This is a genomic window from Robiginitalea marina (genome assembly GCF_024006985.1).
Taxonomy (GTDB): Bacteria; Bacteroidota; Bacteroidia; order Flavobacteriales; family Flavobacteriaceae; genus Robiginitalea; species Robiginitalea marina.
In genome coordinates this window covers 170,750-226,926 of record NZ_JAMXIB010000005.1, presented here as the reverse complement: position 1 = coordinate 226,926, position 56,177 = coordinate 170,750, and the positions used below count along the sequence as shown (strand labels likewise).

Sequence of the window (56,177 nt, the reverse complement as noted above, 5' to 3'; positions counted from 1 at the left end):
CGGATTTCGACCTCTACGAACGGGAAGTTGCGGAAACTTCGCGCGAAGAAGACCTATATGTCATGAACAACCGGGCTTCCCTGATCGGGAAGGAAACGGTATCCGTCCGTCCTGACGGGACCATGGCCACCCTGCTGACCTCCAAGATCCCCCTGATCGACCATGACAACAAAGTATATGGCCTGATGGGTATTGGGATGGATATCTCCCACCTGAAGGAGAAAGAGGATGAACTGAGGCGCCTGATCGATATCACTTCAAGGCAAAACAAAAAACTGGTGGATTTTGCCCACATCGTTTCCCACAACCTGCGATCCCATACAGCCAACTTTTCCATGCTGCTCGATTTCCTGGTCGGGGAAACCGATGCCTCGGAGAAGGCTAAAATCACAGAAATGCTGCAACAGGCCTCCTCCCGCCTGCAGGAAACCCTGGAGAACCTCAATACGGTGGTCGCCATCAACACCAATCACATCCACTCCCGCAAAAAGCGGGTATCCCTTGGGGGGAAAGTGGACGAAGTGGAGAAAAAACTGGCTGGGTTCCTCAACCGGAACCAGGCCCTGCTGATCCGGGAAATCCCGGAAAACACCACGGTAAAGGTGGTGCCGCAGTACCTGGAAAGCATCCTTACCCACCTGGTGTCCAATGCGGTGAAATATCGCCATCCCGACCGGGACCCGGTTATCCGAATGACCTGTGAAAGGCTTCCGGGCTACCAGGTCCTGAATATCGAAGACAACGGCCTCGGCATGGACCTCGAGAAATACGGGGACAAACTTTTCGGCATGCACAAAACCTTCCATGAACACCCCGATGCCCGGGGGCTCGGCCTGTTCCTCACCAAAAACCAGATGGAGGCCATGAACGGGAAAATACGGGTCATGAGTCGGGAAGGGAAAGGATCCACCTTTAAGATTTACTTTCATGAAGAAGATTGATACCATTGCGATAATTGACGACGATCCGATAACCGTCTATGGGATCCGGAAGATGCTGGGGCTGATGGACCTGGGGAGCCAGATCCTCACTTATGAAAATGGAAAACAGGCCCTGGAAGGCCTCAAACAACGGTTCCTGGAGGGCCAGGCACAGCCTGAAATCATTTTCCTGGACCTGAACATGCCCATCATGGATGGATGGCAATTCCTGGAAGCCTTCCTCGCACTTCCCCTCAGGGAAACGGTACGCATCAACATCGTCACCTCCTCGATTGACCCGAAGGACCTGAACCTGTTTCAGGAATTTAAACAAAAAACCCGCCACCTGATTGATTTCCGGCACAAACCCATCCGCCGCTGCGACCTTGAAGAAATAACCCACCCTGCTGGATAACCGATTATTCGGTACCTTTGGAGGGTAAAACGGAAAGCTGCCGGATGCGATGAAGATTCAATTGGCCCTCTTGCTGTCAGCCCTGGTACTGTTTGGCTGCACCAAAACACCTGAAGATCGGAAGGAAGAGGTAAAAACCCCCTATGAAGAAGGGAACGGCCTGGCCACGGCCACCTATGAAAACCTGATGGAATTCTACCGGAAACTCGCCCGGGAATTCCCGGAAATCCACCTGCAAACCCTTGGGGAAACCGACAGCGGCCTGCCCCTGCACCTGGTGACCTTCAATGCAGAGCGGAATTTCAATTTCCAGCGGCTGGGTAAAGACAAGGTGGTTGTGCTGGTGCTCAATGGGATCCACCCAGGGGAACCCGATGGAATCGACGCCACCGCAATGCTGCTCCGGGACCTGGCGGCCGGGGTGGTCAGGGCCCCCGAAAACCTCGTCCTCGCCGCAATCCCCGTATACAATATCGGAGGTGCCCTGAACCGCAACGGCACCACGAGGGCAAACCAGAACGGCCCCGAATCCTATGGGTTCCGGGGGAATGCCCGCAATTACGACCTGAACCGGGATTTTATCAAAATGGATACCCGAAACGCCAGGTCCTTTGCAGAAATCTTCCGCATGGTACGGCCCCATGTATTCCTCGACACCCATGTCAGCAATGGGGCAGATTATGCCTATACCCTGACCCACCTGTTCACCCAGCACAACAAGCTGGGCGGAAAGGCAGGGGAGTTCCTCGAGGGAGTACTCCGCCCACAGCTCGAAGCATCGCTTCGGGAAAAAGGGTGGGAGACTACCCCCTATGTCAACGTGTTTAACCGGCCCCCTGACGGAGGGTTCACCCAGTTCATGGATGCCCCCCGGTATTCCACTGGCTATGCTGCCTTGTGGAATACCCCGGGCCTTATGGTAGAAACCCATATGCTCAAGCCTTACGCCCAGAGGGTTGAAGGCACCTACCACCTGATGCTGAGCCTGATGGAAGGCGCCTCGGCCCATGCGGAGGTGCTTGAAGAATTGAGGGAAGGGTTGGGGGAAGGCTACCCCCCGGCATCCTGGTACCCCCTGGCCTGGACCGTGGATTCCACCCGATATGAAACCCTCGATTTCAAGGGGTTCCGGGCAGATACCCTGCAAAGTACCGTTACCGGCTTACCCCGGCTGAAATACCAGCAGGACACCCCGGTTTCCCTGCAGGTCCGTTATTTCAACCACTTTAAGCCTACAGACTCGGTGCGGGTGCCCACCGCCTACCTCCTTCCGGCGGCCTGGAGCCAGGTCAGGGAACGCCTGGACCGGAACGGGATCCGCTACGAGCCCCTACCCAAGGATACCACCCTGGAGGTCACCGTATACCGCATCGACGACTACCAAACCTTCCAGCAACCCTATGAAGGACATTACCCGCATTACAATACCCGGGTAACCCCCAGCGTGAAAACGGTCCGTTTCCGGGCAGGGGACCTGCTGATCCCAACCGCCCAGCCGGGGGTGCGGTACCTCCTGGAAACCCTTGAACCGGCAGGGGTGGATTCCTTTTTCAACTGGAATTTCTTCGATACGGTTTTGCAGCGCAAGGAGGGGTTTTCCCCATACGTATTTGAAGAAATTGCCGCAAAATTGCTCGAATCTGACAGTAGCCTTGCCCGGCTTTTCCTCGAGAAAAAGGCAGCCGAGCCCGATTTTGCCTCCAGCGCCTACCGGCAGCTGACCTGGCTCTACGAACGAAGCCCGAATTCCGAGGGGGCATACTTAACCTATCCGGTCTGCCGGCTGGAATAAGTGGGATAAAAGGTTAAAGGATCGGGGGTTCAAAGAGGATCCGGATATTGATATAGGAATTTTCCAGGGCCTTTTTGATCTTTTCGGGGCCTTTCCATTTTACCTTTACAATGCCCTCGCTTTCCTCCCCGATCAATTCCCCCTGGTAATCGGTCCGCATGGCAAACCAATGGACTTCTTTCAGCTTGTATTTGCCATTGCGCTTGAAGACGTGGTAAGTCGTCCTGAGGAAGTTTTCAATTTCGAGGTCCTTTACCCCGGTTTCCTCTTCCACTTCCCTTAGGGCACAGGCTTCAAGGCCTTCCTTTTTTTTGCAAATCCCCTTGGGGAGGTCCCATTTGTCATTTCGGTAGATAAACAGGACCTTGCCCTGCTTGTTGGTAACTACCCCGCCTGCGGCCACCACCCTGGGGACTGCGCGGGTGAATTTGTTCAGGATCTCTTCCAGGTTGGGATGGTAAATAAAAGCCCTGGATAGCTTTTTCTTCATTAGTGCCTCTACGGCGTTTAGGACCTGGTCCTTTTTGATCCTGAAGTATTCCCCTTCTCCTGCCTCCAGAATCTTGTCGGTGAGGATGAGCGGCCTTTCATTGACAAAAACTTTATACATTTACGGCATGGTTTTAGACAAAGACACAGCCTTGAAAACAGCAGAGCTGTTGCTGCAAATAAATGCAATTAAATTAAATCCAGAAAATCCGTTTACCTGGGCTTCGGGCTGGAAATCGCCCATTTATTGCGATAACCGCATCTTGCTTTCCTATCCGTCTATCCGCAACTATGTGAGGCAGCAACTCGCCAGGCAGGTAGAGGAATTATACGGCAAACCCGACCTGATTGCCGGGGTGGCCACCGGGGCAATCGGGATTGGCGTCCTTGTGGCAGAGCAATTGGGCCTTCCCTTTGTATATGTACGCCCGGAACCGAAGTCACATGGCCGGAAGAATCAGATAGAAGGCAAGGCAGAAGCAGGGCAGACCACAGTGGTGATCGAGGACCTGATCAGCACCGGCCAGAGCAGCCTAAACGCCGTGAACGCCCTTAAGGAAGCAGGGCTGCAGGTGAAGGGCATGCTGGCCATCTTTACCTATGGCTTCCCCCTGGCCGACAAAAAGTTCGGGGAGCGCGACCTTCCCCTCCATACCCTGAGCGACTACGAACACCTGATTACACAAGCCTCCGAAACCGGCTATATCGATGAATCACAGCTCCAGACCCTGAAAGCCTGGAGGGCCAACCCACAAGACTGGAATCCCTGATATGTATTTAGAATCCCCTGTAAGCAGTATTGACAAGCCCCGTGAAGAGGTTTATGCGTTCCTGACCGACCTGAGGAATTTCGAACGCCTGATGCCCGAAAACATCCAGACTTTTGAGGTCCTGGATGCGGACACGTTCCGGTTCGCCCTTAAGGGCATGCCCGAAATCGTCCTGAAACGCAAGGAACAAGTCCCCGTAGAAAAGGTCGTGCTGGGAGCTGCCAGCGATAAATTGCCCTTTACCCTTACAGCCGACATCCGGGAACCAGGGCCGGGCCGGTCCGAAGTGACCCTCAGCTTTGAAGGGGCCTTCAACGCCATGATGGCCATGATGGTCAAGGGGCCCATCACCAGTTTCCTCAATACCCTAAGCCAGAACCTCGGCGCGCTGTAGCCCCTCAATAGTGGAGCTGCAGCTCCTTGAAGGCAAAGGTTTCGTACTGGCCCCTTTCCACTTCCAGCCGGAGTTTTCCATCGGGTTCCACCCCCCTGATGATTGCGGGGAAAGGTTCCCCCCCGGGCCGGCTGAAGGTAGCCGGCTTGTCTTTTTTGAACAGGTGTGCATAATAATCGGGTAAAACAGCCTCAAACGGGGCTTCCGCCGCCCGGGGCAGTTGGCGGGCCAGCGTCGGCAAGAGGGCGGCGAGCAGTTCATCAAGGGCATAGTCCCGGCCGGTGATCTTCTTCAGGGACGATGCCCGGGGCAAATCGCCGAATTCGAGCTGGTTTACATTCAGGCCGATACCGATAATGCTCTGGCTGATCGCATCCCCCTTCAACTGGTTTTCGATCAGGATCCCACAGATTTTATGGTGGCCTGACAGAATGTCGTTAGGCCATTTGATGCTAAGGTCGGGAATCCCCATCGATTGCAGCACCCGTAGTACCGCCAGGGAAACCTCAATGTTCAGGGCGAAATGTGTCCGCGCAGGTAAGGCATCAAATTTTTTCAATACGCTGAATGTTAAGTTCTTACCGGCCTCCCCTTCCCACCGGGCGCCCCGCTGGCCCTTTCCGGCCGTCTGCAACGCGGCCTGCACTACGGTAAAATCAGGCAGGGTTTCCCTGCGCTGAAGGCGCTTCAAATAGGCGTTGGTGGAATCCGTGGCACTAAGTTTGATCAACTGCATACATGCCTTTTTTGGGGGATTAAGCTTATGTTAAAATGGGTACCCCAAAAAACAAAAAAATAATAACTTTGTAAAAACTTAACGTATTTGGATGCAGAAAGGGAAAGTTAGTGCAGATGAGTTAATTTCCTTGATCTTACACGGAATTGAAGAAGTAAAAGGAGTAGAGATAAATATCCTTGACTTACGCGATTTAGACAACACGGTTTGCGACTATTTCGTCATTTGCAACGGGACTTCCAACACGCATGTCAAAGCGATCGTCAATTCCATCCAGAAAACCGTCAGCAAAGCTATTCACGACAAGCCCTGGCACGTAGAAGGGTCAGATAATGCAGAATGGGTTCTGATCGATTACGTGAACGTTGTGGTTCACGTTTTCCAGAAACAGGCCAGGGAATTCTACGACATAGAGGGACTTTGGGGTGATGCCCGGGTCACCCTGGTAGAAAGTAGTTTTAACTAGGAAAAAATACATGGCAAAAGATAATAATACCCCTCAGAGGAAACCCCGCTTCAGTTCCTGGTGGATCTACGGGCTGATCATCGTCTTCCTGATCGGCTACCAGTTCCTTGGAAGCGACAACTTTTCCCCCACCAACAAGACCACTACCTCCGAACTCCAGGAATTCCTGAGAAACGGGGACATTGAAAAAATCCTCATCATCACCAACACCCGGCAGGCAAAGGTCTTCCTTACCCAGGAAGCCCTGTCCAAGGATGTGCACCGCGATGTGGCCAACCAGCCCTTTTCGATAACCTCGGGTACCCTGCCCCAGTATATCCTGGATTACGGGGACCTGCAGAATTTCGAAAATGACATCAAGAAAATAAAACAGGAGAACAACCTCGATACCGTGGTGGATTACGACACGGAGTCGAATGTTTTCATGGAGTTGCTGCTCACCCTGCTGCCCTTTGTGCTGATCATCGGGATCTGGATCTACCTCATGCGCCGGATGTCTGGCGGGGCCGGAGGCGGGGCCGGCGGGCAAATCTTCAATATCGGCAAATCCAAAGCCAAGCTCTTCGACGAAAAGACCGATACCCGTACCACTTTCAAGGATGTGGCCGGCCTGGAAGGGGCAAAGGAAGAGGTGGAAGAAATTGTCGAGTTCCTGAAAAACCCTGATAAGTATACCTCCCTTGGAGGGAAGATTCCAAAGGGAGCCCTTCTGGTGGGCCCCCCGGGTACCGGAAAAACCCTCCTGGCCAAAGCAGTGGCCGGGGAGGCGAAAGTCCCCTTTTTCTCCCTTTCCGGATCTGATTTTGTGGAGATGTTCGTCGGGGTCGGGGCCTCCCGGGTACGCGACCTGTTCAAGCAGGCCAAGGACAAATCGCCGGCCATCATTTTCATCGATGAGATCGATGCCATCGGCAGGGCGCGCGGCAAAAACAACTTTACCGGGTCGAATGACGAACGGGAAAATACCCTGAACCAGCTGCTGACTGAAATGGACGGTTTTGGCTCCAACACCAATGTGATTGTTTTGGCGGCCACAAACCGGGCCGACGTCCTGGACAAGGCGCTGATGCGTGCCGGCCGGTTCGACCGGCTGATCTATGTGGACCTGCCCGACATCCGCGAGCGGAAGGAAATCTTCGAAGTCCACCTGAGGCCCATCAAAACTGCCGAAACCCTGGACCTTGATTTCCTGGCCCGTCAGACCCCCGGGTTTTCGGGTGCCGATATCGCCAACGTCTGCAATGAGGCGGCCCTGATCGCTGCCCGTAAGGAGCGCCCTGCAGTGACCAAGCAGGATTTCCTCGATGCCGTGGACCGCATCGTAGGCGGCCTGGAAAAAAAGAATAAAATCATTACCCCGGAGGAAAAGAAGACGATTGCCTTTCACGAAGCCGGACATGCCACGGTGAGCTGGATGCTCGAACACGCCGCGCCCCTGGTCAAAGTAACCATTGTGCCCCGGGGCCAGTCCCTGGGAGCGGCCTGGTACCTGCCGGAGGAACGCCTCCTGGTACGGCCCGAACAGATGAAGGACGAGATGTGCGCTACCCTGGGCGGAAGGGCTGCGGAAAAGGTCATCTTCAACAAAATCTCCACCGGGGCCCTGAGCGACCTCGAAAAGATCACCAAACAGGCCAGGGCCATGGTAACCATATACGGGCTGAACGACGAAATTGGCAATGTGACCTTCTACGATTCCAGCGGCCAGAACGAATACGGGTTTACCAAACCCTACAGCGAGGAGACGGCGCGGAAGATAGACATGGAGATCTCCAAACTCATTGAAGAGCAATATGTAAGGGCTATAGAAGTCCTGGAAGCCAACAAGGACAAGCTTACCGAACTGGCAGAGCTGTTGTTGGAAAAAGAAGTTATCTTTAAGGAGGACCTGGAGCGCATTTTCGGCAAACGCCCCTTTGAGAAACAGTTCGACCAACTGGGGCAGGAAAAGGCCATTACGGTCCCTGAAAGTACCGCCGGGGAGACGCCCGAGGAGGCCGAAGAGGCTGTTGAGGAAAAAAAATAGGGGTGGCCGGGGGCAACCAGCCTCCCTGCCGGCGCCTTTAACCTAAACCTGAGATATCTAACCACTGCATGGGGCTTTTTGACAGAATTTTCAAAGGCGGCAAAAAAAAGAAGGACACCCGGGAAACGGTGCAGACCCGGGGTGCCCATATGCCCGACCTGAAAATCCCCGTGGATGAAAAATTTACCATACAGTTCAAAAAGAACGGTGGAAAATTTATCTACTGCGTTTCCTTTGAGGAGGTCCTGGAAGGCCTGGGCAACATCATTGAAGAGAACCACTGGCAACAGGCGGCCTTCCTCAGCCTGAATCCGCTGTTGCAACAGCGCTTTGCCGGGGAGGACCTTCGGTTCACCCAATCCACCTCCGAGGCAGAGGTCTTTTTTACCACCTGTGAACACCTGGTGGCCGTTGACGGATCGATCCTGGTAAATTCGAACCAGTTACTGGAGAAAAAACTGCATGAGGTGCCCGAAAACATCATCGTGTTCGCCACCACCAGCCAACTGGTGGAATCGATTGGGGAAGGGTTGAAGATGATCAAAAAGAAATACCGGAAGGAGATCCCGACCAACATCACCACCCTGAAGCACTTTAACCCAACGGATGAAAATGCCAGGGACTTCCGGACCTATGGCAGCAGCTCCAAGCACCTGTATTTACTTTTACTCGAGGACCTTTAGGCATGAAGGAGGTATTGAGGAGGCTTTTGACCGGGGTTCTGTATGTGCTTTTGCTCCTGTCAGCCGTTTTCCTGAGTTCCGATGCCTACGATTTCCTCTTCATGGTCTTCGGCCTGGCCTGCCTTTACGAATATAAAAGGATGGTCCGCTTGCAGGGATACTACATCTTTGCGGCCTATCTGCTGCTTTGGTGGATTTTTATCTACCTCACGCGGGACCCGCTCCTGATCCGGTTGCTGCTGGTCCTGACCCTGGTCGTAGACGCAGGCCTGATCCTTTACCTCTTTACCAAAAAGACCCGGGTGTTTACCCCCTTGCAAAAATATCTCATTGGGCTTTTCTACCTCGGGGGTGGTTGTATTTTCCTGACCATGATTCCGTACAAGGACGACGTGTTTGCCAAATACCTCATCATCGGCATCTTCCTGATGATCTGGGTGAATGATTCCTTTGCCTACCTGGTCGGAAAAACCCTTGGGCGCACCAAACTTTTCCCGGCTGTCTCACCAAAGAAGACTGTGGAAGGGAGCCTGGGAGGCCTGGTGTTTACCCTGGGCGCCGCCTGGATCCTGGGGCGGTATGCCCCGGTACTGGATATCCCGCAATGGATGATCCTCGCCGGGGTACTCGTCCTTTGCGGCAGCCTGGGCGACCTGATTGAGTCCAAATTCAAAAGGGCTGCCGGCATCAAAGACAGCGGCGCCATCCTGCCCGGCCACGGGGGTATGCTCGACCGCCTCGACAGCCTTGTTTTTGCAGCCCCCTTTGCCTATCTTACCCTAATCCTGTTTAGCTATGTTTCATAAAGAAGGTCAAAAGATTATCCTGATTGCCTTTTTCCTTTGCAGTGTCATTGCCCTTATAGCGCATTTCTATGTCGGTGCGGAATGGCTCAGGGTTGGGATACAACTGCTGGCGTTTGGCGCTTTGGTGATGGTCCTGCAGTTCTTCCGGAACCCGAGTCGGGTCGCCCCCAAGACCTTCGACGAAATCCTGGCCCCTGCTGACGGAAAAGTCGTGGCCATAGAAGAAGTCGAAGAAACCGAATACTTCAAGGCCCCGCGCATTCAGGTGTCGATCTTTATGTCGCCGGTAAATGTACATGTGACCCGGTACCCGGCCAGTGGGCAGGTAGTGTATTCCAAATACCATCCCGGAAAATACCTGGTGGCCTGGAACCCGAAGTCGAGTACGGAAAACGAACGGACAACCGTGGTCATCAACACCCCTAAGTTCGGAAAGGTTGGATACCGGCAAATTGCGGGGGCAGTGGCCCGCCGGATTGTCAATTATGCCGAAGTGGGCGAAAGCGTGCAACAAGGGGAGGATGCCGGCTTTATAAAATTTGGCTCCCGTCTGGATTTGTTGCTACCTTTGGATTGCCAGGTTACCGTAAAGCTCAACCAAAGCGTCGTGGGGGCCAGGACCTGTGTGGCCACCCTTGCTCAAAAGGATGATGGATAACGAATTACAAAAGGAATTCCGGGAAGCGGTAGACTTTATAAACGGGTACACCAGCCTGCTGCCCGCTGACTTATTGCTGAAGCTTTACGCCTACTTTAAAATCGCCAACCAGAATTTTAACAACCCGGGAAGCAAGACGCCCCTCATCAATGCCTTCAAGGCCAATGCCCTGATACAGGCCAGGGATATTGCGCCAGAGGAAGCGATGAAAGCATACATCGAATTGGTGAATAAGGAGGTAAAAAAACGCTCCTAACCCCTTAGTATGCCAGGGGGCTTTGTTCGGTGCCCTTCTCCACGTACCGGAAATATATCCCCGCAAAAAGGGTGATCGCGAAATAGAGCCCAACCCACCAGGGGCCCTGGGCCCAATAGGTGCCCAGGCCGAACCAGTCTCCTGTACCCAGCAACAGGGCGAGGCCCGCAAGGGCCCTGCCGGATTCGATCCAGGCGGCATATGGTTTTCCGTCCATCAGGGTGGTGTAGCCGTAGATCCCGGCAAACACAAAGACCCCGAACATGAGCAGCCCGTCAAAGCCAATCTGCCCGTAATTGTAAAACATGAACAGCAACAAGGCCAGGGTAGCCGTCATTTGGAATATCGCATAGGCCTTCATGCCCAGGGAAGCCGGGGGGCAGTACCGCTCAAAATGATAGACATCCGAAATGATTTCCCTGGGGTATTTCGCCTCCACGTCCGCAGGCCTCCACCCTGTAGGCATCACCCAGATGCGCAACTTGTCCCAAACGCTCCGGGTACGCCAGGCATCCTGCATCAGACCCCACAGGTGCTGGAAGTTGATATGGATGGGGTTCCAGGTAGCCGCAGGTTTGAGGACCCCGTACTGGGGTGGCACCTCGTCAAGTTCCTCCTGGAAGGTCCCGAAAAGGCGGTCCCAAACACAAAGCACCTGCCCCAGGTTCTTATCGATATACTCAGGGTTGATCGCATGGTGTACCCGGTGCTGGGAGGGGGTGACAATCACATACTCCAGCCAGCCCATTTTACCGATGTGTTGGGTGTGGTACCAAAACTGTGCAAAAAGGTGGATGGGCGCCAAAATGGCCACAACCTTCTCGGGGACCCCGAGCAGGGCGGCCGGAATCAGCAGCAGGGGAAAATACCCCACCAGGTTGGAAATGGATTGCCGCAGGGCACAGGCCAGGTTGAATTCCTCACTGCTGTGGTGGATAACATGCTGGTTCCAGAAGACATTCACCCTGTGGCTGAGGCGGTGGTTCCAGTACCCCGCAAAATCGATGGCCACAAAGGCGGTAAGCCATACCCCCCAGGTCGCCCTGATCTGTGTCAGGGCCAGGTGCTCTAACAAATAAGGGTAGCTGACCAGCACCACCCCCAGTCCCAGGGAGTCCTTAAGGATATTGGTAAGCCCCGAACTGATGGAACTCACGGTATCCATAACCTTATATTTCTGATTTCGGACCAGGTGCCCATAACCGATCTCTATCAGCATCAGCACGATAAAAAAAGGGATGGCGTACAAAAGGGCATTTGCGTAAGCTTCCATTCTCCGGGAATATTTCTCAAAAATAGTAAAAGCAGCCTTTTCTGCCACGGGGCCCGGGGCACAACCCTTTTTTAACCTTGCAAGGGAACTGCAGGGATTTCCGTTAATTTAGTATTTGGGGGTGGGGGGATACCCCCCTGTCCATGAGATTATTCACAATCCAGGCTGTACTCATCCGATTCATCCTTCGACCACGAAGCGGGGATACTGGCCAGTTGCTGGGGGCTCACCAGGATGCAGGTCAGCGGGTTTCCCTCAATCCTGAATTCATTAAAGGAGGGAAGCGGAAGGGTCGAAACATCGATGGAAGTGATCTGATTATTGGCCAGGTCCAGCAGCTGCAGGGAAGTATAATCCGCTAAGTCCAGGCCGGTAAGTTGGTTCCCGGAAGCCCCTATTTTTTCGATGCCCGGGTTCACCCCGATCTGCAAACGGGTCAGTTGGTTGTTCTCGGCCCAGACAAAAAGCAAATTCGTATTGGACCGGATATCCAGTGCGGTGAGCGCATTGTCCCGGACACTCAGGTCAATCAGGGCCTTGAAGCCACCTATGCCCGTAAGGTCCTGGATGCCCTGGTTTGCCACATCCAGGCGTTGGACCCCCTCAATACGGGAGGTCAGGACCGATCCGTCCACCTCATCATCGAGGCCGAGGGCCACCAGGGCGGCTTCAAAGTTGGCATCCGGGATGCTGGTTCGCGCCCCGGGGATCGGGATGTTGGGGTCTGTATCCGTACCGGAATCGGAATCGCAAGCCATCAGGAGGAGCCCCGCCTGCAGCAGGGCCAGGAATTTTCTTTTCATTTTTTTTTATTTTAAAAATACAAAACTTTCCCGGTTCATATAGGGCATGGAATCACGGTTTCGGGAGCGGGCGGGCGCCTAACCGGGCACCCTGAGGATAAAACCCTGCCCATGGACGTTCTCGATCCGAAGGGAGTCGTCGGCTTCGAGGAGCTTCCGGAGTCGGGTAACGAAGACGTTCAGGCTTTTTCGGTTGAAATAATCATTCCGGCCCCAGATCCGCTTCAGGATATCGGCATGGGTACAAAGGCGGTTGCGGTGGCGCAGGAGATACGACAACAGTTCGCTCTCGCGACTGGTAAGCGCGATCTCGTCCCCATCCAGCCTGAGGCACTGGTTCTGGGGGTCATACTGAAATCGGCCGAGGGATTGCAGCCCGTCGGAAGGCGGTTCCGACTTGGAGGAAAGGCGCGAGAGCAGGGTTTCGATCCGCACGACCAGTTCTTCTTCATCAATAGGCTTTTTCAGGTAGTCCACGGCCCCCACCGAAAAGCCCTTGAGCACATCGATCTTCATGGACCTGGCCGTCAGGAACAGGAAGGGTACGGACGGATGGCGCTCACGGATTTGCCCCCCCAGGGTAAAGCCGTCCGTATCGGGCATCATCACATCGAGGATGAGCAGGTCAAAGACCTTCTGCTCGAGCAAAGGGAGTACCTCGGCGGTTGTTTTTGCCCAAAGCACTTCCATGCCCTTCATCCTGAGGTATTCCGTCAACAGGTACCCCAGGGAGGTATCATCCTCTACCAAAAGTATTTTATACGGTTTTGTTTCCATCAGTATTCAAAGGTACTATAAAGTCCACCACGGTCCCGTCCTGCATATCGCTGCGGACCGTAACGTTACCCCCGTGCCGCTCAGCAATGATCCGGACATAGCTCAGCCCCAGCCCGTAGCCCCTCACCTTTTGCCGGTCGCCCCCGGGAACGCGGTAATATTTCTTGAAAATCTGCTGCAGGGCCTCCGCGGGGATGGGCGTCCCCCCGTTCCGGATTCGCAGGTGCAGCGCCTTCCCCTTTAGGAACGCCTCCAGCCGAATCGGGGTTTTTTCCCCATATTTTCGGGCATTGTCCAGCAGGTTGTTGATGGCGTTTTCCAGGTGGAATACCGAAGCATTCAAGGGGATTGAGCCTTCGGGCAGGCTATAGGAAAAGGGTTGTTCCTCCAGGTGGCAAAGCACCCCGAACTCCCGGCATATCCGTTCCAGGTGGGGCATAAAGTCCACAGGCTCCCTTCGGATCACTGCTTTGGCGTGTTCCAGGGACCCCAACTCGAGGACCTGGTCGATATGGGTCGACAGCTTTCTGGTTTGCTGCAGGATGGTCGCGGTCATCTCCCGTTCCTTCTCCCCTACCCGGCCCTCCAGGATTTTGGCCGCCAGGCTGATGGAAAAAACCGGGGTGCGCAACTCGTGGGTCAGGTTGTTGATGAACTCGTTGGTAGTGGTAATCACCTGCCGCTGCCAGTAATAGGTGCGAAGGATCCAGAGCACCACGGCAACAATGCCCGCCATAAATAGCAGGCTGGGCAAAATGAGCCCGTTAAGCTGCGACAAAAAATACGTGTTCAGGTTCTGGAATTCCAATTGAAGGACCATCCGTTTGCCCAATCGCTCCGGGAGGTAGCCTTGCAATTCCAGGGGGTAGACCACCCCCTCAGGCTCCCCCTGTGGGCTTGCAGCCGATTGCAGGTAATAGCTGCTGTCCCGGGCCATGAGGGCAAAACTGAAGTCCCTGTCCAATTGATGGTCCAGCAGGCGCTCCCGCAGGTAATCCTTCAGGAAATACCGAGAGGCATCCGTAAGCTGGGCCGGGTCTGTCCGGAAAAAGCTGGTATCCTGTTCCAGGGCATTGGCCAGCAGGTAGGTGAGCTGGTTGCGGTCGCTCAGGTCCCTTTTGATTTCCGCCCCCGCCTGGGCGATCTTTTGGCTGAATTGTACCCGCGCCAGGTTCAGGCCAATTTTGAGGTATCGGTACTGCACCATGGCAAGCCCGGCAATGGATACCACCAGGAGGGAAACGAATGCTATCCGCTTTAGAACCATGTTGCAATAAACGGGAATTTAGCGCCTGAGTTAAGCGTTATTATCGGATCCTTAAGCCCTTTAACTTTTTGTTAATTCAATTTGTTTTACAATAACCCCCGCGAACGGATGCCTGCCTTACTTTAGCATCAGGATAAAGGTACAGCTTTATCGAATCGCAAGAGGTAGCGTTAAGTTTAGTTAAATAAGGGAAGCCAGTAGAAATGCTGGCTTTTCCTTTTAAACTCCAATTCCAAACATGAAAATACAAAGAACCTTTTTCAAAATGGCCATTGGCTTTATCCCGCTCCTGTTCTGGCACTCCATGCGGGGCCAGGGTTGCGTGGTTATCCGCCATTTTTCGAGTTGTTCCGGTGCGTTTCCCCAATCCGGATTGCTCGGGGAAGGCGAGCTAATGCTGGGGGTGAACTACCGCTACTTCAAATCGTTCCGGCATTTCCGGGGAACTGAGGAGGAACCGGACCGGGTCTCCAACGGAACAGAAGTCATTAACCATTCCCATGCCTGGGATTTTACCGCAACCTATGGGATCAGTGACCGATGGTTTGCCACCCTGGCAATCCCAACCGTGATTAACACCCGCTCTTCCCTTTATGAACATGGGCGGGAAGAGCGGAACACGACGTATTCCCGTGGTCTGGCCGATATCCGTTGGTCTGTTGGGTATTGGTTACTGGACCCTTTGGAACAACCCAAAGGAAATATAGCAATCGCTCTGGGGATGAAATTGCCAACCGGAAACTTCAATGCTTCAGACATCTTTTATAACGTGGGTGTCGACGGCCGACCGGAAGTCCGGCCGGTAGACCAGTCCATTCAACCCGGTGACGGCGGGTTCGGGATTTCAGCTGAATTCCAGTACTACTGGGAATTCCTGCCGAAACTATTCATGTACGGGGGAGGTTTTTATCTTTCGAACCCCAGGGAAATCAACGGTACCCGCACCTTCAGGGAAACGCTGAACCCGCTGCTTGAAAATGAAGCCATCATGTCGGTTCCGGATCAATACTCCCTCAGGATGGGGTTGACACGGGTCCTGTCAGAGGCGTTTACCGCATCCCTGGGCGCCCGTTTCGATGCAGTGCCGGTGCGCGACTTCATCGGGGGAAGCGGGGGTTTCCGTCGCCCCGGAAATGTCCTTTCCATTGACCCGGGCATCACCTGCCTAAGGGGAAACTTCGGCCTGACCCTCAGTGTACCCGTGGCCGTTCGGAGGGAGCGACCCCAGAGCGTGACGGACCTCGAAACCGAGCTGCTGACGGGAACCCCCAGGAACGGGGATGCCGCATTTGCCGATTACGTCCTTAATCTGGGGCTCGTCTATCGTTTTGGCAGGAAAGGGATCCCTATCGACCCCGACTTAAGGGACGCCTTCAAACCAGCGGAGGAATAAACGGGCCTGTGCCTTATTGCAGCTTGGCCAGGCTCTTTTCCAGGGTCTCTATTTTTGCGGCGGCGTCCGCGGCTTTTTTGCGCTCCAGGGCCACTACCTGCTCGGGAGCATTGTCCACAAACCGGGAATTGGAGAGCTTTTTTTCCACCGAGGCCAGGAATCCCCGGGTGTATTCGAGTTCTTCCCGAATCTTGCGCAATTCCTCTTCCAGGTCCACGGCCCCTTCAAGGGGGATAAAATACTCATTGCTGCGCACCCTGAACGAAAGGGCGCCTTCGGGGGCTGAAGCCTCAAGGCTAACCTGGTCCACATTCGCAAGCTTGCGGACCAACAGCTCCCACTTGCGGTCTGCCCCTTCCTCGTCCAGGACCTGCAGGGAAACCGCTTCCCGGAAAGGGATGTTTTTCTCCTTGCGGATGGTGCGGATGCCGGAGATGACTTCCCGCGTAAACTCAAACCCCTCCAACAGCGCGCCCTCAAACGGTTGCCTTTCAGGCCAGGGGGCCACTACCAGGGCCTCCTCGGGTTTACGGCTCTCGATATGTTGCCATACCTCTTCGGTAAGGAAGGGCATAAACGGGTGCAGCAATTTCAGGTTGCCTTCGAACAGCCCAATCACCGCGGCATAGGTCCGGCGGTCCATGGGTTCCCCAAAGGGCGGTTTTACGATTTCCAGCAGCCAGGAACAGAAATCGTCCCATACCAGTTTGTAGGTGGCCATCAGGGCATCGGAAATCCGGTATTTGGCGTAATGGTCCTCAATTTCCTCCAGGGTTGCCTGGAACCGGGCCTCATACCACCGGATACCCAGTAGCGCTTCCTCGGGTTGCGGGCGGTCTTCCACCTGCCACCCCTGCACCAGGCGAAAGGCATTCCAAACCTTGTTGGCAAAGTTCATACCCTGCTGGCAAAGTCCCTCGTCGAAAAGCAGGTCGTTTCCTGCCGCCGCGCTCAGCAGCAGGCCCACCCGAACCCCGTCAGCCCCATACTGCTCGATCAGGCCAAGGGCGTCAGGCGAATTTCCCAGCGACTTGGACATCTTCCTGCGCTGTTTATCGCGCACCAGCCCCGTCAGGTATACCGTTTCAAAAGGGCGCTCCCCCCTGAAATGGTATCCTGCCATAATCATCCGGGCCACCCAGAAAAAGAGGATGTCCGGGCCGGTCACCAGGTCGGTGGTCGGGTAGTAATACTCGATTTCCTCATTTTCAGGTTCCAGGATGCCTCCAAAAACGCTGATCGGCCAGAGCCAGGAAGAAAACCAGGTATCCAGTACATCCTCATCCTGCCGGAGGTCAGACGCCTCCAGCCCGGGGTTTCCGCTTTGCTGCCGCGCGAGCTCCAGGGCCCCTTCCGGGGTATCTGCCACGGCGTAATCTTCCTTTCCGGGGCCGTAGTACCAGGCGGGGATGCGCTGGCCCCACCACAACTGCCGGGAGATATTCCAGTCGCGGATGTTTTCCATCCAGTGCCGGTAGGTGTTCTCGAACCGGGACGGAACCAGGCGCACTTCCCCGGTGCTGAGCACCGCCTCCATGGCGGGCTGGGCGAGCTCCTTCATGCTTAAAAACCACTGGTCCGAAAGGCGCGGCTCGATCACTGCCCCGGTGCGTTCCGAAGTACCCACCTTATTGGTATACGGCTCGGTTTTGATCAGGTAGCCCTGCTGCTCCAGTTCGCCCACAATGGCCTTCCTGGCCTCAAAGCGGTCCATCCCCTCATAATGCAGGCCGTAGTGGTTCAGGGTTGCGTCGGGGTTGAAAATATCGATGATTTCCAGGTCGTGCTGTTGCCCTATCCGGTAATCATTTTCATCGTGGGCGGGGGTAATCTTCAAACACCCCGTACCGAATTCCATACTTACATAGGGGTCCGCAATCACGGGGACTTCCCGGTCACAAATGGGCACCCTGACCCGCTTCCCGTGCAGGTGGGTAAAGCGCTCATCCCCGGGGTGCACGCAGACGGCCACATCGCCCAGCAGGGTTTCCGGACGGGTGGTGGCGATGATTACCCTGTCGTCGGAACCTACAATAGGATATCCGATGTAGTACAGGAACCCCTGCCGCTCCTCGTAGATCACCTCCTCATCGGAAAGGGTGGTGCGGGCCTCAGGATCCCAGTTCACCATACGGTACCCCCGGTAAATCAGGCCCTTTCGGTAGAGATCGACAAAAACGCGGATCACGGAAGCCTCCATGTCGGGGTCCATGGTGAATTTGGTGCGGTCCCAGTCGCAGGAGCACCCCAGTTTTTTTAATTGTTCCAGGATGACCCCCCCGTATTCCCGGGTCCACGCCCAGGCGTGCTCCAGGAAGGCTTCACGGGTAAGGGAGGCCTTTGGGACCCCCTCCGCTTTTAATTTGGCCACCACTTTGGCTTCTGTGGCGATGGAGGCATGGTCCGTCCCCGGTACCCAACAGGCATTTTTTCCCTGCATGCGCGCCCTGCGGATCAGCACATCCTGGAGGGTGTTGTTGAGCATGTGGCCCATGTGCAGCACCCCCGTGACGTTCGGCGGGGGGATAACGATGGTATAGGGCTCCCGTCCGTCGGGCGTTGAATGAAAAAACCGGTGCTGCATCCAATAGGTATACCAGTGCTGCTCAACGCGTTTCGGGTCGTATTTTGAAGGGATTTCCATTTTCCTGGTACGGTTTTTGACAGAGGTTGGGGAACGGCAGGCAAAGATGTTAAAAAGGGGGCAAACCCCCAATTTACAAGCGTGTTTTTATACGAAACAAAAATAAGCATCGTTAAAGGATAACAAAAGAATTTTGGATGTTCCTGCCGGTTTGGCTACATTTGAAGTTCACCCTAAATCGAAATGACTATGAAAAAATTGACAGTTCTTCTGTTTTTGGGCTTGCTCAGCCTGGGGGTTGCCGCCCAGGAAAAAGTGGCAAAGATCGAATTCAAGACAGAAACCGTGGACTATGGTGAGATTGAGAAAGGAAGTGACGGGGTACGGGTTTTTGAATTCACCAATACCGGGAGCGCCCCGCTGATCATCACCAAAGTCAGCTCCAGTTGCGGGTGTACCATCCCCAAGAAACCGGAGGGCCCCATACAGCCGGGAGAGAGCGGCGAGATCCAGGTCAAGTACGACACCAGCCGGCCAGGCCCGATCCGCAAGGCCATAACGGTATTATCCAATGCGGATACCCCGACAAAAATCCTGAAGATCAAAGGAAATGTAAAAGCTGTCAACGGAAAGTAAGCCCCGCTGCAGCAAAACTTTTTAATCCCCGGTTTCCCGGGGATTTTTTTATTCGAAAAGTTCCCGAAGCACAAAGGAAAACATCAGGTCGCGGTTGTACCGTTCGATCAGCAGCCGCACGCGTTTGCCCTTCCTGTCATTGATCATTTGCAGGACTTCCTGCAGTTTATACCGGTGCACGGGCCTGCCGTTCACGGCCAGAACCACGTCCCCTTCCCGCAAGCCGACTTCTTCCGCGGGGCTCCCCACACGGATGGCCGACACCACGATTTCCGGCACCAGGCTGAGTTTGGTCTGGTTCCCAACCATGATTTGGACATTGCCGAAGGTATCGGTATCATCACGCACAAATCCGCGGGAATCCGAGATCCGTTGGGCGATATAGCGTACCCCTGCATGTTCGAGCTCAATCCCTGCCAGGTTGAACTGGAAGGGTTCGTCGAAATAGGCATTGGGCGAGAGGGTGAGCTCCCCGGCCGGGTAGTTCACCACCATGTTGAAGCGTTTTAGGAGTTCCCCCCCGGCGCTGCCGCTACGGTCTCCCAGGTCGGCAGCCTGCCAGAAGGATTCCATGTGGGGAAATGCGGCCTTTGCATCGTGAAGGACAAATTCGCCGATCCGCACCTGTTCAATCTGCGTCCTTTTGCCATAAATGATGCCGCTCAGGCCCTTGCCCAGGTACTCTTCGTAGTGCTTTTCCGGGACCATCAACCCCTTTTCGGGGTCGGGGAAAAGCCAGAGGGCATCGCTGCTCCCCGAGTCCATCAGGAGCTTTACGGGTACTTCCTGACGGCCCTCGACGACCACATAAGCGCTGAGGAAGGCTTTGCGCTGTTCCACCTCGAGGGGAAAGGTGGCCTCGCCCTTGCGGGCTTTGTGGCGATAGGCTTCGGGGGCGTGGAAACGGAGGAATTTGCGGTTGTAATTAATTTCCACCACAAAATCGCGGAACAAGTCGTACCCGATGATGCCATGTACCGGAAACCCCAGGCTGGGGGTAAAATTCATCTCCCGGTCCAGGACCACATAGAGCTCCTGGCCCGGGTTCACCATCCGGTTGATTCGGAAGGTATTCCCCGATGAGCGCAGGGCCTCCATGGGCGGGCCTTCCCCCAACCCCCTGATCGTTATTTTGGAAACATTTTTCAATTCTATGGAATCCTGGTCGGCCAGGTTGAAGAGGATCGGCTTGCTCACCCCGGTGTCGAGGATAAAATTCAGGGAAGCCCCATTGACCTCCAGCGGGATGACCATAAGGTTGTTGATCAGTTCAAAACGAATTTTCCGGGTGCTCGTTTCCCCGGATCCCAGGGCATAGTGCTGGGAAAACATCGGGGATACCCCTGCCAGCCACAGGGCAGCCACAGCCCACTTTTTCCATTGCAACCTTCTCATAATGTGACGCGTATACCCAAAAGATAGCAAAAAAAATCCCGGGAGGCCGATTTTTAACATTCCCTTAATCCAGGGCCAGGGGGAATCGGGGCCCGGATGGGTCATATTTCTGTTGTTTTCTCCGGGATGATTTCTCATTTTTGCCCCATAAACCGCAAGTCCATGCCCTCCCTCTCGAAAAAAAGCCAGGCGATGCCACCCTCCCCCATCCGGAAGCTGGTGCCCTACGCCGAAGCTGCCAAAAAACGCGGCGTCCAGGTCATCCACCTCAACATCGGGCAACCGGACATCAAAACGCCCGAAGTGGCCCTGCAGGCCATCCGCAGCCTGCGCCTTGAAGTGCTGGAATACAGCCGGAGCGAGGGCAATGAGAGCTACCGCACCAAACTGGCAGCCTATTACGGGGCCCATGGCATCGCGGTAACCCCGGAACAAATCCTGGTGACCACCGGGGGTTCTGAAGCCCTCTCCTTCGTTATGGGATGCATCGCAGACCCGGGCGACGAAATCATTATCCCGGAGCCGTTCTATGCCAACTACAATGGTTTTGCCATGGCCAACGGGGTCAAGGTGGTCCCCATAGCCTCCTCCCTGGAAGACAACTTTGCCCTGCCCCCCATCGAAACCTTCGAAAGTTATATCACCCCGCGGACCCGCGCCATCCTGCTGTGTAACCCGGGGAACCCCACAGGCTACCTCTACACCCCTGAGGAAATACGCAAACTCGCCGACCTGGTAAAGAAACACGACCTGTTTTTGGTCGCCGATGAGGTATACCGTGAGTTCGCCTACGATGGGAAAAAGCACCATTCGATTTTACAGGAACCCGGTTTGGACCCTTACGCCGTTATGGTCGACTCCGTATCGAAGCGGTACAGCATGTGCGGGGCCCGGATCGGCTGCATCGTCAGCCGGAACCCTGACCTGGTTCATTCGGCCCTGAAATTCGCCCAGGCCCGCCTCTCGCCCCCCACCCTGGCCCAGATTGCCAGTGAAGCTGCCCTGGAAACCCCACAGGCGTACTTCGATGAGGTCATCGGGGAATATTCGGCACGCCGGGACCTGCTGCTCGAGGAACTTTCCAGGATCCCCGGGGTCCGGGTAGCGAAACCACAGGGGGCCTTCTATTGCATGGTGGAACTCCCCGTGGGGGATGCCGACCACTTTGCCCAGTGGTTGCTTGAGGAGTTCCAGTGGGAAGGGGCGACGGTCATGGTAGCCCCTGCCGCAGGCTTTTACGCCACCCCCGGCCTGGGCACTCGGGAGGTGCGCATTGCCTATGTGCTGGAACAGGACCTGCTTAAAAAGGCGGTGCGAATCCTCGGGGAAGCCCTCAAAAAATATCCGGGTTGATGGAACTCCGGAAAAACGTATCCCTAAAGCCCTACAATACCTTTGGCATCGATGTGCAGGCCAGCCACTTTGTTGAAGTCCGGTCTGTGGACACCCTCAGGGAGGCCCTGGCGCTGGAGGGGGTCCCCCCCCCCTTTATCCTGGGCGGGGGCAGCAACCTGCTGCTGACCGGCCCGCTGAAAGCCCTGGTCCTGTATATCAACATCCCCGGGAAGGAAATCGTCAGGGAAGCGGGAAATGAGGTGGTCCTTCGTGTGATGGCCGGGGAAAACTGGCACGAACTGGTGATGTGGTCCCTCCGGCAGGGTTTTGGAGGCCTGGAAAACCTGTCACTCATCCCGGGCAAGGCCGGCACTGCCCCCATCCAGAACATCGGGGCTTACGGGGTGGAACTCAAAGATGTTTTTCAAAGCTGCGAGGCCCTTGACATGGCCAGCGGCAAGCTCAGGCGCTTTGACCGGGAGGCCTGCCGTTTCGGGTATCGGGATTCCTTTTTCAAAAGGGAGGGAAAAGGAAAATATATAATCGTCTCCGTCGATTTCAGGCTCACCCGAAAGGAACACCAGTTGCACACTTCCTATGGCGACCTCCAAAAGGAACTTCAGGCTGCCGGGATAACCAACCCTGGGCCCCCGGATGTTGCCCGGGCGGTGATCGCCATCCGCCAAAGGAAATTACCGGACCCTGCGCAGCTGGGAAACAGCGGGAGTTTTTTCAAGAACCCGGTTATCCCGCAAACCCTGTACGACGACCTCAAAAAGCAGTTCCCGGAGCTCCCCGGGTATCTCCAGGACGGAGGGGAGGTAAAAGTCCCCGCCGGATGGCTGATCGAAAGGTGTGGCTTCAAGGGTTTCCGGCAGGGGGATGCCGGGGTACACGAACACCAGGCCCTGGTTTTGGTCAACTACGGCAGGGCCAGCGGGCAGGAAATCCTCGGGCTCTCCCTGGACATCAGGAAGGCCGTGCTGCGCGAGTATTCCATAGCCCTGCAGCCCGAAGTCAATGTGATCTGACCCCCGGGCCCCGGGGCTGGAAGAAAAAGAAAAACCCCTGCGGCCAAAAGCGGCCCACAGGGGTTGTTCCAAACCAAACTAACCAAACTAATCTTTTTCTGAAAACCGCCTCAGTGGCAGACGAATTCCACGCTTAAGACGCCGGGTAACAATCTATTTTTTACCTTAGCGTTTCTCTATTTACGATCCGTAAACCCGAATTGGATGCCCGATCGCTGAAAATTTCCAGCGAGGATCCGAAACCATGATCACACTGCTGGAAAAACATATCGTGGAATTGCTGCAGGAAGGCAACGACAAAGCCATTTCCCTGCTCTACGAGCATTACGGCGACACACTCTATGGCGTGGCTTTCAAGGTGGTGAGGGATGAGGAGCTCGCCCAGGATGTACTGCAGGAAAGTTTTGTAAAGATCTGGAACAAAGCCCACACCTACGACGCTTCCAAAGCCCGCCTCTTTACCTGGCTGTTCCGGATTACGCGCAACACGGCCATCGACAAGGTTCGCAGCCTGTCCAATAAATCGGAGCGTGAAATCCAAATGGATGTTTCCGGCGTATATAACGTAGGTGTGGAAGACCTCCGGCCCGAGTTGATGGACATGAAGCAACAACTCGATAAGATTGAACCCAGGTACCGGACCGTACTGGAAGCCCTCTTTTTTGAGGGGATGACCCAGCAGGAAGCCAGCGAAGAGCTGGGCATCCCCCTGGGCACCATCAAATCCAGGCTTAAAATCGGGCTCAGGGAACTGAAGAAAATCTACGGGGCAGCCTCCCTCCTGTTCGTTTATTTATGCATAATGCCATGAAAGAAAAAATACACCTTTTCCTTGAAAGCGACCTGCTTGAAAAGTATCTGCTCGATACCACCACCGCAGAGGAATCTGCGCGCGTTGAGCGGTACATCGCCATGTATCCGGAGGTAAGGGAGGCCTACAGGGAACTGGAGGAAAACCTGGAAACCTTTGCCCGGCTGTATTCCAGGAAGACCCCTGAAGGACTGCGCGAGCGCATTGTCCGCAGCATTCAGCAACAACATGCCGGGCGGAGCAGGTTTCGCCGGTATGCCATTGCCGCCAGTTTCGCAGCCCTCTTCTTTGCAGGTGCTTCCTACTTTTTCTGGAACCAGAACCAGAACCTGCAGCAGGAAAATGCCTTGGTGAACAACAAAATCCAGGTCCTGGAAGCCGACATGAAACAGCAGCTCGAGGACGTGCGAAACCAGTTTATCGTTCTGAACAACCCCCAAACCCGGAAATTCCTGGTCAATGGCAACCAGAAGGCCAGGGAACTCAAGGCCATCGCCTATGTAAACCCGGTGAAAAAGTTGTCGTATATCAACGTCAGGAACCTGCCCCAATTGCCTGAAGACCAGTGCTACCAAATGTGGGCCGAGGTGAACGGAGAGATGGTCAACCTGGGGATCCTGAAGGACTTCAGGGACAAGGACCAGCTTTTGGCCCTGCCCTACGGAGAAAAGGCGCTGGGGTACATCACCATAGAACCACAGGGCGGGAATTCGACCCCCACCGTACAGAATATCGTGGCCAACATCAACTACTGACAGCTGCCATAGCAAAGGAAAGCCCCTTGTGATAGGGGCTTTTTTTATACCTTTGCACAAATTGAACCCTATGAAGCTGATGCTCCTTACCATCGGGCTGATGGCCGTGGCCTTTGCCGGGATCTCCATTAAAATCTGGGCGAAGAAAAACGGCCGGTTTGCCGGCACCTGTGCCAGCCAGAACCCCCACCTGAACAAGGACGGGGCCGCCTGCGGCATGTGCGGTAAATTGCCCTCAGAACAAGACTGCAATCAGGACGCCGGGGCCTGAGCCATGGCCCCTCCCCTCCCTGATCCAACGCAGTCCCCTTAAGCCCCCCCTGTGTCCCAACCCCAGGAAACCGACATATCGCAAATCATTCAAAGAGCCAAGGAAGGCAATCAGAAAGCCTTCAGCCAGCTCCTGGACCGCTACTGGCCTGAGGTCTACGGGTACCAGCTCAAAAGGACACAAAACGAAAATGACGCGGAAGATATCACCATCCAGACCTTTGCGCGCGCGTTCGACAAAATCGACACCTACGACCCCAGGTTCGGGTTCAATACCTGGCTGATCACCATCTCTAAAAACCTCCACGTGGACCTGTTGCGCAAGCGCAAGCGCAACGTGTTGCAACAGACGGAAAACTCCTCCGGGGAGGCGATACGGGAGGTGATGGATGACGCCCCCAGCGCCGAAGACCGGCTGATCACCGAACAAAACCTGAAAACCCTGCTGCACTACCTCAAAAGCCTTAAGGAACCGTACCGGGATGTAATTGAACTGCGCTATTTTCGGGAATTGAGCTATGCGGAGATTGCCCGGGAATTGAAGGAACCCATCGGCAACGTCAAGGTAAAACTCCTGCGGGCGAAAAAATTGCTCGCCTCCCTGATCGACGGGGACCGGAAAGGGGAATGAGCCCGTCGCCACCCTGCCCTGCAGCCTGCAACGCCTGCGGGACTGCAGGCGGGTTTTTGTTTGTATATTTGCTGAAAATTGTTTTATGAGCACCTCCACCCTGGAATCGGTCATCCCTCCCAAAGGGAAACCCAAATGGCTTCGCGTCAAGCTGCCTACCGGGAAGAAATACACCCAGTTGCGCAACCTGGTAGACACCTATAACCTGCACACCATCTGTACCTCGGGGAGCTGCCCCAACATGGGGGAATGCTGGGGCGAAGGCACCGCCACCTTCATGATCCTGGGGAATGTCTGCACGCGTTCCTGCGGCTTCTGCGGGGTAAAAACAGGACGGCCTGAGGAAGTGGACTGGGCGGAACCTGAAAAAGTGGCCCGGTCGATCAAGATCATGGGCATCCGGCACGCCGTCATCACTTCAGTGGACAGGGATGACCTGAAAGACATGGGCTCCATCCTGTGGGGCGAAACGGTAAAGGCCATCCGGCGCATGAACCCTGAAACGACCCTGGAGACCCTGATCCCTGATTTCCAGGGGGTGGAAAGGCACCTGGACCGAATACTGGAGGTGGCCCCGGAGGTAATCTCCCACAATATGGAAACTGTAAGGCGCCTCACGCGTGAGGTGCGTATTCAGGCCAAATATGACCGTAGCCTGGGCGTGCTCAGGTACCTGAAAGACCATGGGGCCCGGCGGACCAAATCCGGCATTATGCTGGGGTTGGGGGAAGAAGTAGCCGAGGTCATCCAAACCCTGGAGGACCTGAAGGGGGCAGGGGTGGATGTGGTTACCATCGGGCAATACCTGCAACCCTCCAAAAAACACCTGCCGGTCAAAACCTTCATCACCCCCGACCAGTTCGGGAAATACCGGGAAATCGGTTTGGCCATGGGCTTTCGCCATGTGGAAAGCGGGGCGCTGGTCCGCTCCTCCTACAAGGCGCACAAGCATATTGACTAAGCCGGCAGCCCACATACGCCACGGCCATGAAAAAAATTACCCTTGGCATCAACGGATTCGGCCGTATCGGCCGGACCCTCTACCGACTGCTTGACGGGGTGGAGGGCATTGACGTAGGCCTGGTAAACGACCTGGCCGATGCCCATACCCTGGCCCACCTTCTCAAATACGACAGCATCCACGGGGTGTTCCCGGCAGAGGTGCAGGCGGGCCGCGGACAGATCAGGGCGGGCCGGCAGACCAGCAGGGTCACCCAACACCCCGACCCGGAGCGTATTCCGTGGGCCGAAGCCGGAGTCGACCTGGTTGTGGAGGCTACCGGGCGGCTGAAGACCCGGGCGGCCCTGGAAGGGCATTTGCGGGCCGGGGCCCCGCGGGTACTGCTCAGTGCCCCTCCGGAGGAAGACTCCATTCCCATGGCGGTATTCGGCATCAACCACGAAAGCCTGAGGGCTGAGGACCGCATTTTCAGCAATGCCTCCTGCACCACCCACAACGCGGCCCCAATGGTGCAGATCCTCGATTCCCTTTGCGGCATCGAACAGGCGTATATCACCACGGTACATTCGTACACCTCGGACCAAAGCCTGCACGACCGTCCCCATCGCGACCTGAGGCGGAGCCGGGCAGCTGCCCAGTCCATTGTCCCCACCACCACGGGGGCAGCCAAGGCACTCACGCACATCTTCCCCCACCTGGCCGGGGTAATCGGCGGTTGCGGGATCAGGGTGCCCGTGCCGAACGGCTCGCTGACCGACCTGACCGCAAACGTGAGGAACCCCGTAAGTATCGGGCAGATCAATGAGGCCTTTAAACAACACGCCGCAGGGGCCATGAAGAACATCCTTTTTTACACCGAAGACCCCATAGTTTCCATCGATATAAACAATAGTTCGTACTCCTGTACGTTTGATTCTCAGATGACTTCGGTGATCGGCACCATGGTGAAAGTCATCGGGTGGTACGATAACGAAACCGGTTACAGCAGCCGCATCATCGACACGGTGAAATGGCTCATGCATAAAGGCTACATTTGACAGGGCGCTTCGCACATATCCTTTGGCTTGCGCTGGGGCTGCTTTTGATGGCCCCTGCAGGGCGGCTTATGGCCCAGCCCTCCGCTGACGACATGGAATTCAAGGCACTGATGTCCAGTGCCCGCGCCTATAAAAACCAGGACAAGATGGTCAGGGCCCTGGAGGCCCTTGGAAAGGCTGAACAATGGGCCCAGCAGAACGAAAACGTGCACTACACCATCAACACCCACCACATGTATGCCCAGGTGTACCTGCAAATGGGCAAGCCCCAGGAAGCCGAAACCCATTATGACAGTGCTGACATCCTTCTGGAAAACCTGGATTACAATTACGGCTCTGCCTCGCACCTTTTCCTGTATGCCCAGTTTCAATTCCTGGCAGGATTGCCCGAATTCGCCCTGGAACTGCTCGGGGAAGTAAAAAAGCTGAGCAATGACCGGAACCTGTTAAACCGGGTTACGCTGCTCGAAGGCAAAATCTACAAGCAGCGCACCAACTGGGTGGATGAGGCGATTACCCGGTTCAACGCGCTCACTAACAACAACGATGAGTACGAAAAGGATTTTTTAAGGACCCAGGCCCACCTTGAGCTGGCCGAGATTTATACCGCAAGGGGGGAAAATGAAAATGCCATCAGGAACGGGGAAATCGCCCTGCGGATTGCCCAGGCCAATGAATTCTCCGGGGAATTCAGGAAGGCCAACCGCCTTATGGCCGATTTGTATGAAAGAAGCGGGATGTATGAGATGGCACTCACCCCCATTCAGAACCTGCTGAAACTGAGCGATTCCCTCTATACCCGCGATAAACTGGAGGCAGAGAACAGGGCTGCCAGCAAAGAAGTCCTGGAGCAGCTATCCAATACCGTGGACAAACTGCGTTCGGACCTCAAGGAGGTGAGCGAATCTGCGAACCGTTCCGAAATTGCCACCATCCTGACCTCGGCCTTCCTGACCATCATTTCCCTGCTGGCGGTTTCCCTCTACCGGAACAACCAGATCAAGCTCAGGACCAATGACCTGTTGCAAACCAAGAACCGGGAACTCCAGCTGGCCCGTGATGCCGCAGTTCAGGCCATGGAGGCGAAGACCAATTTCCTCTCCACCGTAAGCCACGAACTGCGCACCCCCCTCTATGCGGTCACCGGGCTCACCCACCTGCTGCTGGAGGAAAACCCCCGCAACAACCAGCTGGAGCACCTGAAAGCCCTCAAATTCTCTGGCGACTACCTGCTGAATTTCATCAACGACATCCTGCAGATCAACAAAATCGACGCCGACAAGCTGGAACCCCTTGAGGTGGACACTAACCTGAAAAAGGTCCTGACCGATGTGGTCAATTCCCTGCAGCAATCGGCACGCGACCGGAACAACCAGCTGATCCTGGACTATGACCCGCAAATCCCTGCCCATCTGATGAGCGATCCGGTAAAGCTTTCGCAGGTCTTTATGAACCTCGTGGGCAACGCCCTGAAATTTACGCGGGACGGGGAAGTGGTGATCATTGCCAAACTGCTGGAGAAGTCTGGTGACACCGCCAATGTCTATTTCGAAATCCGGGATAATGGCATAGGCATCGAAAAGGACAGGCAGGCCAACATCTTCGACAGCTTTGAACAGGGCTCCATACAAATCAACAGGGAATACGGGGGTACAGGCCTGGGACTTACGATTGTAAAGAGCCTGCTGGGGCTTTTCGGCAGCCAGATACAGCTCGAAAGCGAACTGGGAAAAGGCAGCTCATTTTTCTTTGAGCTGAAAATGAAATGCAGGGACGACCTGATCGATGACATCCCCTTTGAAATTTCCCGCGAGGATTACCAGTACGACGGGTTGCACCTGCTGGTGGTGGAAGACAACAAGATCAACCAGGTCATTACCCGGAAAATGCTGAACAAAAAAGGCATCAGCTGCGATATTGCCAACAATGGCACCGAGGCTATCGATCTGGCCAGAAACAACGACTATGACGGCATCCTTATGGATATCCATATGCCGGGGATCAGCGGGGTCGAGGCCACGGAGGAAATCCGCCGGTTCAACCCGGATACCCCCATCATTGCGCTCACGGCAATCTCCCTCGACGACAGCCTGGAAGCCTTCTATGCCGCAGGATGCAATGATGTGGTGACCAAACCCTTTAAGCCCGACGTCTTTTACGAAAAGATCGGGGAGCACATGGTGGCCCCAAAAATGCGGAAATCCCTTTCCTAAAACTGTGACAGGAACCCCTCCATGACCTCCCGGTCTGCAGGGGAAAAGGAGTGCCTCACGGGCAGTACCCAGAGGTTCCCAACGCGCCCCCCCAGCCGCACCGCATCCTTCTCGGTGGTCAGCAGCCTACCCCTGCCCCGGAGCTTGCGCAGGTCCCCCGGGGTAAAGGCATGGTGGTCGGGGTACCTGAAGTGTTCAAAAGAAAGCCCCTTTCCCTTGAGGAAACCCACCAGGGGTTCGGGTCGGGCGATGCCGGTAACCAAAGTGAAAGGTTCCTCCCCGAAGCCCCACCAGTCTGCCGTTTTCCCGTCCGGCCCTATGGGGTCCCCATAGCCGAGGGAGGCAAAGGCCAGTTGTTGCCCCGGCCGTAACCCGAGCTTTTCCCGAATGCGGGCCCTTTCGGCTTGCGAAAGGTCGACGGGGCATTTGGTGACCACCACCAGGTCGGCCCGGTCGGCCTGAGACCGGTGGTCGCGCAGGTTGCCCGTCGGCAAATAAGGTTCTTCAGGGTATAGTTCCCCGTAAGCCGTAAGCAGCACCGCCCGGAAAGGACGCACCTTCCGGTGCTGGAACCCGTCATCGAGGATAATCAGTTCGGGTTTTTCGCGCGCCATTAGGGTTTCGATCCCACGCTGCCGGTTGGCATCCACCGCCACAATAGCCCCCGGGAACTTCCGGGCAATCTGCAGGGGTTCGTCCCCTGCCTGTTCGGCAGTACTCCCGTGTAGCACGAGCCGGAACCCCCTGGACTTGCGTTTGTAGCCCCGACTCAACACGGCGACCCGCCGCACGGGCAGGAGTTCCCGGAGCACCCATTCCACCATGGGGGTCTTCCCGCTGCCCCCCACGCTGAGGTTCCCGATGCACAAGACGGGCACCTCATACCCGCGCGAAGCCAGCCAGCCCCAATCATAAGCCTTGTTGCGCAGGAAAACCACAGCGCCGTACAAAAGGGACAGGGGATAGGCAAGTTTTCTGAGCAGCTTCATCGGAGCGAAAATAGTTAATTATCTTTGAGGGGACCCAAAAGCTGAAACCCGGATGACCGTAAAAGAGATCACCAGTATACTGGAAGAAAGGGCACCCCTGGCCTTTGCCGAAGAATTTGACAATGTGGGCCTCCTGGTGGGGGACCCTCATATGGAGGTCACCGGCATCCTGGTAACCCTCGATACCCTGGAGGCCGTGGTGGAGGAGGCTGTGGAAAAAAATTGCAACCTTGTTGTCAGTTTCCACCCCATCCTTTTCAAGGGCCTGAAAAGGCTTACCGGGGCCACCTATGTGGAACGGACCGTAGCCCTGGCTATCAGGCACCAGGTGGCCCTGTACAGCATGCATACCGCCCTTGACAACGTCCGCCAGGGGGTCAACGGAAAGATCTGCGAGGTCCTGGGGCTCCAACGCACCCGTATCCTGATCCCAAAGCAGGGGATGATCAAAAAGCTGGTCACCTATGTTCCCCGGGGCCAGAAAGACGCCCTGCTCGAAAAGCTATTCGATGCCGGTGCCGGACAAATCGGGGATTACAGCCACTGCAGCTTTTCCCTGGAGGGGACCGGCAGCTTTCTCCCCTCAGAGCAGGCCAACCCCGCCGTTGGCCAGCCGGGGAAACTGCACCTGGAACCGGAAGCCCAGTTGCACCTCACCTTTACCGCCGACCGGGAGCCGGCCGTACTGCAGGCCCTTTTTGCCCACCACCCTTATGAGGAAGCCGCCTATGAAGTGACCCCCCTTTCGAATGCCCACCAGCACCTGGGAATGGGGATGGTCGGGGAACTGGAATCGCCTATGACCCCCGGGGAATTTCTAAAACTGGTGCGGGAGCGTTTCGGGACCCCTTGCATCCGCCATTCCAGGTTCCACGACAGGCTGGTTTCAAAGGTAGCGGTGTTAGGTGGAAGCGGGGCCTTTGCCATTGACGCAGCCCGGGCCGCCGGGGCCGACATCCTGCTCACAGGCGACGTCAAATACCACGACTTCTTCCGGGCCGCAGACCGGATGGTGGTTGCCGACATCGGACACTATGAAAGTGAGCAGTTTACAAAAAACCTGCTGGTCGATTATCTTACCGAAAAAATTCCTAATTTTGCCATCTCTTTATCGGAGACGAAAACAAACCCCATCAACTATTTCTAGTTATGCCAGCAAAGACCGAAGTGACTGTAGAAGAAAAACTCAGAGCCCTCTATGACCTGCAACTCATCGATTCGCGGGTAGACGAGATCCGCAATGTCCGCGGGGAGTTGCCGCTGGAGGTGGAAGATCTGGAAGACGACGTTCAGGGGCTGAAAACGCGGATAGACAAGCTTAAAACCGATGTAGAGACCATCAACTACGAAATCACGGCGAAGAAAAATACCATTGAGGACGCCAAAACCCTGATCAAAAAATACAACGAACAGCAAAAAAACGTCCGCAACAACAGGGAATTCAACTCCCTTGCCAAGGAAATCGAATATCAGGAACTGGAAATACAGTTGGCCGAAAAGCACATCCGGGAATACAAGGCCCAGATTGAGCAGAAAAAAGAGCTGATCGCTTCTACCAAGGAACAACTCGGGGAGCGGGAAACCCACCTGAAGCATAAAAAAGGGGAGCTGGATGCCATCCTGGCCGAAACCGAAAAAGAAGAAAAGGCCCTGGTGGAGAAATCTGCGGAATTCGAACAGATCATCGAAGAGCGGCTGCTTTCCGCCTACAAGCGGATACGCAACCGGGTGAAGAACGGCCTGGCCGTGGTAGCCGTGGAACGCGGGGCCTCAGGGGGCTCCTTTTTCACCATCCCACCCCAGGTACAGGTGGAAATAGCCTCCCGCAAGAAAATCATCACCGATGAACACAGCGGACGCATACTGGTTGACCCCGTTTTAGCCGAAGAGGAGCAACAAAAAATGGAGGACCTCTTCCGGGGGCTCAAATAGCCTCTAATGGAACTTTAAGAAACCCGGCCTGCAGCCGGGTTTTTTATTCCCCATACTCCCTGAGCAGTTCCAGCATGCGGTTGCTGACCTCAAGGCTGTCCCATCGGGCCTCCAAATCGGGCATTTGCATGATCTCTTTCATGATGGCTTCCTGCTGGTCCCCGATTTCGAGCGCCTCCCGGTAGGGGCGGTCTGAAAAGGTCACCCGGGAATAGGCCGGGATCCACAGGCCCGGGTGCTGCTCGGCAAAATGTTTCTCGATCCGCTTCTGGAGCAAAAACGACGGATCCGCGGTTTTTGTACTCATTTCCACAAAGTTGCGATAACTGAGTTCGGCGATGGCGTCAGCATCGGGCTTCCGCTGCGCCTCATAGGCCCTGAAGATGGCCTCCCAGTCGTCCCCATAGGTTTCCATCAGCGAATAGAGCACCGAGATATCCTCAAAACCGGCATTCATCCCCTGTCCGAAGAAGGGTACCACGGCGTGGGCCGCATCCCCCACCAGGGCAATTTTATCCCAATAGGTCCACGGATAGCATTTGATCGTAACCAGGGCACTGGTGGGATTTTTGGCAAAATCCTCGCAGAGGTTGTCGATATCGGGCATCACGGTTGGAAAGTGCCTGGAAAAAAAGGCCCGGGTATCTTCCCGGGTGTTCAGGGCCTCAAAGGAAACCTCCCCTTCAAAGGGCAGGAAAAGGGTACAGGTAAAACTCCCGTCGAGGTTGGGCATGGCGATGAACATAAAGGACCCGCGCGGCCAGATATGGAAGGAATTCTTGTCGAGCTTATGGGTGCCGTCGGGGTTGGGACGGATGGTGAGTTCCTTGTAGCCCACATCAATGAATTCCTGGGAGTAATCGAAGCGGCTGCGTCGCTGCATCTTGTGCCGGACACGGGAAAAGGCGCCATCGCAGCCGAAAATGTGGTCGAACTTCCAGGCGTCCCAGGTACCTTTTTCCGTTTCCCCGGTAAAGAGCTGGGCGGTGGGCAGGTCCACGTCCCATACTTTTTCCCCAAAGCGGAAGGTAGTCCCCGCCGCTTCGGCCAGGTCGATCATTTTCCGGTTGAGCACGCCCCTGGAAATCGACCAGATCGCTTCCCCATCTTTTCCATATGGCTGATAATAAAGGGGTTTGCCAACCAGGTGCATGGCGCGCTGGTACAGGGGGATGGCAATACGCCTGACCTCTTCCTCTATTCCGGCGCCCCTGAGGGCCTTCCAGCCGCGGTTGCTCATGGCCAGGTTTATGGACCTCCCCGTGAACTCCACGGTGCGGATATCGGGACGCCGGTCGAATACGGTTACCCTGTGGCCTGCCTTTCTCAGGTAAATAGCCAGCAGGGCCCCCACCAGGCCGGAACCCACGATACCTATGTTTTTGGGGCTTTGGTTCATCGTATACCAAAATGTTAAGGGGATAAAGGTAGTAAATTGAGGAGCAATCACAGCCCAAATGGGCCCCGTGGGGCTTTTAAGGATTCGTTAACCCTTAATGTTTATTGTTTTTATATTTTTGTTAAACAATATGCATCAAAAACCCTTCCTGCCGCAAAAAATATGCCCGGTCTGCAACCGCTCCTTTTCCTGGAGGAAAAAATGGGAGAAAAACTGGGAGGAGGTCCGGTATTGCAGCCAGCGCTGCCGGCAGTGCCGTTCCACCCGGGAAGTCCATGCGAGCCAATAAGTCATGAAAACCGCCCTTCACTGGTTCCGCAACGATTTGAGGTGTGCCGACAACACCTCCCTGACACACGCCTGCAAGGCTGAACGGGTCCTGGCCCTGTATTGTTTCGACCCCCGGTTTTTCGAAAAGGACCCCTATGGCTTTCCCCGGACCGGAAAATTCCGTGCAGCATTCCTCAGGGAAACCGTGGAAGCGCTTTCCCGCGAACTCAGGGGGTTGAACATCCCCCTGTTCATTTGCCCGGGGCGGCCAGAAGAGGCAATCCCCGACCTGGTGACCCGCTTTGGTATTTCGGAAATACATGCCCAGCGCGAATGGACCCGCGATGAAGCCCGAATCAACGCCCGGGTAATCCGGTCGCTACCCCCGGGGGTGGCTTTTCGGGAACATTACGACCAGTTCCTGTTCCACCCCGAAGATACCCCTTATACGGATTTCGGGAGGGTTCCGGAGGTATTTACCACCTTCCGGAAAGCCTGTGAAAAGGAGGCCGCGGTGCGGCCCTGCCTGCCCCTCCCCCAAAAAAGGCCGGATGCGCATTGGGTGGAACCCGAATCGGACCTCCCCGGGCTTGAAGCCCTTGGGCTGGAGGTCCCGGAAAGGGACCCGAGGTCAGCCTTTCCGTTCAGGGGGGGCTCCACGGCAGCCTGGGAGCGCCTGGACCAGTACTTCTGGAAAACCAAACGCCTCAGTTATTACAAAAAGACCCGGAACGGGATGGTGGGGACCGAATACAGCTCCAAGTTTTCGCCCTGGCTGGCCAACGGTTCCCTGTCGGCCCGTCAGATATACGAACAGGTGAAGCGCTACGAAAAGGAGGTTGTCCGCAACCAGGACACCTACTGGCTGGTCTTTGAACTGATCTGGAGGGATTATTTCAAATTCATTTCCCTGAAGCACGGCAACCGGATTTTTCACCCGGGCGGGATCAGGGAACAGGGGGAAAGCCACGGGCTCTCGGATCAATGGCTCCGGGCATGGACCCTGGGGCAAACCCCGGATGCCTTTGTGAATGCGCATATGACGGAACTGCGGCATACCGGATGGATGAGCAACCGGGGCCGGCAGAATACCGCCAGCTACTGGGCGAAGGCCCTCGGGCAGGACTGGCGTGCCGGGGCTGCCTATTTTGAGAGCATGCTCCTGGACTACGATGTCCACAGCAACTGGGGAAACTGGATGTACAACAGCGGGGTCGGCAACGACCCCCGTGACCGGACTTTTAACACGGCCCTGCAGGCGAGCCGGTATGACCCCAATGGGGCCTTCCGCCGCCTTTGGCTGCAACCTGCCTTATTCTAAACGATGAAAACCCTCAGGCTAATCCTGGGCGACCAGCTCAACCCCGAACACCCCTGGTTCCGGCAACCCGGGGAAGGGGTGGTGTACCTGATGGCCGAACTGCGGCAGGAAACCGATTATGTGGTCCACCACATCCAGAAGGTAGTGGCCTTCTTTGCCGCCATGCGCGCGTTTGCCGGTGCCCTGGAACAGCAGGGGTACCAGGTGCGCTATTTCAGGATCGGCGACCCGGACAATCCCCAGAGCCTTGCCGGGGTGGTCCGGCAGGTGGCCGAAGAGGAAAATATCGGGAGGTTTGAATACCAGCTGCCCGACGAGTACCGCCTGGACCAACAGCTGCAAGCCCTGTGTACTTCCCTTGCCATCCCCTGCCAGGCTTTTGATACCGCGCATTTCTATACTTCACGGGGGGAATTGAAGGAATTTTTCCGGGGCAAAAAACAGTACCTCATGGAATCCTTTTACCGAAGGATGCGAAAAAAACACGGGGTCCTTATGGAGGGCGGCCAACCCCTGGGGGGACAGTGGAATTTCGACAGGGAGAACCGCAAGGCCTGGAAGGGGAAGCCAGCCATCCCCCCGGGCCTGCCCCTGAATAAGGACGTCAGCCCCCTGGTCGCTGAAATCCGGCAAGCGGGGGTGAAGACCCTTGGGACTATTGACCCCGCGCACTTCCAATGGACCACCACCCCGGGGGAGGCCCTGGAACTGCTGGATTATTTTTGCCGGCACCTCCTCCCCCATTTCGGGGATTACCAGGATGCCATGCATTCCGGGGAAAAATTCCTGTTCCATTCCCGCCTTTCCTTCGCCCTGAATGCCAAACTCATCTCCCCGAGGCGGGTGGTGGAAACCGTGGAGGCCTATTTCAGGGCCCACAGGGACCGCATCCACCTGTCGCAGGCAGAAGGGTTCATCCGGCAGGTGCTCGGGTGGCGGGAATACATGAGGGGGATCTACTGGATGGAAATGCCGGGGTACCGGGACAAGAACGCCCTGAACAACCAAAACCCCCTGCCTGAATTTTTCTGGACCGGGCAAACCCGGATGAAATGCCTGAGCCACACCATCGGCCAAAGCCTGGAGGAAGCGTATGCCCACCATATCCAGCGCCTGATGGTTACAGGGAATTTTGCCCTTTTGGCCCAGGTGCAACCCGATGAGGTCGACCGGTGGTACCTGGGCATTTATGCCGATGCCGTGGAATGGGTACAACTTCCGAATACCCGTGGGATGAGCCAGTTCGCCGACGGCGGTTTGGTGGCTACCAAACCGTATGTGAGCTCAGCCAATTACCTGCAGAAGATGGGGAATTACTGCCAGGGGTGCCCCTATGACCCCCAGGAAAAAACTGGTCCCACGGGCTGTCCGTTCAATGCCCTGTACTGGAATTTCCTCGATGAGAAGCGGGAAACCCTGTCCCAAAACCCCCGGATGGGGATGATGTACCGCCTGCTCGATCAGAAAGTAGACGGGGAACTGGCCGCCCTGAAAGCCCGGGCGGCCGACATCATTGCCCACCCGGAGCGCTTCTGACGAAGCCCATCATTTACACGGCCCTTCCTGAGGAAAACACAGGGTGCGCTGGCTTTTAAGCCCCGTCGGATAAGGGGTCGCTAAGGGGGAGGGATTTATTGCAGGATGTCGTCCACGATGCCGTAGTCGACCGATTCACGGGCATCCATCCAGTAGTCGCGGTTAAAATCCTTCATAATCTTATCAAAGGTCTGGCCGCAATTCTCGGCCAGTATCCGGGCCCCGATCTCACGGGTTTTGAGGATTTCCCTCGCCTGGATTTCAATATTGGTGGCCTGCCCCCGCGCCCCGCCGCTGGGCTGGTGGATCATCACCCGGGCGTGGGGCTGGATAAAGCGCCGGCCTTTTTTGCCCACCGAAAGCAGGATGGATCCCATGGAAGCTGCCAGGCCGGTACAGATGGTAGACACCGGGCTTTTCAGGGAAGTAATGGTATCGTAAATAGCGAACCCGGAGGTTACATACCCCCCGGGGCTGTTAATGAGCAATTGGATTTCCTTGTCATTCTGCATGTCGAGGTACAACAGGCGGTCGATCACGTGCTTGGCAGAATCATCATCTACCATACCCCAGAGAAACACCTTCCGCTCCTCAAGCAGGCGGGCATCGATCAGTTCCTGGACTTTTCCTTTTTTTGAACTCATAGAGCGTAATGGGTTAGGGATCAAAAATACACATTTTTACAGACAAGGCATACCCGGACGGGCCCCTAAAATTCCGGCGAATACCGCTCTGCAAAAAGAGATGTATCTTTGAAAAAAAAAGAAAACCCATGCGGCCCATATTCCTTTTCCTCGCCTTCCTGGCCTTTGCCTCTTGCAGGGAGGCAGCTTCCCCGGACACGATAACGGAAACTAACCCCCAACCCCCGGCAGACCTGCTCGGGGCCCTGGCGGAAAAACACGGCTTCAACAACTGGAGCCGGGTAAACCGGATCCGGTTTAGCTTCAACGTCGAGAGGGGCGGTGCCCTCACCACCCAACGATCATGGATCTGGGAGGTACGGGAAAACCGGGTGACGCGCATCGCAGAAGGCGATACCCTCACCTACCTGCGCTCGGAAGTGGACTCGGCCACGGCAAAGGCCGATGCCGGTTTCATCAACGACAAATACTGGCTACTGGCCCCGTATCAGTGGGTCTGGGACCGGGGAAGCATTACGCATACCTACCAGGATACTGCCCGGGCGCCTATTTCCGGGGAATCCATGGCCAAACTGACCATTGCCTACGGACAGGAAGGCGGTTATACCCCCGGCGACGCCTATGACTTTTATTTCGGGAAAGACTCCGTGGTGCGCGAATGGGTATACCGGCGGGGCAACCAGCCGGAACCTTCCCTGGCCACCACCTGGGAAGGCTACCAGGAACATGGGGGGTTATTGATCTCCACCGTGCACCAGAACGCCGACGGCTCGTTTAAACTCTATTTTACGGGGGTTGCGGTAGACTAAGCTCCCCCCCTGCCCCGGATCAGGAACGTTGCCAAAAACACGAAAACCGCCCCCAACAGGAGCACGGTAAACGTCGTGGTAAGCCGGAAATGCTCCCCGAGGTATCCCAGCACGGGGGGTGCGAGCAGGAAACCGGAGTACCCGGTGCCGGCAATAAAGGCGACTCCCTGGGCGGAATCGACCCCCCTGATGTTCCCCCCGATCCGAAACAGTTCAGGGATGATTACCGAAAACCCAAGCCCGATCAGGGCAAAGCCCAGCAGGGCCATATAGGTAAAAGTACTCAGTACCGCCAGGTAGCCGCAAATGGCGATCAGGCTCCCCAGGCCAACGATGCGGACCGACCCAATCCGGGTGCTGATGCCGTCCCCGAGGAAGCGGCCCAGGGTCATGGTAGCGGAAAACGCCAGGAAACCCGACCCGATCAGGTACTCCGGGGCCTGGCTGATTTCCCTCAGGTACAGCCCGCTCCAGTCGACAATAGCCCCCTCTCCACCCATTACGATAAAAGATACCAGCCCCAGCAGGAAGAGCGGCCTGAACAGTTTCAGGCTGAAGGCTTCCTGTTCCATTGGGGCTGCCCTGACGGTGAGGTAGTATTTCCGGTAGCGAAAATTCACCCAGAACACCACCAGAACAACGCCCAGCATATGCAGGGCCGGGTTTCCAATGGGCCCGATCAGAAAACTCCCGAGGCCGGCCAGCACCCCCCCAAGGCTGAAAAACCCATGGGTGGCAGACATGAACTTCTGCCCGTCTTCCTTCTCGATTTCAGTGACCAGGGTATTCATGGCGATGTCAAGGATGCCATTGGCAGCGCCAAAAAGGAAAAGAGCGCCCATCAGCAGGTAGTAATTGGGGGCCATAAGGGGAAGCAAAGCAAAAGCGCTGCAGCCCAGTACCCCGAACCAGGTGGCACGGCCCACCCCCAGGCGGTTCACCACGCGGGCGGCCACAGGAAATACGGTAAACACCCCCAGGGAAAGGAAAAAAATGGCGAAACCCAGCCTGGCCTTGTCAATGTCCAGCTGTTCCTTGACCGTGGGGATATAGATAGCCCATGTGCCAAACCACAGGTTAAGGCTCGCGAAAACCAGGGCAGGGGCCAGGTATCGGGGGTTGGAAAGGATCAGCTTGAGGGATTTCATACCAGGGAGTGCCATTTAAGCGCCGCAAGATAGGCCAGAAATTGCAAATCCCCGCTATGCCCCCGTGCGTTCCAGGATGCCCTGCTTCAGGATCTCCCCAAAGCGGTACATATCCGTATAGGAACAGTAAAAAGGGGCCGGGGCCAGGCGGATCACATTGGGCTCCCTCCAGTCGGTAATCACCCCGTTTTGCATCAGGTAGTCGAAAAGGGGCCTGCCTTCCCCGTGTAGGAATACCGATAGTTGGCACCCCCTGGCTCCGGGGGGGGTGATGATCTCGAACGTGCTCTCCACCTGCCGGTCGACCTCGCCGAGGACGAATTCCAGGTAGGCCACAATCCGGTCCCTCTTGGCGATCAGGGCATCCATCCCCGCCTGCTCAAATAGTTCAAGGGAGGCGAGGTAGGGCGCCAGGGCAAGCACGGGCGGGTTGCTCACCTGCCAGGCATCAGCGGATTCGATCGGGTCAAAACGCGGTTGCATCAAAAAACGGGTTTCCCTTTTGGTCCCCCACCATCCCTCAAACCTTGGGATATCCGGATCGGCCTGGTGCTTTTCATGCACAAAGATGCCGGAGGCATTCCCCGGCCCGCTGTTCATATATTTATAACTGCACCATGAAGCGAAATCGACTTCCCAGTCGTGCAGGGCCAGGTGCACGTTCCCTGCGGCATGGGCGAGGTCCCACCCCACCATGGCGCCAGCCGCCTTGCCGGCCTTTGTAATTGCCGCCATATCGAGGACCTGCCCGTTGTAATAGTTCACCCCTCCCATAAGTACCAGGGCCAGTTCCCCCCGATGCGATTCGATGGCCTGCAGGATGTCCTCTGTACGCCAGTGGTGCTCCCCCGGGCGCTTACGGACTTCGATCAACGCCTCCCCTGGGTCGTACCCATGGAACTTCAACTGGCTCTGGAGCATATACTGGTCAGAGGGAAAGGCCTTTTCTTCGCACAGGATTTTGTAGCGCTTTCCATGGGGGCGGTAAAAGGAGACCATCAGGAGGTGGAGGTTCACGGTCAGGGTATTCATGACCGAGACTTCCCGTATCCTGGCCCCGACAATGCGGGCCAGGGCCGGGGCAAGCCTCTCGTGGTAGTCCCACCAGGGCTTCTCTGCGTAAAAATGCCCCTCCACAGCCAGTTCCCGCCAGTCCTTCATGATGTCATCCACAAAGCGCTGCGCGCTTTTAGGTTGTAGTCCCAGGGAATTCCCGGTAAAGTAAATGACGTCTTTTCCCTTCACCTGAGGGAAATGAAATTCCTCCCGGTAGTGGCGCAAGGGGTCCTCCTGGTCCAGTCGCAGGGCATAGTCCGCTGTATTTTCAAATCTCATCCCATGGGGTTTTGCCCAAAAATACGACGAAGTATCCAATTCCGGGAGGTCCGGAAAAACCCGGGGTCAATCGGCCAGCCGCTGTCGCATCTCGACGATATGCTCCAGGAACCCTGTCTTCTCGTAGGCCTTTATGGCCGGTAGGTTGTCTTTGTATACCGTCAGCCTGATTTCATGCAACCCCTGCTCCAGGGCCCATGCCTTAAGCACCTCCATGATCTGCCGGTTTATCCCCCGTCCGCGGTATTGCGGCAGGGTATACATAAAACCAAAATAGGCATAGGCCTGGTGGTCAAGGTAATGGCGGGGCACCTTCCGGGTCGCGTAACCGCAGGCCACCAGCTCCCCCTGGTATTCGGCCACGGCGACATGGGAATTGGGATCCTGCAACAAAGTTTCCAGGGAATAGTAGGTGACCGGATCCGGGCGGATGGTAGGGTCAAAGGGGCGTTCATCGCGGATCAGGCCCTGTTCAAATTCCTTTAACACCGGCAGGTCTTCCAGGGTGGCTTGTCTTGTGGTTACCTTCATGGGATAACGGATTTCTGGCGCGTGAATTTAGGGATGATTTTCCGAATTTCCAGTGGAAGCCGGATGTCCCCACGGGACGGGAAAGGCATTCGGGCCCCGCGCCTGGATTCCGCAGTGACCATAACATCAGGCGGCAAGAATAGTGCCGGGGTGCGGGGTAGTTGCAGGGAGGGAGGGTAACTTGCCTTTGGGGGAGGGGGGGATACCCCCCACGTGAATGCTAATGCCTTGATACCCTACCCCCCATCGCGCCACCCCGTTGGCCGGCCAGTCGGGGCGAATTCCGTAGTTTTGCCGAAAAAGCCCATGCATTTTTTATCCGCCTCCCTGGAAGCCTACATTGCAGAACAGAGCGAACCGGAACCTGAATTGCTGCAAGAGCTCACCCGGGAGACCCACCTGAAAGTACTCATGCCCCGCATGATCACCGGCCATTACCAGGGCAGGGTGCTTAGCCTCCTCTCCCGTTTGCTGCGGCCCAAAGCCATCCTGGAGATCGGTACCTACACCGGTTATTCGGCCCTTTGCCTGGCGGAAGGGCTGGCCCCGGAAGGCATACTACACACCATTGACAAAAACGAGGAGCTCCGCGCCATGCAACGCCGGTACTTCGACCGGAGCCCTTACGGGCAGCAAATTGTCCAGCACACCGGGCTGGCCCTGGAGGTCCTTCCAAACCTTAAAGGTGCTTTTGACCTGGTATTCATCGATGCAGACAAGAAGGAATACCCGCAGTATTTCGAGGCGGTACTCCCCAGGGTGCGCCCGGGGGGCACCATCCTCATGGACAATGTACTGTGGTCGGGCAAGGTCCTGGAACCCGTTGACCCCAAAGACCAGGCCACCAAGGTACTGGTTGCCTTCAACCAGAGCCTTCGCGACGACCCCAGGGTGCGGACGGTACTGCTCCCCATCCGCGATGGCCTTACCGTATGTACGGTAAAATGAACCGCTGGTGCCCGCTGTAAAACAGGGCCCCGAAAGCGATCCCGGCCAGGGCACCTACCAGCACATCCAACGGATAGTGCACCCCGACGAAAATCCTGCTCGAGGCAAAAAGCAGGGGCCATAGGAAGAACAAGAAAGCCGCGCGAAAATGCTTTTGCAGGAAAATAAACATCAGGGTGGCAATGGAAAATGAACTGGAGGCATGCCCCGAGAAAAAACTGTATCCCCCGGCGTCCCTCAGGATCCTTGCCAGGGGTCTCAGCCTGAGGTCCTGGTTAGGCCTCAGGCGGGCAACTGCAGCTTTCGTCCAGTCGGTGAACCAGAGGACAACCCCCAATAACACAAAAGCCGTCAAGGCTATTGCCACCGCCTGCTTCAAGGGATAGGCTCTGAGGAGCAACGCCAAAAACAACACGAATAAAGGGGTCCAGGGGGCGATGTCGGTCACGGTGGACCAAAAGGGATCGAGGGGGGCAACCCCCAGGTTGTTGAGGTAGAGGAAGGCTTCCCGGTCCCACAGGAGGAGCTGCTCCAGCATAGGCCTTATTTCCTGCTGATGGTGCCGCCTACGTCATCCAGGTTTTTCTTGACTTCCCGGATTTCTTTTTGGATATCGTCGGTAATGGAGGTGTCCAGGCCCTGTTTCTCGGCGCTTTTCTGGATCTCCCGCTTGATGTCTTCCGTAGCGTCCTTCAGCTGGCGCATGCCTTTGCCCAGGCCCTTGGCTATACCGGGGATTTTATCGGCCCCAAACACCATCACCACCACAAAAAGGATAAAAAAAATCTCAGCCCCGCTAATGAATAAAAACGTCATTGACATACCACAAATATACAGAAGTTTAAGCGCCAAAATAAAAAAAGTCCCGATGCGCACGCATCGGGACTTCCTCAGGACAGGGAAAAATTATTTCCCCTTGATGTTCTCCTTGAACTGCTGGAATTCGGAAGGAGCCTCCTCCCTTGGCCAGGCATTATTGGTGGTATCGATATCCGCGGTTTCCAACTTCGGGTCTACCACAATCCCCACCAGTTCTGACTGGGAAGAAATCACGCGGCTTACCTCCTTATCGTTTTTCCTCCAGATTTCCGGGGGATAGGTAACCAGTTCCTTGGTGCCATCGGCGTAGGAATACTCCACAATCAGCGGCATGGGGATGCCCCCGGGCTTGTCAAAAGTCACCTCGTAGAAGAACTTCGGCTCCTTCACTGCGGCCCGCTCCTCGGCAGTCATATTGTCCATCATAAATTCCTTAAGGGAGGGAGAAACCTCGGAAGGGGCCTTGCCTTTCATTTCGGGATCATAGTCCTCGCTATCCTCCTCAGCCAGGTAAACCAGGGGCGGCAGGTCAGCTTCGGTAATTCCGTTGGCCTGCATATACTCCTTCATTTGCCGGGTGGGCTTGTTGCTCACATAGTATTTCTTGACCCCCTTGACCCCAATGTCGACGTAATCGGTGGTGTAGAACCATGACCTCCAGAACCAGTCGAGGTCTACCGCAGAGGCGTCTTCCATGGTCCGGAAGAAATCTTCCGGGGTCGGGTGTTTGAACATCCAGCGCTGCGCATAGGTCTTGAAGGCGTGGTCGAAAAGCTCGGGGCCCATCACGGTCTCTCTGAGGATGTTCAGGGCAGTAGCCGGTTTTCCATAGGCATTGGGGCCCAGCTGATAGACATTCTCGGGGTTCGACATAATCGGGGCCAGATACGACTGGTCCCCCGCCATGTAAGGAACGATCTTGGAAGGATCCCCCCGGCGTGAAGGGTATTTCTCGTTCGGGGCAATAACGGCCGGGAAGGCCTTGCCGAATTCCTGCTCGGCCAGGTACTGCATAAAGGTGTCGAGGCCTTCATCCATCCAACCCCACTGCCGCTCATCTGAATTCACGATCATGGGGAAGAAGTTGTGTCCCACTTCATGGATGATTACCGAAATCATCCCGTACTTGACCCGGTCGGAGTACGTGCCGTCTTCGTTTGGCCGGCCGTAATTCCAGCAGATCATCGGATATTCCATCCCCTGGTTTTTGGCGTGCACCGAAATGGCCTTGTGGTACGGGTAATCAAAGGTGTGTTTGGAATAGGTTTTCAGGGTGCTGGCCACTGCCTGGGTCGAAAGGTCTTCCCAGAGCGGGTTCCCTTCCTTGGGGTAAAGCGAGACCGCCATAACATCCTTGCTACCGATGCGCACGGCCATCATGTCCCAGATAAACTTCCGGGAGGTGGCAAAGGCGTAATCCCTGACATTTTGCGCCTTGAATTTCCAGGTCTTGGTTTTCTCGGAAAACCCTTTCTCCGCGGCTTCGACCTCCTCCTGGGTCACGATCAGCACGGGCTTGTCATACGACTTTTTGGCCTGCTCATACCGCTGCATCATCTCCCGGGAGAACACTTCCTTCCGGTTTTGGAGCTCGCCGGTGGCGTCGAGCACGTGGTCCGCAGGCACCGTGATATTCACCTCGTAGTTGCCAAAGGGCAGGGCGAACTCCCCGCTGCCCCAGAACTGGTGGTTCTGCCAGCCTTCCACATCGCTGTAGACGGCCATCCTGGGGAAAAACTGGGCGATTACATACGCCCGGTTCCCGTCCTTTTCAAAGTATTCGTACCCCGAGCGCGCCCGGTTAACCGTATGGTCGGGGATGTTATACCACCACTTGATATCAAAGGAAACCGATTCCCCCGATTTAAGCGGCTGGGGGATATTCACCCGCATCATGGTCTGGTTGATGGTATAGGAGAGGGGCTTGCCCTGGGCATCGCGCACGTATTCGATGTTGAACCCCCCGTCAAAAGGCTCCGTCAGGTAATCGCCTGCAAAAGACTCTGCCCGGTAGGCCGGGGCTACCCCGCTGCCGTCCCTCAGGGGCGACTTGGAATCCTTTGCCCGGACGTTCTGGTCGAGCTGCACCCAGAGGAATTCAAGGTCATCCGGGGAATTGTTGTAATAGGTAATGGTCTCCTCCCCGTAAATGCGGGCATTCCGGTCATCGAGGGTGATGTCCATCCGGTAATCGGCCTGTTGCTGGTAATAATCGGGGCCCGGGGCACCGGAAGCACTCCGGTAGGTATTGGGCGTGGCGAATTCCTGGTACATCTGGCGGAATTTGCTCTGGTTGGTGTGGCCGGGCTGCTTTTCGGCCGGGGCTTCTTCCTGGGCCCAGCCTGTGGTCGCAAAGGCAAAGAAAAAGGCCGCAAAAAGATAGGTTGCTTTCATCGCATTCATATTGGGTTATTTAAGGGGTTGAAAAATACAGGATTTTAGGAGATTCCGCCAGAAGGCCGTCATAAGTTTAACATTCCTTTATTATTCTCGCGGATCAGTACAAAGCTTTTCTTTTTGCCCAGCACCTTCAGGTGAACCAGGTTTTTCTGTTCTTCAAAGATCTCGGTCAGCAGGTCGTTTCGGACCCCGACGGATTTCAGGGTTGCCCCGGGAACGTCCGGGACTTCCAGGTAGCAAATCACCAGGTCCTTGTCGTAACGGGTCCCGAGGAAGGTAAATGCCCGGGGCGAATCGTTTACCTGCACCTCGAAGCGCGATTGGAAGTATCGCTCTATGTATTGCCCGGCAAGGGGCGACTCCTCCGGGGTACCCAGGTTCCCGCGAAAATCATAGCGCTGAAGCAGGGCTTCTTCCAGGTCATCGGTGAAAATCCGGCTGATGACCTGCAGGGAAGCTTCTTCCGGGGCATAGTCCACATTGGTCACGCTAACGTAAAATTTATGGGCCCCTGAGAACGAAAGCAGCGGCAGCAGGAAGGTCAGCAACAGTACCCCCAAAATCCCTTTTCGATTCATTTTCCTTCGTTTTGTCGTTTCCCTGTGCAAATCCCGTGCCGTGTGGTGCGGTCAAATGTACGGAATTCACGGCTTCTGCTCCAGGCCATTGTTTTTTCGGTACTCTGCGCTCTTTTTCCTCAGGAATTCCCACATCCGCAAGGGGTCACCCTCCGCCAGGGAACCAAAGGAGGGGTCTGCCTCGCAATAATACATGAAATCGGGGATCCTCAGGGCAGGGACCCCGAGCTGCCCGACGAAAACACTGTCGGGGTACCGGGCCCTGACCTCCAGGGTCTGCTGGTAGGCCCGGTCACGTGCCAGGCGCTTCTTTAACATGCGGGTGCGGCCCGAGATAGCGTTCAGGACCGGGTTTAGGGGGACGATCCCCCCCCCGGTGGTCGCCTCGTACAACATGCGCTCGGTCTGGGTCTTCACCGGTGCAAAAGCATTGGGAAGGCCCAGGGATGCTGCTGTTACCGGTTCCTCCACCGGCAGGTTCCCGAGGTCCCGCCCTAGGTCCCCGCTCAGGTTATAAGGATACAGGACCACCTCATCGAGTTGGTTTACAAAGGGGGTGAGGGAAATACTCAAAAGTCTGCCCCGCAGCATTTCGGGGGTGATGTGGAAAGTGATCCGTTCATAGCGTATGGCCGAAACCAGTACCGTATCGCCTTCCTCGGCGGGGATTGTGAAAAATCCTTCCTGGTCCGAGATGGTCGCCTGCTCTGCGGAAAGGTTCAGCAGGTGTACGTTGGAAACCCCGGTGCTGTCTTCCAGCACCCTGCCCCTCAAATCGCCGCGGCCCGGGACCTGGGCAAAAGCCCCCGTCCAGAGCAGGAAGAATAAGGCAGGCCAACACCGCATTCGGCTATTCCTGTCGGATTTTCCGAAAGGCCTCACTTTGGGTCACCAAAAAATCAATCAGTTGGAATTCATTTTCCTTGCGCAGCAGCGCGCGGGGCGGCAGTTGGGTATCGCAATAAACCAGGAAGGCATCGATCTGGTCCTGGGGGATCTGCAGGTCGCTCACAAAAAAACGATCGTCATAGACCTGCCGAAGTACCTCACTGGCCTTCAGGGGGGCAGGGCCCTCGGCTTCCTTTTCCCCGCCGATGGTTTTGGCCAGCAGCTTAAAGATGTTCACGAAATTCAACCCGTACTGCATCCCCCGCACCGTAGGGTCTTCGGCAATATTGACCACCTCCGTGGTCGGGTCGGTTTCATATACGTATTCCTTGAAGTCCTCGTTGCGGAGCCTGATGAATTCTTCCTGCTCCTCCGGGCTGACCACCACTTCATCGAGCTCGGTCACTTTTTCGGTAACCTCCACCACCAGCCGGTTGTTCTGGAGGATTTCGGGGGTAATCTTCACCATCTCCAACTGGTAGTTCAGGGCCATGAAGACCACATCATCCCCCGGCTTTACCGGGATGGTAAATTCCCCCCGTTCATTGGTGATGGTGGCTTGCTGGGCCGTGGTGTTGATCACATTCTCATTGGGCACGGGGGAGTTCCTGTATAACACAGTTCCCCTGAGCAGGGTACGATCGTCGTCCTGGGCCCAAAGGGGTGTGAAAAACCCCAGGGAAAAGAAGAAAAGGAATAGTTTTTTCATAGAGGTACAGCAGCCATTCTGTCAATTTATAAAGAAAAAGCAACTTCCCCTAAAAAAAAAGGCAAGCCGCATAAACTTATGTTAAACCCGGTGCAGACCGGGCTTTTAGCTGCTTTCAGGTTGCAGGGTCCAGGACGTAATTGGGGTGCTGGAAATCAAGCGGTTCCCGTTTATCCGGAAAAGCCGTAATTCCAGCCAAAAACCCGGGCGATTGTCGCCAGAATCTTAACTTTGTCGGTCGTGCCAAACCCAGCCCCGCCAAGGGTGTTACCCGTTGCCGGGGACGACACAAAACCCTGCCTTATGAAAATGAAGCGCTCCCTGCTGTTGTTGCCTATCCTGTGGTGTTCCCTGGCCACCGCCCAGGTCAAGATAGGCGATAACCCCCAAAACATCGGCCCGGCTTCCCTGCTGGAACTGGAAAGCACTGACCGCGTCCTGGTCATCACCCGGGTCACCACCGCCCAAATGGATGCCATCACCCCTTCCCGCGGGGGCCTGGTTTACAATACGGAAGAAGACTGCCTTTTCTACCACAACGGGCAGCGGTGGATCAACCTCTGCGAGGCCCTGGGGCTTTCCTTTACCGCAGAAGCCATCGTAAATGACTTCCCCACCATCGCGATTACCCGCCTGGGCGATACCGTGAATTTTGAGGTGGGGCAGATCCGGGGTGAAAACATCGTAGACAGAAGTATTCGGGGGAATGATATTGGAATTGATGTTGTTGACCAATCCAATATTGCCCCAGATGCCATAGGGACTTCAGAACTGGCGGATAATGCCGTTACCCCGGAAGAGTTGGATTTAAATCTGGTTACCCTGGGCACTTTTACCAACGATGTGGGATATCTAACCAGCGTAGACCTCCAGGCAGCTGCAATAGGCTACGATCCCACCGCATCCGGGCTCGTAGCAACCAACGTACAGGAGGCCCTCGACGTCCTGGACACCAATGTGGACACCATTGGCCTGGTGCCCTTAGGGGATGGGACCTATGAATTCACGGATGGGGCGGGAATCAGTACGGTAATCAATACCAACGGGCTGATCATTTCGGGAACCATAGCCGGGAATCCCATCGCGATCCTGACCAGTGCAGACGCCTCCAGCGAGGTGATCAATGAAACCATTACTAGCCTTTCAGACAATGGAGATGGAGCGATTACCTTCACCGGGGAAGATGGGCTCCCCCAAACGGTGGCCAAGGCGAATCTCACTACACCAGGCAATGGAGCCTATACCTTTACCAACAACGACGGCACCGACCTGACCTTTGACCTCAACGCCGCGGCCCTGCCCTTCAATAATGCTACCAACGGGTTTGCGGCAAACAGCGTTCAGGAAGCCATCGAGGAAGTACAGAATGGCAGCTCTGACAACCAGGACCTTGCCAATGTCCTGGCCCAGGGCAATGATGCGGGGGGTGTTTTGATCAGAAATATCCTGGATCCCGAACTGGCGCAGGATGCCGCCACACGAGCTTTTGTGGAAGAGGCCATCATTGATCTTGTGGGGTCCGGAGAGGGCGATGCCCCGAATGAATATAATGTAAGTTTTGCGGTGGTGGGGGATAGCCTGGTGATCCGGGATGCCCAGACTTCTTATGCAGTAGGGTTAAATCAGTTGGACCTACAAGATATCAGTACGGATAATACCCCCGGAAATATCAGCATTGACAACGGAAGTACACTAATTCTTAATGTGGATGACGCTGATAGTAACCCTGCCAACGAAAATCAAACCGTCTCTGCCGGAACAGGAATAATTATAAATCAGATTGACCAGAATTTTGAAGTGATCAATGATGCACCTGATCAGGAAATTACGCTTGCCGATGGCGGTAGCGGAAATGTGACCATTGGAGGGGGATATCCTAATTTTACAATTGATGTAACTTCTGCTATACCCACGGGAACTCCAGGTTCTATTTTTTTCTCTGACGGTGCGGGTAGTTTAGTAGAAAACAACGCGCAGCTATTTTGGGATAACTTAGAGTTAAAATTATATGTTGGAAATCAGGTAATAACAGATAGTGACGTTAAGCTAAACGTAGGTGGTACAATCAGGACACAATTCATAAAAGGTGCTTCGGGTTCCTCAGGACTCCCTACCTATCGATTCAATGACAATCAGGATACTGGAATGTATTTAGAAGATGCTAGCGGTATACTAGCTTTTTCAACGAATAATATAGAAGCTCTTAGGATAGATAACATCCAAAACGTAGGAATCCAACAGGCTTCCCCGTCCTCTGCATTGCATCTTGGCGGTTCTTTTGCCACTCCAATTCGGTCCGAGGCAACTAATGTTACCTTGACGGAAGCGGACCATACCGTTATACTTGAAACCGGGGTCACCCTATTAACGTTACCCCCAGCCGACATTTCAAACGCCGGGAGAATTTATATCATAAAGAATAAAACTGGGGTGAATGTGCCGACGAATTTGAATTATCTGGATTTAAATGGTATTGCCTCAAATGACATAGCCCCTGGGGTGATTTGGCTTCAAAGTGATGGAATTGGGAATTGGGAACAAATTAATTAGATGAGAAGTTTAACCCTTTTATTTTTAACCTTTTGGGGGCTTGCTTCTGCCCAACCCGCCCTGCAGCACTACGGTGGCATGCAGTTGCACGAAGGCGCTGAGGTAGGGCTCTTTACCAGCTTTATCAACCAGGCGCCCTTTGAGCAAGAGGCGGGCCGGGTAGGCTTTTACGGGGCGGACCTGATCCGGGTCTCGGGGGATTTCGCCCCGGTATTTTACGACGTGGAAATATTCCTCGACCGCTTTGTGGATGTAGAGACCTCCTTCAGCGTGGCCAACGCCCTGGATTTTTTCGAGGGCGATTTCGTTACCGACAAATCCCTGCCCGAAAGGTACGTGGCCCTGCTGCAACAGGCCGCTGTGAATGGAGCCGGCAATGCGTCCAAAGTAAACGGATACGCCCTGGCGATCAACCAGAACCGGATGGTCTTCCCCGTGGGGGATGCCTCCGAATACCGGCGCCTGACCCTGGAGGGGGAAACGTTTCCTTTGGCCAAATGCGCATACTTCCGGGAAGACCCCAATAACCCCAGTGCCTTTCCCCCCTTTCGCACCGACCTGCTGCCGAGGACCCTGGCTGCCATATCTACTGCTGAATTCTGGAGGCTGGAAGGCGGAAACACCGGGCAGGTCACCCTCACCTGGAACCCAAACAGCAACCTGGGGGCCCTGGCCGAAACGGTATCGGGCATCGTACTGGTGGGCTGGAGCAAAGCCGCCGGGAGGTGGGAGCCCCTGGGTACCCGCTCGGTGGCCGGCGACCTGCAGAACGGGTTTGCCCTTTCGGAGCCTATCGTACCGGATGCCTTTGAGGTGATCACCTTCGGTAGTCTGGCAGAACCAGAGGAATTGCTCACCCTCGACAATTTTTTCCTAAGCCCCAACGGGGACGGGATCAACGATGTGCTGGTGATTGAAGCGCTAGCCAATTCGCCCAACAACCTCCTCCAGATCTTCGACCGGAGGGGGCTGAAAGTATTCGAGCGGCAAAACTATACCAACGAATTCGACGGCGTAGCCAATGTGGACGGCCTGGTGGTCAACCGGGAAGCAGGCCTTCCGGAAGGGGTGTATTTCTACCTGGTGCAACTGCTGGACCTCGGCCTGGAATACCAGGGATTCCTTTATCTGGACCGTTAAGGGGCCGACACGAAAGTATCCGGTTTTGTTTTCCGGCATTTTTCATACCTTCGGGAGGCCGAGCAGGATGCATGGGCCCGGGACCCGGAAAGGGCCCTGCCCGAAGGACAGGGCCGGATAATAAACCTTTAGGAATGAAGCGAAGAAAATTTCTTAAGAACAGCGGCCTCAGCGGGCTGGCCCTGGGCCTCCCTGCCTTTCCCCTGTGGGCCGCGCAGCGCGAGTTTACCGTGGAGGAACTTACGGGAAAAGCCGACCTGGACCTGTATGGGGAGGGGATCAACCTGAGGAAAGAAGCGCACGACGCTTTTTTGGAAATGAAAAAAGCTGCCTACCAGGATGGGATCAGCCTCAAGGTGGTCAGCAGCTATCGCAGTTATGACCGCCAAAGGACCATCTTTGAGCAAAAATACCTGGCCTATACCGAAGAGGGGATGGAACCTCTCGAGGCTATTGACAAAATCGTGGAATATTCCACCATCCCCGGCACCAGCAGGCATCATTGGGGTACCGATGCCGACCTGATCGACGACTCAAAACCGGCCTCCGGCGATGTGCTGGACCCTGAAAAATTCGAAGACGGGGGCCCCTTCGAAGACTTCCGTAAGTGGATGGAAGAACACGCCAACACCTACGGGTTTTACCTGGTCTACACCAACAACCCCCGCCGGCGCGGCTTCAGGTACGAACCCTGGCATTACAGCTACGCCCCCCTGTCGGTCCCCATGCTTTCCGACTTCCGCAAGATGAATATCCTGCGGATCCTGGAAGGGGACGACTTCCTTGGGAGCGAGTACCTGACCACTGGTTTTATCCGGTCGTACATCACCGATAACATCCTCGACATCAACCCGGAATTGCTTTAGGGAGCCTTTGCCATTTTCAACGGCATTTCTTTTTCCGGATATGGCGGGAAGAAGCCCGAAACGACACCGCGTTCCCCGCGGGCCGATACAGCCTTTGCCCTGATGGCCGCTTCGTGCCTATTTGTGCAGCTATCGGGAAATACCGCACTTAGGTCGAAAGCCTGTGCGGCATTGGGGGCAGACCGGGATATTTTTGTACTTTAGTTGTCCCCCCAAATCCGAACCGGTTAGATTTAACCCCTTATAGCTTGGCTTTAACCCCTTAAAGACACTATATGGGAACCCTGATCCACTTTAAAAACCTGTACCTGCACGCCTTTGACAACTGCAAGCCCACCTATGTGGTGTATCTGCTCAAGGCGTATTCCCTGTTCTGTGCCCTGATGATCACCATGGCCATCTATGCCTTTTTTTACCGGGCATTTACCGGCTTTGAATTCTGACATAGCCCTGCTGCAGATAGCCCCGCAGGAATACTAAAAAAGGACCCCGGTTTCGGCCAGGGTCCTTTTTTGATTGATGAACACCCTCCATAGCCCACCCCTCCGCCTTTTTTAACGCCCTTTCCCGGACGGCAAGGCCCACGCCCTTCCCAAAATTGGGTCCATTACTGGCAAACCTGCACAATTCCTGTTATTTTTGAATCCTGATAATACTCCGACCCATGAACAAGAAAGTGGTTTTGATGATTTTAGATGGTTGGGGTAAGTCCCCCGACCCCAAGGTTTCCGCCATAGCGCAGGCCCATACCCCCTTCATGGACTCCCTTTATAAAAAGTACCCTAATGCCACCCTGCTGACCGACGGGATGAACGTGGGCCTGCCGGAGGGGCAGATGGGCAACTCCGAAGTGGGCCACATGAACCTGGGGGCCGGACGGATTGTCTACCAGGACCTGGCCCGCATCAACAAGGCCATCCGCGAAAACACCCTGAAAGACGAACCGACGCTCCAGGAGGCTTTTGCCTATGCCCGGGAACACTCAAAGCCCGTCCATTTCCTGGGGCTTTTGAGCGATGGCGGGGTACACAGCCATACAGAGCATCTGAAGGGTCTTATCGCGGCTGCAGCAGCAAGCGGGGTGGCCCAATCCTTTGTGCACGCCTTTACGGATGGCCGGGATGTGGACCCAAAGAGCGGCCGGGGTTTTGTTGCCGACCTGATGGCCTATTGCCAGGATAAGCCGTGCCGGCTCGCGTCCATCATCGGGCGGTACTACGCCATGGATCGGGATAAACGATGGGAAAGGGTAAAGCTCGCCTACGACCTGCTGGTCCATGGGAAGGGGACTCCCACCGGGGACCCCGTAGCCGCCCTGGAGGAAAGTTATGGAAACGGGGTGACGGATGAATTCATCAAGCCTGTTGTGGTCACAGGGCCTGCGGGCGACCCCCTGGCTACCCTCAGGGACGGGGATGTGGTCATTTTCTTCAATTTCCGCACCGACCGGGGCCGGGAACTTACCCAGGCCCTGAGCCAGGAAGCGTTCCCTGAACAGGGGATGAAGCCCCTGGAGCTGTACTATGTTACCATGACCAATTACGACGATACCTTCCGGGATGTCAGGGTGGTCTATGACAAAGAAAATATCAGGGAAACCCTGGGCGAGGTGATTTCCCGGGCGGGGAAAAAACAGATCCGGATTGCAGAGACGGAAAAATACCCCCACGTGACCTTCTTTTTCAATGGCGGCCGGGAAGTCCCTTTCGAAGGGGAACAGCGGATCCTCTGCCCTTCCCCTAAGGTGGCCACCTACGACCTGAAACCGGAAATGAGCGCCTATGAGGTGCGGGATGCCATTGTACCCGAATTGGAAAGGGAATCGGCCGACTTTGTCTGCCTGAACTTTGCCAACCCCGACATGGTAGGCCACACGGGCAGTATGCCTGCGGCCATCAAGGCCTGCGAAACTGTCGACCGCTGCGCCCATGACGTGGTTGAAACCGCCCTGGAGCACGGGTACACCACCCTGGTCATAGCAGACCACGGGAACTGCGATACCATGATTAACCCCGACGGCAGCCCAAACACAGCCCATACCACCAACCCGGTCCCGCTGATCCTGGTCGATCCGGACCGCAAAAGCATCCGGCCCGGGGTACTGGGCGACATCGCCCCCACCATCCTGGAAATCATGGGCATCCCCCAACCCGCAGTCATGACGCAAAAATCCCTCCTGTAGCCTTATGAAACCCTTCCTGAAACCACTGGCCGCCGTGGTGAGTGCCCTCCTGTTGGCGATCGCCTGTGCCGAAAAGCCCAAACATACCGCTGTTCGCCTGCCCGACGGGGAAACGGTGATGCTCGTGGGGACCGCCAGCCTCGATTCCCTCAGTAACCCGCCCTTCGACGCCTGGTTCCGCCCGAATTACGAAGCGGCCCAACCCGCCCCTGAAAAAATCAACGCCCTGAAACCCCTGCTGGAAGGGGTGCAGATCCGGGTCTTCGCGGCCACCTGGTGTAAAGACAGCCGGCTGCTGGTACCCAGGCTGATCAAAGTCCTGGAACAGGCCGGTTACCCCCGACAGGAAGTGGAGGTCATCGTCCTGAGCCGGGAGAAAACCACCCCCCTGCACGAGGAAGAGGGGTATGACATCATCAATGTGCCCACCCTTATTTTCTACCGGGATGGGGAGGAACTCAACCGCATTGTGGAGTATGCCATTGAAGACCTGGAATCCGATATGCTGAAAATCCTCAGTGGGGAGCCCTACCAGAACCCCTACGACTGGGACTGACCCCGCCCCGTGGCCCGGGCTGGCCAGTTGCACTTTCTGTCGTATCTTTGCGCCCATGATCCATCCAAAAACTGCCGAAGAGATTGAACTGATGCGGGAAAGCGCCCTGGTGGTCTCCAGGACCCTGGGGATGCTGGCTTCTGAAATCAAACCAGGGGTTACGGGCCTGTACCTCGACCGGCTGGCGGAGGAATTCATCAGGGAACAGGGGGCCACACCCGGTTTCCTGGGCATGTACGATTTCCCCAATACCCTGAACATCAGCCCAAACGCCCAGGTAGTCCACGGCATACCCACCGACGAACCCTTTAAGGAGGGCGATATTGTTTCGGTAGACTGCGGCAGCCTTAAAAACGGGTATTACGGCGACCATGCCTTTACCTTCGAAGTGGGCGAAGTCGCCCCCGAAACCCGGAAATTGCTGCAGGTAACCCGGGAATCCCTTTATGTCGGCATCCGGGAATTCCGGGCGGGAAACCGCGTGGGAGATGTGGGATACGCCATACAGCAATACTGCGAAAGCCACGGCTACGGGGTGGTGCGGGAGCTGGTGGGGCACGGCCTGGGTAAAAAGCTGCACGAAGCCCCCGAAATGCCGAACTACGGCAAACGGGGCCGGGGCAAGATGTTCGTGGAGGGGATGGTTGTGGCCATTGAGCCCATGATTAATATGGGTACCCGGCGCATCCGCCAATTGAAGGACGGCTGGACCATCTTGACCGCCGATGGGAAACCCAGCGCCCACTTCGAGCATAACGTGGCCCTGATCAACGGCAAACCCGAACTGCTCTCCACCTTTCGATATATTTATGAGGCCCTGGGCATCTCAAGCGATGAGGAAGCCGAATTCCGCCAACACCCCATAACTTCCTGAGGTTATAAACCGCCTGTGAAACGAATCTTCAAATGGGTCCTGCGCTTCGTTCCCCGTCCGCTCCTGATCCGGATGAGCTACTGGGTACGCCCCTTGCTGGCCTTCTGGCTTCGGGGCAACCGGTATACCGATCCTATTGACGGACGGTCCTTCCGGAGTTTTTTGCCCTA

The 56,177-nt window shown here is 55.6% G+C and carries 57 protein-coding genes (2 of these 57 running past the window's edge); 37 read left to right on the top strand and 20 right to left on the bottom strand.

Annotated features, from left to right (window positions below):
• The 3 genes in view from NG653_RS08375 to NG653_RS08365 are tightly spaced (at most 49 nt apart) and all read left to right on the top strand, a layout consistent with a single transcriptional unit that may run on beyond the window.
• Positions 1-941, top strand: the 3' portion of a protein-coding gene (locus NG653_RS08375; protein ID WP_252741245.1) for a PAS domain-containing sensor histidine kinase. The gene continues 913 nt to the left of window position 1, outside the view; the window shows 941 of its 1,854 coding nt (coding positions 914-1,854); its start codon lies beyond the left edge, outside the window; its stop codon occupies positions 939-941.
• Positions 928-1,335, top strand: a complete 408-nt coding sequence (locus tag NG653_RS08370) for a response regulator (protein ID WP_252741244.1) — start codon at positions 928-930, stop codon at positions 1,333-1,335. Before NG653_RS08375 ends, NG653_RS08370 begins: the two co-directional genes overlap by 14 nt.
• A gap of 49 nt (positions 1,336-1,384) precedes the next feature.
• Complete coding sequence (locus NG653_RS08365) at positions 1,385-3,127, top strand: M14 family metallopeptidase (RefSeq protein ID WP_252741243.1); 1,743 nt, start codon at positions 1,385-1,387, stop codon at positions 3,125-3,127.
• A gap of 13 nt (positions 3,128-3,140) precedes the next feature.
• Here NG653_RS08365 and NG653_RS08360 read toward each other — a convergent pair whose 3' ends face one another.
• The gene (locus tag NG653_RS08360) at positions 3,141-3,737 is read right to left on the bottom strand and encodes an NUDIX hydrolase (protein ID WP_252741242.1); all 597 of its coding nucleotides are present in this window, start codon (positions 3,735-3,737) and stop codon (positions 3,141-3,143) included.
• A 7-nt stretch (positions 3,738-3,744) separates the two neighbouring features.
• Here NG653_RS08360 and pyrE point away from each other — a divergent pair, with 7 nt between their 5' ends.
• Positions 3,745-4,386 (top strand): orotate phosphoribosyltransferase, encoded by a 642-nt coding sequence (pyrE, locus tag NG653_RS08355; RefSeq protein WP_252741241.1) that lies wholly within the window; start codon positions 3,745-3,747, stop codon positions 4,384-4,386.
• 1 nt (position 4,387) lies between these two features.
• On the top strand, positions 4,388-4,780 hold the full coding sequence (locus tag NG653_RS08350) for an SRPBCC family protein (RefSeq protein ID WP_252741240.1): 393 nt from the start codon (positions 4,388-4,390) through the stop codon (positions 4,778-4,780).
• A gap of 4 nt (positions 4,781-4,784) precedes the next feature.
• Here NG653_RS08350 and NG653_RS08345 read toward each other — a convergent pair whose 3' ends face one another.
• Complete coding sequence (locus tag NG653_RS08345) at positions 4,785-5,516, bottom strand: biotin--[acetyl-CoA-carboxylase] ligase (RefSeq protein WP_252741239.1); 732 nt, start codon at positions 5,514-5,516, stop codon at positions 4,785-4,787.
• A 91-nt stretch (positions 5,517-5,607) separates the two neighbouring features.
• On the opposite strand from NG653_RS08345, the gene rsfS reads away from it, so the two are divergent.
• From rsfS to NG653_RS08315, 6 genes are all read left to right on the top strand, one after another.
• Positions 5,608-5,982 (top strand): ribosome silencing factor, encoded by a 375-nt coding sequence (gene rsfS, locus NG653_RS08340; RefSeq protein WP_252741238.1) that lies wholly within the window; start codon positions 5,608-5,610, stop codon positions 5,980-5,982.
• Positions 5,983-5,992: 10 nt separating this feature from the next.
• Entirely contained in the window at positions 5,993-8,008 is a 2,016-nt protein-coding gene (gene ftsH / locus NG653_RS08335; RefSeq protein ID WP_252741237.1) for an ATP-dependent zinc metalloprotease FtsH, read from the top strand.
• 68 nt (positions 8,009-8,076) lie between these two features.
• Entirely contained in the window at positions 8,077-8,691 is a 615-nt protein-coding gene (locus NG653_RS08330) for an LUD domain-containing protein (RefSeq protein ID WP_252741236.1), read from the top strand.
• 2 nt (positions 8,692-8,693) lie between these two features.
• Positions 8,694-9,497 (top strand): phosphatidate cytidylyltransferase, encoded by an 804-nt coding sequence (locus NG653_RS08325; RefSeq protein ID WP_252741235.1) that lies wholly within the window; start codon positions 8,694-8,696, stop codon positions 9,495-9,497.
• A complete protein-coding gene (locus NG653_RS08320; RefSeq protein ID WP_252741234.1) occupies positions 9,487-10,155 on the top strand; it encodes a phosphatidylserine decarboxylase family protein in 669 nt (222 codons plus the stop codon). Before NG653_RS08325 ends, NG653_RS08320 begins: the two co-directional genes overlap by 11 nt.
• Positions 10,145-10,411 (top strand): acyl-CoA-binding protein, encoded by a 267-nt coding sequence (locus NG653_RS08315; protein WP_252741233.1) that lies wholly within the window; start codon positions 10,145-10,147, stop codon positions 10,409-10,411. Before NG653_RS08320 ends, NG653_RS08315 begins: the two co-directional genes overlap by 11 nt.
• Before the next feature lie 4 nt (positions 10,412-10,415).
• On the opposite strand, the gene NG653_RS08310 is transcribed toward NG653_RS08315, so the two are convergent.
• From NG653_RS08310 to NG653_RS08295, 4 genes are all read right to left on the bottom strand, one after another.
• Positions 10,416-11,684, bottom strand: a complete 1,269-nt coding sequence (locus NG653_RS08310) for a sterol desaturase family protein (RefSeq protein WP_252741232.1) — start codon at positions 11,682-11,684, stop codon at positions 10,416-10,418.
• Positions 11,685-11,833: 149 nt separating this feature from the next.
• Positions 11,834-12,487, bottom strand: a complete 654-nt coding sequence (locus NG653_RS08305) for a leucine-rich repeat domain-containing protein (RefSeq protein ID WP_252741231.1) — start codon at positions 12,485-12,487, stop codon at positions 11,834-11,836.
• A 78-nt stretch (positions 12,488-12,565) separates the two neighbouring features.
• Entirely contained in the window at positions 12,566-13,264 is a 699-nt protein-coding gene (locus tag NG653_RS08300; RefSeq protein WP_252741230.1) for a response regulator transcription factor, read from the bottom strand.
• Complete coding sequence (locus NG653_RS08295; RefSeq protein ID WP_252741229.1) at positions 13,245-14,531, bottom strand: sensor histidine kinase; 1,287 nt, start codon at positions 14,529-14,531, stop codon at positions 13,245-13,247. The genes NG653_RS08300 and NG653_RS08295 overlap by 20 nt, the downstream gene beginning before the upstream one ends.
• Before the next feature lie 238 nt (positions 14,532-14,769).
• On the opposite strand from NG653_RS08295, the gene NG653_RS08290 reads away from it, so the two are divergent.
• Entirely contained in the window at positions 14,770-15,924 is a 1,155-nt protein-coding gene (locus tag NG653_RS08290; protein ID WP_252741228.1) for a hypothetical protein, read from the top strand.
• 13 nt (positions 15,925-15,937) lie between these two features.
• On the opposite strand, the gene NG653_RS08285 is transcribed toward NG653_RS08290, so the two are convergent.
• The gene (locus NG653_RS08285) at positions 15,938-18,568 is read right to left on the bottom strand and encodes a valine--tRNA ligase (RefSeq protein ID WP_252741227.1); all 2,631 of its coding nucleotides are present in this window, start codon (positions 18,566-18,568) and stop codon (positions 15,938-15,940) included.
• 189 nt (positions 18,569-18,757) lie between these two features.
• Here NG653_RS08285 and NG653_RS08280 point away from each other — a divergent pair, with 189 nt between their 5' ends.
• Positions 18,758-19,144, top strand: coding sequence for a DUF1573 domain-containing protein (locus NG653_RS08280; protein WP_252741226.1), 387 nt, complete (start codon positions 18,758-18,760; stop codon positions 19,142-19,144).
• Between the two features lie 48 nt (positions 19,145-19,192).
• Here NG653_RS08280 and NG653_RS08275 read toward each other — a convergent pair whose 3' ends face one another.
• On the bottom strand, positions 19,193-20,539 hold the full coding sequence (locus tag NG653_RS08275; protein WP_252741225.1) for an aspartyl protease family protein: 1,347 nt from the start codon (positions 20,537-20,539) through the stop codon (positions 19,193-19,195).
• A gap of 162 nt (positions 20,540-20,701) precedes the next feature.
• Here NG653_RS08275 and NG653_RS08270 point away from each other — a divergent pair, with 162 nt between their 5' ends.
• The 9 genes from NG653_RS08270 to NG653_RS08230 all read left to right on the top strand — a co-directional run bounded on the left by NG653_RS08270 (position 20,702) and on the right by NG653_RS08230 (position 29,583).
• Positions 20,702-21,892, top strand: coding sequence for a pyridoxal phosphate-dependent aminotransferase (locus tag NG653_RS08270; protein WP_252741224.1), 1,191 nt, complete (start codon positions 20,702-20,704; stop codon positions 21,890-21,892).
• Positions 21,892-22,905 carry a UDP-N-acetylmuramate dehydrogenase gene (gene murB / locus NG653_RS08265; protein ID WP_252741223.1) on the top strand — a complete coding sequence of 338 codons (1,014 nt, stop codon included), beginning with the start codon at positions 21,892-21,894 and terminating at the stop codon, positions 22,903-22,905. Before NG653_RS08270 ends, murB begins: the two co-directional genes overlap by 1 nt.
• Positions 22,906-23,149: 244 nt before the next feature.
• Complete coding sequence (locus NG653_RS08260; RefSeq protein ID WP_252741222.1) at positions 23,150-23,716, top strand: RNA polymerase sigma factor; 567 nt, start codon at positions 23,150-23,152, stop codon at positions 23,714-23,716.
• Positions 23,713-24,471 (top strand): anti-sigma factor domain-containing protein, encoded by a 759-nt coding sequence (locus NG653_RS08255; protein ID WP_252741221.1) that lies wholly within the window; start codon positions 23,713-23,715, stop codon positions 24,469-24,471. Before NG653_RS08260 ends, NG653_RS08255 begins: the two co-directional genes overlap by 4 nt.
• 70 nt (positions 24,472-24,541) lie before the next feature.
• Complete coding sequence (locus NG653_RS08250; RefSeq protein WP_252741220.1) at positions 24,542-24,742, top strand: membrane or secreted protein; 201 nt, start codon at positions 24,542-24,544, stop codon at positions 24,740-24,742.
• 51 nt (positions 24,743-24,793) lie between these two features.
• Positions 24,794-25,372 carry an RNA polymerase sigma factor gene (locus tag NG653_RS08245; RefSeq protein WP_252741219.1) on the top strand — a complete coding sequence of 193 codons (579 nt, stop codon included), beginning with the start codon at positions 24,794-24,796 and terminating at the stop codon, positions 25,370-25,372.
• An 85-nt stretch (positions 25,373-25,457) separates the two neighbouring features.
• Positions 25,458-26,333 (top strand): lipoyl synthase, encoded by an 876-nt coding sequence (gene lipA, locus NG653_RS08240; protein WP_252741218.1) that lies wholly within the window; start codon positions 25,458-25,460, stop codon positions 26,331-26,333.
• Between the two features lie 26 nt (positions 26,334-26,359).
• Complete coding sequence (gene gap / locus NG653_RS08235; RefSeq protein ID WP_252741217.1) at positions 26,360-27,370, top strand: type I glyceraldehyde-3-phosphate dehydrogenase; 1,011 nt, start codon at positions 26,360-26,362, stop codon at positions 27,368-27,370.
• Entirely contained in the window at positions 27,367-29,583 is a 2,217-nt protein-coding gene (locus tag NG653_RS08230) for a tetratricopeptide repeat-containing hybrid sensor histidine kinase/response regulator (RefSeq protein ID WP_252741216.1), read from the top strand. The genes gap and NG653_RS08230 overlap by 4 nt, the downstream gene beginning before the upstream one ends.
• On the opposite strand, the gene lpxK is transcribed toward NG653_RS08230, so the two are convergent.
• Positions 29,580-30,572, bottom strand: coding sequence for a tetraacyldisaccharide 4'-kinase (gene lpxK, locus NG653_RS08225; protein WP_252741215.1), 993 nt, complete (start codon positions 30,570-30,572; stop codon positions 29,580-29,582). The two genes, NG653_RS08230 and lpxK, sit on opposite strands and share 4 nt — an antisense overlap.
• Before the next feature lie 52 nt (positions 30,573-30,624).
• Between lpxK and NG653_RS08220 the strand changes: the two genes are divergently transcribed.
• Both NG653_RS08220 and NG653_RS08215 read left to right on the top strand, forming a co-directional pair.
• Positions 30,625-31,719: a Nif3-like dinuclear metal center hexameric protein gene (locus tag NG653_RS08220; protein WP_252741214.1), complete on the top strand. Its 1,095-nt coding sequence runs from the start codon at positions 30,625-30,627 to the stop codon at positions 31,717-31,719.
• Between the two features lie 2 nt (positions 31,720-31,721).
• On the top strand, positions 31,722-32,504 hold the full coding sequence (locus NG653_RS08215) for a zinc ribbon domain-containing protein (RefSeq protein ID WP_252741213.1): 783 nt from the start codon (positions 31,722-31,724) through the stop codon (positions 32,502-32,504).
• A gap of 43 nt (positions 32,505-32,547) precedes the next feature.
• Here NG653_RS08215 and NG653_RS08210 read toward each other — a convergent pair whose 3' ends face one another.
• On the bottom strand, positions 32,548-33,903 hold the full coding sequence (locus NG653_RS08210) for an FAD-dependent oxidoreductase (protein WP_252741212.1): 1,356 nt from the start codon (positions 33,901-33,903) through the stop codon (positions 32,548-32,550).
• 130 nt (positions 33,904-34,033) lie between these two features.
• Here NG653_RS08210 and NG653_RS08205 point away from each other — a divergent pair, with 130 nt between their 5' ends.
• The 3 genes from NG653_RS08205 to NG653_RS08195 are packed head-to-tail and all read left to right on the top strand — an operon-like array spanning position 34,034 to position 37,030.
• A complete protein-coding gene (locus tag NG653_RS08205) occupies positions 34,034-34,192 on the top strand; it encodes a DUF2256 domain-containing protein (protein WP_252741211.1) in 159 nt (52 codons plus the stop codon).
• Between the two features lie 3 nt (positions 34,193-34,195).
• On the top strand, positions 34,196-35,494 hold the full coding sequence (locus NG653_RS08200; protein ID WP_252741210.1) for a DASH family cryptochrome: 1,299 nt from the start codon (positions 34,196-34,198) through the stop codon (positions 35,492-35,494).
• A gap of 3 nt (positions 35,495-35,497) precedes the next feature.
• Positions 35,498-37,030, top strand: a complete 1,533-nt coding sequence (locus NG653_RS08195) for a cryptochrome/photolyase family protein (protein WP_252741209.1) — start codon at positions 35,498-35,500, stop codon at positions 37,028-37,030.
• A 95-nt stretch (positions 37,031-37,125) separates the two neighbouring features.
• Here the strand turns inward: NG653_RS08195 and NG653_RS08190 are convergent, their stop codons facing one another.
• Positions 37,126-37,674 carry a ClpP family protease gene (locus NG653_RS08190; protein WP_252741208.1) on the bottom strand — a complete coding sequence of 183 codons (549 nt, stop codon included), beginning with the start codon at positions 37,672-37,674 and terminating at the stop codon, positions 37,126-37,128.
• A gap of 128 nt (positions 37,675-37,802) precedes the next feature.
• On the opposite strand from NG653_RS08190, the gene NG653_RS08185 reads away from it, so the two are divergent.
• On the top strand, positions 37,803-38,483 hold the full coding sequence (locus NG653_RS08185; protein WP_252741207.1) for a hypothetical protein: 681 nt from the start codon (positions 37,803-37,805) through the stop codon (positions 38,481-38,483).
• Here NG653_RS08185 and NG653_RS08180 read toward each other — a convergent pair.
• The 3 genes from NG653_RS08180 to NG653_RS08170 form a co-directional block, all read right to left on the bottom strand.
• On the bottom strand, positions 38,480-39,631 hold the full coding sequence (locus tag NG653_RS08180) for an MFS transporter (RefSeq protein ID WP_252741206.1): 1,152 nt from the start codon (positions 39,629-39,631) through the stop codon (positions 38,480-38,482). The genes NG653_RS08185 and NG653_RS08180 overlap by 4 nt on opposite strands.
• 54 nt (positions 39,632-39,685) lie before the next feature.
• The gene (gene kynU, locus NG653_RS08175; protein WP_252741205.1) at positions 39,686-40,966 is read right to left on the bottom strand and encodes a kynureninase; all 1,281 of its coding nucleotides are present in this window, start codon (positions 40,964-40,966) and stop codon (positions 39,686-39,688) included.
• A gap of 66 nt (positions 40,967-41,032) precedes the next feature.
• On the bottom strand, positions 41,033-41,497 hold the full coding sequence (locus NG653_RS08170) for a GNAT family N-acetyltransferase (RefSeq protein ID WP_252741204.1): 465 nt from the start codon (positions 41,495-41,497) through the stop codon (positions 41,033-41,035).
• A 306-nt stretch (positions 41,498-41,803) separates the two neighbouring features.
• On the opposite strand from NG653_RS08170, the gene NG653_RS08165 reads away from it, so the two are divergent.
• The gene (locus tag NG653_RS08165; protein ID WP_252741203.1) at positions 41,804-42,445 is read left to right on the top strand and encodes an O-methyltransferase; all 642 of its coding nucleotides are present in this window, start codon (positions 41,804-41,806) and stop codon (positions 42,443-42,445) included.
• Here NG653_RS08165 and NG653_RS08160 read toward each other — a convergent pair.
• The 6 genes from NG653_RS08160 to NG653_RS08135 all read right to left on the bottom strand — a co-directional run bounded on the left by NG653_RS08160 (position 42,423) and on the right by NG653_RS08135 (position 47,839).
• On the bottom strand, positions 42,423-42,983 hold the full coding sequence (locus NG653_RS08160) for a phosphatase PAP2 family protein (RefSeq protein ID WP_252741202.1): 561 nt from the start codon (positions 42,981-42,983) through the stop codon (positions 42,423-42,425). The two genes, NG653_RS08165 and NG653_RS08160, sit on opposite strands and share 23 nt — an antisense overlap.
• Before the next feature lie 5 nt (positions 42,984-42,988).
• Complete coding sequence (locus NG653_RS08155; RefSeq protein ID WP_252741291.1) at positions 42,989-43,261, bottom strand: Sec-independent protein translocase subunit TatA/TatB; 273 nt, start codon at positions 43,259-43,261, stop codon at positions 42,989-42,991.
• 90 nt (positions 43,262-43,351) lie between these two features.
• Positions 43,352-45,667 carry a M1 family metallopeptidase gene (locus NG653_RS08150; RefSeq protein ID WP_252741201.1) on the bottom strand — a complete coding sequence of 772 codons (2,316 nt, stop codon included), beginning with the start codon at positions 45,665-45,667 and terminating at the stop codon, positions 43,352-43,354.
• A 59-nt stretch (positions 45,668-45,726) separates the two neighbouring features.
• Complete coding sequence (locus tag NG653_RS08145; RefSeq protein ID WP_252741200.1) at positions 45,727-46,242, bottom strand: DUF6702 family protein; 516 nt, start codon at positions 46,240-46,242, stop codon at positions 45,727-45,729.
• 66 nt (positions 46,243-46,308) lie between these two features.
• Positions 46,309-47,088, bottom strand: coding sequence for a peptidase associated/transthyretin-like domain-containing protein (locus NG653_RS08140; RefSeq protein WP_252741199.1), 780 nt, complete (start codon positions 47,086-47,088; stop codon positions 46,309-46,311).
• Between the two features lie 4 nt (positions 47,089-47,092).
• Entirely contained in the window at positions 47,093-47,839 is a 747-nt protein-coding gene (locus NG653_RS08135; RefSeq protein WP_252741198.1) for a BamP family beta-assembly machinery protein, read from the bottom strand.
• A 303-nt stretch (positions 47,840-48,142) separates the two neighbouring features.
• Here NG653_RS08135 and NG653_RS08130 point away from each other — a divergent pair, with 303 nt between their 5' ends.
• From NG653_RS08130 to NG653_RS08095, 8 genes are all read left to right on the top strand, one after another.
• Positions 48,143-50,389: a phage tail-like protein gene (locus NG653_RS08130; protein WP_252741197.1), complete on the top strand. Its 2,247-nt coding sequence runs from the start codon at positions 48,143-48,145 to the stop codon at positions 50,387-50,389.
• Positions 50,390-51,529, top strand: coding sequence for a T9SS type B sorting domain-containing protein (locus NG653_RS08125; protein WP_252741196.1), 1,140 nt, complete (start codon positions 50,390-50,392; stop codon positions 51,527-51,529).
• Positions 51,530-51,663: 134 nt separating this feature from the next.
• Complete coding sequence (locus NG653_RS08120; RefSeq protein ID WP_252741195.1) at positions 51,664-52,395, top strand: M15 family metallopeptidase; 732 nt, start codon at positions 51,664-51,666, stop codon at positions 52,393-52,395.
• 275 nt (positions 52,396-52,670) lie between these two features.
• Positions 52,671-52,838, top strand: a complete 168-nt coding sequence (locus NG653_RS08115; RefSeq protein ID WP_252741194.1) for a DUF6747 family protein — start codon at positions 52,671-52,673, stop codon at positions 52,836-52,838.
• 221 nt (positions 52,839-53,059) lie between these two features.
• A complete protein-coding gene (gene gpmI, locus NG653_RS08110; protein WP_252741193.1) occupies positions 53,060-54,577 on the top strand; it encodes a 2,3-bisphosphoglycerate-independent phosphoglycerate mutase in 1,518 nt (505 codons plus the stop codon).
• Positions 54,578-54,581: 4 nt separating this feature from the next.
• On the top strand, positions 54,582-55,133 hold the full coding sequence (locus NG653_RS08105) for a thioredoxin family protein (RefSeq protein WP_252741192.1): 552 nt from the start codon (positions 54,582-54,584) through the stop codon (positions 55,131-55,133).
• 55 nt (positions 55,134-55,188) lie between these two features.
• Complete coding sequence (gene map, locus NG653_RS08100) at positions 55,189-56,007, top strand: type I methionyl aminopeptidase (protein WP_252741191.1); 819 nt, start codon at positions 55,189-55,191, stop codon at positions 56,005-56,007.
• A gap of 15 nt (positions 56,008-56,022) precedes the next feature.
• Positions 56,023-56,177, top strand: the beginning of a protein-coding gene (locus tag NG653_RS08095) for a class I SAM-dependent methyltransferase (RefSeq protein ID WP_252741190.1). 628 nt of this gene lie beyond the right edge of the window; the window shows 155 of its 783 coding nt (coding positions 1-155); the start codon lies at positions 56,023-56,025; its stop codon lies off the right edge, out of view.

Bases quoted from the DNA above. Each gene is read 5' to 3' on its own strand.
- NG653_RS08155 (WP_252741291.1), bottom strand. From the start codon at position 43,261: ATGACGTTTTTATTCATTAGCGGGGCTGAGATTTTTTTTATCCTTTTT.
- NG653_RS08305 (WP_252741231.1), bottom strand. From the start codon at position 12,487: ATGAAAAGAAAATTCCTGGCCCTGCTGCAGGCGGGGCTCCTCCTGATG.
- NG653_RS08115 (WP_252741194.1), top strand. From the start codon at position 52,671: ATGGGAACCCTGATCCACTTTAAAAACCTGTACCTGCACGCCTTTGAC.
- NG653_RS08310 (WP_252741232.1), bottom strand. From the start codon at position 11,684: ATGGAAGCTTACGCAAATGCCCTTTTGTACGCCATCCCTTTTTTTATC.
- NG653_RS08200 (WP_252741210.1), top strand. From the start codon at position 34,196: ATGAAAACCGCCCTTCACTGGTTCCGCAACGATTTGAGGTGTGCCGAC.
- NG653_RS08260 (WP_252741222.1), top strand. From the start codon at position 23,150: ATGATCACACTGCTGGAAAAACATATCGTGGAATTGCTGCAGGAAGGC.
- NG653_RS08210 (WP_252741212.1), bottom strand. From the start codon at position 33,903: ATGAACCAAAGCCCCAAAAACATAGGTATCGTGGGTTCCGGCCTGGTG.
- ftsH (WP_252741237.1), top strand. From the start codon at position 5,993: ATGGCAAAAGATAATAATACCCCTCAGAGGAAACCCCGCTTCAGTTCC.
- gpmI (WP_252741193.1), top strand. From the start codon at position 53,060: ATGAACAAGAAAGTGGTTTTGATGATTTTAGATGGTTGGGGTAAGTCC.
- pyrE (WP_252741241.1), top strand. From the start codon at position 3,745: ATGGTTTTAGACAAAGACACAGCCTTGAAAACAGCAGAGCTGTTGCTG.
- NG653_RS08280 (WP_252741226.1), top strand. From the start codon at position 18,758: ATGAAAAAATTGACAGTTCTTCTGTTTTTGGGCTTGCTCAGCCTGGGG.
- NG653_RS08330 (WP_252741236.1), top strand. From the start codon at position 8,077: ATGGGGCTTTTTGACAGAATTTTCAAAGGCGGCAAAAAAAAGAAGGAC.
- NG653_RS08290 (WP_252741228.1), top strand. From the start codon at position 14,770: ATGAAAATACAAAGAACCTTTTTCAAAATGGCCATTGGCTTTATCCCG.
- NG653_RS08140 (WP_252741199.1), bottom strand. From the start codon at position 47,088: ATGCGGTGTTGGCCTGCCTTATTCTTCCTGCTCTGGACGGGGGCTTTT.
- rsfS (WP_252741238.1), top strand. From the start codon at position 5,608: ATGCAGAAAGGGAAAGTTAGTGCAGATGAGTTAATTTCCTTGATCTTA.
- NG653_RS08150 (WP_252741201.1), bottom strand. From the start codon at position 45,667: ATGAATGCGATGAAAGCAACCTATCTTTTTGCGGCCTTTTTCTTTGCC.
- NG653_RS08205 (WP_252741211.1), top strand. From the start codon at position 34,034: ATGCATCAAAAACCCTTCCTGCCGCAAAAAATATGCCCGGTCTGCAAC.
- NG653_RS08275 (WP_252741225.1), bottom strand. From the start codon at position 20,539: ATGAGAAGGTTGCAATGGAAAAAGTGGGCTGTGGCTGCCCTGTGGCTG.
- NG653_RS08345 (WP_252741239.1), bottom strand. From the start codon at position 5,516: ATGCAGTTGATCAAACTTAGTGCCACGGATTCCACCAACGCCTATTTG.
- NG653_RS08370 (WP_252741244.1), top strand. From the start codon at position 928: ATGAAGAAGATTGATACCATTGCGATAATTGACGACGATCCGATAACC.
- NG653_RS08360 (WP_252741242.1), bottom strand. From the start codon at position 3,737: ATGTATAAAGTTTTTGTCAATGAAAGGCCGCTCATCCTCACCGACAAG.
- NG653_RS08270 (WP_252741224.1), top strand. From the start codon at position 20,702: ATGCCCTCCCTCTCGAAAAAAAGCCAGGCGATGCCACCCTCCCCCATC.
- NG653_RS08350 (WP_252741240.1), top strand. From the start codon at position 4,388: ATGTATTTAGAATCCCCTGTAAGCAGTATTGACAAGCCCCGTGAAGAG.
- NG653_RS08195 (WP_252741209.1), top strand. From the start codon at position 35,498: ATGAAAACCCTCAGGCTAATCCTGGGCGACCAGCTCAACCCCGAACAC.
- kynU (WP_252741205.1), bottom strand. From the start codon at position 40,966: ATGAGATTTGAAAATACAGCGGACTATGCCCTGCGACTGGACCAGGAG.
- NG653_RS08300 (WP_252741230.1), bottom strand. From the start codon at position 13,264: ATGGAAACAAAACCGTATAAAATACTTTTGGTAGAGGATGATACCTCC.
- map (WP_252741191.1), top strand. From the start codon at position 55,189: ATGATCCATCCAAAAACTGCCGAAGAGATTGAACTGATGCGGGAAAGC.
- gap (WP_252741217.1), top strand. From the start codon at position 26,360: ATGAAAAAAATTACCCTTGGCATCAACGGATTCGGCCGTATCGGCCGG.
- NG653_RS08135 (WP_252741198.1), bottom strand. From the start codon at position 47,839: ATGAAAAAACTATTCCTTTTCTTCTTTTCCCTGGGGTTTTTCACACCC.
- NG653_RS08170 (WP_252741204.1), bottom strand. From the start codon at position 41,497: ATGAAGGTAACCACAAGACAAGCCACCCTGGAAGACCTGCCGGTGTTA.
- NG653_RS08190 (WP_252741208.1), bottom strand. From the start codon at position 37,674: ATGAGTTCAAAAAAAGGAAAAGTCCAGGAACTGATCGATGCCCGCCTG.
- NG653_RS08160 (WP_252741202.1), bottom strand. From the start codon at position 42,983: ATGCTGGAGCAGCTCCTCCTGTGGGACCGGGAAGCCTTCCTCTACCTC.
- NG653_RS08315 (WP_252741233.1), top strand. From the start codon at position 10,145: ATGATGGATAACGAATTACAAAAGGAATTCCGGGAAGCGGTAGACTTT.
- NG653_RS08255 (WP_252741221.1), top strand. From the start codon at position 23,713: ATGAAAGAAAAAATACACCTTTTCCTTGAAAGCGACCTGCTTGAAAAG.
- NG653_RS08180 (WP_252741206.1), bottom strand. From the start codon at position 39,631: ATGAAATCCCTCAAGCTGATCCTTTCCAACCCCCGATACCTGGCCCCT.
- murB (WP_252741223.1), top strand. From the start codon at position 21,892: ATGGAACTCCGGAAAAACGTATCCCTAAAGCCCTACAATACCTTTGGC.
- NG653_RS08185 (WP_252741207.1), top strand. From the start codon at position 37,803: ATGCGGCCCATATTCCTTTTCCTCGCCTTCCTGGCCTTTGCCTCTTGC.
- NG653_RS08220 (WP_252741214.1), top strand. From the start codon at position 30,625: ATGACCGTAAAAGAGATCACCAGTATACTGGAAGAAAGGGCACCCCTG.
- NG653_RS08120 (WP_252741195.1), top strand. From the start codon at position 51,664: ATGAAGCGAAGAAAATTTCTTAAGAACAGCGGCCTCAGCGGGCTGGCC.
- NG653_RS08130 (WP_252741197.1), top strand. From the start codon at position 48,143: ATGAAAATGAAGCGCTCCCTGCTGTTGTTGCCTATCCTGTGGTGTTCC.
- NG653_RS08105 (WP_252741192.1), top strand. From the start codon at position 54,582: ATGAAACCCTTCCTGAAACCACTGGCCGCCGTGGTGAGTGCCCTCCTG.
- NG653_RS08165 (WP_252741203.1), top strand. From the start codon at position 41,804: ATGCATTTTTTATCCGCCTCCCTGGAAGCCTACATTGCAGAACAGAGC.
- lipA (WP_252741218.1), top strand. From the start codon at position 25,458: ATGAGCACCTCCACCCTGGAATCGGTCATCCCTCCCAAAGGGAAACCC.
- NG653_RS08295 (WP_252741229.1), bottom strand. From the start codon at position 14,531: ATGGTTCTAAAGCGGATAGCATTCGTTTCCCTCCTGGTGGTATCCATT.
- NG653_RS08320 (WP_252741234.1), top strand. From the start codon at position 9,487: ATGTTTCATAAAGAAGGTCAAAAGATTATCCTGATTGCCTTTTTCCTT.
- NG653_RS08145 (WP_252741200.1), bottom strand. From the start codon at position 46,242: ATGAATCGAAAAGGGATTTTGGGGGTACTGTTGCTGACCTTCCTGCTG.
- NG653_RS08250 (WP_252741220.1), top strand. From the start codon at position 24,542: ATGAAGCTGATGCTCCTTACCATCGGGCTGATGGCCGTGGCCTTTGCC.
- NG653_RS08215 (WP_252741213.1), top strand. From the start codon at position 31,722: ATGCCAGCAAAGACCGAAGTGACTGTAGAAGAAAAACTCAGAGCCCTC.
- NG653_RS08365 (WP_252741243.1), top strand. From the start codon at position 1,385: ATGAAGATTCAATTGGCCCTCTTGCTGTCAGCCCTGGTACTGTTTGGC.
- lpxK (WP_252741215.1), bottom strand. From the start codon at position 30,572: ATGAAGCTGCTCAGAAAACTTGCCTATCCCCTGTCCCTTTTGTACGGC.
- NG653_RS08125 (WP_252741196.1), top strand. From the start codon at position 50,390: ATGAGAAGTTTAACCCTTTTATTTTTAACCTTTTGGGGGCTTGCTTCT.
- NG653_RS08325 (WP_252741235.1), top strand. From the start codon at position 8,694: ATGAAGGAGGTATTGAGGAGGCTTTTGACCGGGGTTCTGTATGTGCTT.
- NG653_RS08285 (WP_252741227.1), bottom strand. From the start codon at position 18,568: ATGGAAATCCCTTCAAAATACGACCCGAAACGCGTTGAGCAGCACTGG.